Raw genomic sequence first — 57,395 nt, forward strand, 5'->3', positions numbered from 1 at the left:
AGGACCAGACTTTCCGCCTGTTCCGCCGTCGCCGCCTTGACCGCCCTGGCCGCCAGATGCGCCGGCCACCGCTAGCGGGTCGGTGCCCGCGTCATAGCCCGCACCGCCGCTTCCACCACTCCCGCCGATGCCACCGTTGCCGGAGTTACCGGCGCTGCCGGTATTACCGCCGCTGCCAGCCACTCCCGCGGTACCGGCGTTACCGCCCGCCCCGCCGTTGCCGCCGATGCCGCCCGTGGTCACCACCGCCGTACCTGCCGCGCCGGCGGCGCCGTTGCCGCCGCCACCCCCAGCACCAGAGTTGCCGCCGGCGCCCGCCGTGCCGCCGGTTCCGGAATTTCCGCCGGTTCCTCCGTTGCCGCCTTGACCACCCTGGCCGCCAGATGCGCCGGGCACCGCTAGCGGGTCGGTGCCCGCGTCATAGCCCGCACCGCCGCTTCCACCACTACCGCCGCTACCGCCGTTACCGGCGGCCCCGTGCGCCCCGTGCGCCCCGAAGAATCCGCCGCTCCCACCCGCACCGCCGGCGCCAGCGGCGCCGCCGCCCCCGCCATCACCACCAATGCCTCCGCTTACGGCGCCGCTGGCACCGCTACCTCCGACGCCCCCGCCCCCGCCGGTCCCGCCGCTACCGCCGACACCGCCGGCACCACCGTGGCTGAACAATCCGAAGCCACTACCGCCGGCTCCGCCAACCCCACCAAGGCCACCGGCGGTTCCGCTCCCGCCTGTCCCACCGGCGCTTGAGGCGATGTTGCCGGCCATACCAGCGCCGCCGGCTCCACCAGCGCCGCCCGCCCCGCCAGCCCACAACAGCGGCGCCCGCGAAGTGCCACCTGCGCCACCAATGCCTCCGGTTCCCGCAGCAATCAGAGGTCCCGCTGCGCCGCCGACACCGCCGGCCCCACCTGCCCCACCGAAGCCGCCCAACCATCCGCCTGAGCCACCTCGACCGCCGGCACCGCCAGTACCGCCGAGGGTTTCAGCTGATCCGCCGGCCCCGCCCGCTCCGCCGTTTCCGAACAGCCCGGCGTTGCCGCCGACCCCGCCGGTGGCTCCCGCTGCACCTGACCCACCGCGGCCGCCGCTGCCGAATAAGATGCCGCCGGCCCCGCCGGCCTGCCCGGTCCCTGCCGCGCCGTTGGTGCCGTCACCGATCAGCGGGCGCCCGAAAATCGCATAGGAAGGAGCGTTGACCAACGACAGGAAAGCCTGCTCCAACGACTGAAAGGGTGTGGCGTTGGCTGCCTCTGCGGCCGCATATAGCCATGCGTTCGATGTCAGCGTCCCCACGAACCGCTCGTGGAACAGCTTCGCTTGACCAGCGGCAGCCTGATAATCCTGAGCGTGGGCGCCAAACAACGCAGAGATGGCCGCCGACACCTCGTCCTGAGCCGCAGCCGCTATGTGAAGAGTTGATCTCGCCGCCGCTGCGTTGGCTGCGCCGATCGCCGACTCGACGCCAGCCAAATTCTGCGACGCTGCGACGACGGCGTCCGGGGTGAGGAATACGAAAGATGCCATTCAAGGCTCCCAACTCAGCTCAGCGTGCTAGCGCGAAACAGCTTCCGAAGCTGCGTCTTCGGGCCGAACTGTACGGCTCAAGAAGCTTGCTTGCAGTCGCATTGGCAGTTTTATTGCGGCGGAGAAAAGCCTTGTTGTGAGGCTCACCCGCTGCAAAGACCTCCACGGCACGATAGTGCTGTGGATCAGCCGCGGGCCAACTACTCGGGCAACCCTTTTCTCGATGAGCGAGTTCAGCTTCCGCAGGTGCACCGACTTCGCGATCCGAAGCAGAGGGCCGCCTCGTCCGGACGAATACCACAACCTGCTAGTTCGACAGCAATGTCTGGACGCTGACCATCGCTGAGCCGGATCCATTTGATTACTAAAGACTCATCGTCCCCAAGACCGTTCAGTTGTGCTTCAGCCCACCGCTTGCTGAGTCCTGCGGCCTTCTTCAATTCCGACACGAAGTATCCACTCGTCGGTGCGGCGAGATGTTCTGGCCGCTGGGGAACGACGACGTCGTCGAGTAGCGCCTGCAGGATCGGTGGATGCCATCGTGCAACCTTGTTCTGGCCCTTGGCCTTCGATTGCGTTCGAGCCTTCGCAAGTTCATCAGCGAATTCTGTGCCGTCTTCGGTAGTCGCGGGCTCCGCCGAGTGGCCATACATCTCCGGGCTGAGCTTCGCGTCCGCGTCTTGTCCTGTGCTGACGGTCCCAAACTACCGCCGAAGGGTGCGGACGACCGGTGCCTCTAACTGGCTAGCTGCCGACTTCACGAACTCGCCGCGCCGACACAACTCGGCGAGCAACTGCCGAGACGTCCAGCCCAGTTCGCGGGCTAGTTCGTGCACTCGGAGCTTTCGCCGAGGCGGCGGATTTAGTTTCACCGGCTAACCAACTTGTTAAACAACTAGGTGTCGTTTGTTAATTTCCGTTGCATCTCGACACCGTTCGCTTTCTACCTCGCCATATTCGAAAATCGCGACAGGTGCAATTGGTGAGCCACCGTCACCGTCTTGGTCGGGCCATTGCGATGTTTAGCGAGAATGAAATCCGCTTCTCCCCCGCGTGGGTCGTCACGTTCAAATGCGTCCGGACGATTTAGCAAAATAACCATATCCGCATCTTGTTCGAGCGAGCCTGACTCGCGAAGGTCAGACAGCATCGGCTTCTTATCGGTGCGCTGCTCGGGACCGCGATTGAGCTGACTTATTGCCACCACAGGAACTTCGAGCTCTTTGGCGAGAAGCTTAAGATGCCTTGAAAATTCGGACACTTCGATCTGCCTTGACTCGACCTTCTTGCCCGAGGTCATCAACTGCAGGTAGTCGACCACAACAAGTTTCAAGTTGGCTTTTTGCCGTAGTCGGCGCGCTTTGGCACGAATCTCCATCATGGTCAAATTCGGCGAGTCATCGATATACAGTGGCGCCTCGCTGATTTCGCTCATCCGCCGCGCCAATCGTGTCCAGTCGTCGTCGTTCATACGTCCCGAACGCATATCAGCGAGTTTGATTTTCGCTTCCGCCGACAGCAGTCGCATCACGATCTCGGACTTACTCATTTCTAGCGAGAAGATAACGCTGGCCATGCGGTGTTTGATCGAGCACGATCGCATGAAATCCAGACCCAATGTCGACTTCCCCACGCCCGGCCTCGCCGCCACGATGATCATCTGCCCCGGATGCAGCCCGTTGGTGACCTCGTCGAGCTCGGTGAATCCCGTCGGCACGCCGCGTGAGATGCCGCCGTTGGAGGCGATCGCATCGATCTCGTCCATCGTCGGCTGCAGCAGATCCTCGAGCGGCACAAAGTCTTCCGACGTCCGCCGGTCGGCCACCTCGTAGATCTCGGCCTGGGCGCGGTCGACGATCTCGGCGACGTCCGCACCGTCGGCACCGGCATAGCCGTACTGCACCACGCGGGTGCCGGCCTCCACCAGCCGGCGCAGCAGCGCCTTCTCGGCGACGATGGTCGCGTAGTAGCCCGCGTTGGCCGCCGTCGGCACCGTCGAGATCAGGGTGTGCAGATAGAGCGCACCGCCGATGCGGCGCAACAGCCCGCGCCGATCGAGCTCGGCGGCCACCGTCACCGCGTCGGCCGGTTCACCACGGCCGTACAGGTCCAAGATCGCGTCGTAGACGTTCTGGTGCGCCGGGCGGTAGAAATCGCCAGGCCGCAACCGCTCCAGGACGTCGGCTATCGCATCCTTGCTCAGCAGCATCCCGCCCAACACCGACTGCTCGGCCACGAGATCCTGCGGAGGTTGGCGTCCGTAATCCTCACTGGGCGTTGGAGAATCCATACCGGGATGCGGCAGGTCATCGACGACAGCCACGGGCCCTCACCCTCTCCGCTCAACTACCGAACACACATTCGAAAGCCGTACATCCAGAGCGTAAGTCACGGCACTGACACCCACCCCCGTCCCACCTCATGGCCTGCTTGGCCAAGGCGCCGGGATGAACGTAAACGTTGCTGGCGACCTGTCAAAGAGAGCTTGTTCATCAAGCTGTGCATCGTGTGTGCATATACGTCGACGCCGATGTTGAGCGGACTGTGGAGAACCTGTGGATCAATGTGGCTTATTGCGACATCACTGCTGCTAACCGCCATACAACGCTGACGAAATCGTGTGGACAACAATCTCATCGGCGTGTCGGGGCAGGTTATCGCGCCGGGCGTGTTGGTTTTCAGTCAGATTTTCGCTGAGTAAATGGCCGGTTACGCCCCCGGCCGGCGAATGGCTTCGGATTTGTTCGCCAGCGCGACAACCGACGAAGCCGCGCGGGGAATTTCGGGCGCAGCGCAAAACCCGGCATGGCCTCGCAGAGCCACGCCGGGCAGGCTACGGAATTAGCTGTCGGCGACGACGTCGACGGAGACCTCGACGTCGACCTCGGGGTGGAGGTGCACCACAACCGGGTGCGTACCGACGGACTTGATGTGCGCCTTGGGCAGCCGCACGATCCGCTTGTCGAGGTTAGGGCCGCCGGCTTTCTTGATGGCGGTCACGATGTCGCCGGCGGTGACCGAGCCGAACAGCTTGCCGCTGTCGCCGGCGGTCTTCACCGGCAACGCCACCGGGCCCAGGGCCTGGATGGCGGTCTTGAGTTCGTCGGCGTGCTCACGGTCGCGGACCGTTTTGGTCTCGCGCGCCCGACGGATGTCGTCGGCCTGTCGCTGCGCACCCCGCGAGGCGACGATTGCCAGGCCACGCGGCAGCAGGAAGTTGCGGCCGTACCCGTCCTTGACTTCGACTGTGTCGCCGACGCCACCGAGGTGGTCGACGTCAGCCGTGAGAATCAGCTTCATCGTTGGCGTTCTTTCGTTGCAGGCGCGGTGTCTACCGCGTCGAGGAGGTGAAGGGCAGCAACGCGACCTCGCGGGCGTTCTTCACCGCGATCGCGATGTCGCGCTGGTGCTGGACGCAGTTGCCGGTGACCCGCCGGGCCCGGATCTTGCCGCGCTCGCTGATGTAGGTCCGCAGCAGCGCGGTGTCCTTGTAGTCGATCGCTTGGTCCTTCTTGGCGCAGAACACGCACTTGCGTGCCTTGATCGGCTTTTCCGGAGCCGGGCGCCGTTTGGTGGACTTGGCCATGAGTGTTGTTCTTTCCGTTCTCGTGCTTCGAAGTTCTCTGGATCAGAAGGGTGGTTCGTCGTCGCCGCCGCCGAACGAACCCGAGGCCGGGGCGCTGCCCCACGGGTCGTCACCGGAGCCACCGGACTGGGCGGGCGCCGACTGCCGCGATCCGCCGCCACCGCCGCTGTAACCGCCGCCGCCGCTGCGGCTGGCCTTGTTGACCTTGGCGGTGGCGTACTTGAGCGAAGGCCCGATCTCGTCGACCTCGACCTCGACCACGGTGCGCTTCTCGCCCTCACGGGTCTCGAAGGACCGCTGCTTGAGCCGCCCGGTCACGATCACGCGCGACCCGCGGGTCAGGCTTTCGGCGACGTTCTCCGCGGCCTCGCGCCAGATGTTGCAGCGGAGGAACAGCGCTTCGCCGTCCTTCCACTCCCCGCTCTGCCGGTCGTAGATCCGCGGTGTCGACGCGACGGTGAAGTTGGCCACGGCAGCACCCGACGGCGTGAACCGCAGCTCGGGATCAGCGGTCAGGTTTCCGACGACGGTAATGGTGGTGTCACCAGCCATGATTTCCTCCTGAGTCCGCCCGGCAAGTAGTCATAGTGACTGTACGCAGCAGATCCGACAGTTAGTGCTTGTCGGTGCGCATCACCTTGGTGCGCAGCACCGACTCGTTCAGGCTCAACTGCCGGTCCAGCTCGGAGACCGTGGCGGGGGCGGCCTTCAGGTCGATGACGACGTAGATGCCTTCGGCGTGCTTGGCGATCTCGTACGCCAGCCGCCGCCGGCCCCAGATGTCGACCTTCTCGACCGTGCCGCCGTCTTTGCGGACGACGTTGAGAAACGTCTCCAGCGACGGGGCGACGGTGCGTTCGTCGAGCGTGGGGTCGAGGATGACCATGATTTCGTATGGACGCATAGGGACCTCATCACCTCCTCTGGTCTGCGCGGCCACGGACGTTCCGTGGCAGGAGGGTCGCCTGCGTCGGCAACCGCCCCAGGCTACCGGATCACCGGCTCGGCTGGAAATTCACTTCCGGGACCGCAGGAACTCCGCCACCCGGCCTCTGGTCCCCTCGTCGGCCTTGGCCAGCGAACCGGAGTCGAACGGCGGCTGCGGGTCGTACTCGATCAGCAGTTGCGCGGCCTGCGCGGCCTCCCGGTCCACCAGCAACTCCACCAACCGCAGCGCCATGTCGATCCCGCTGGACACCCCGGCTGCGGTGATGATGCGTTGGGGCAGGTGCTCGACGACCCGGTCGGGCACGTAGCTCGCCCCCAGCGCATTCAGTTCCTCGGCCGCGCGCCAATGCGTCGTCGCGGTCAATCCGTCCAGCAGGCCCGCACCGGCCAGCAGCAGCGCACCGGTGCACACCGAGGTGGTGAACTCGGTGCCTGGATGCACCGATTGCAGCCAGCCGCAGAGTGTTTCGTCGCCGACGAGTGTTCGGGTGCCGATGCCGCCGGGCACCACGACGACATCGGGGGCCTTCACTTCGTCGAAGGTTGCGTCGCAGGTGACGCCGAGCAAGCCGTTCTCGGTGCGGATCTCCCCGCGCGTGTGCCCGAGGAAGACCACCTCGATCGACGGGATGCGTTGCAGCACTTCATAGGGACCCACCGCATCCAGCGCCGTGAACCGGGGGAACACCGGAATGGCGACCTGCATCAGGCCTTCCCGACGGCCACGGCGAGTTCGGCGTCGTCTTCGCGTGCAACCGCCGGCCGATGAAAAGGCTTGGGGCACAACCAGTTCGGCAACCAGCTGGGCGCCGCATCAGGCGCCAAGTCGTATATCCCGCCCGCCGGGTCGTCGACTCTGCCCTGCCAGCGCACCAAATCCTCGTCGGGACGGTAGATCTGCCGAATGACCAGGACACACAGACCCAGCACCGCGATATCACGCAACAGCACGGTCGTGGTGAACCACTGCTCGGGCAGCGACCGACTCGGGTTGCCGTAGAGGTAATACATCCGCGGCACCCAGACCAGCGCATCGATGGTCATCCACGCCAACAGGATCCGGCGGTGCGGCAGCGCCAGCACCGCCAACGGAACCAGCCACAACGAGAACTGCGGACTCCACACCTTGTTGGTCAACAGAAACGCCGCCACCACCAGAAATGCCAGCTGCGCCAACCGCGGCCGCTGCGGCGCGGTGAACGCGATGTATGTGATTGCCGCGCAGCACGATAGGAACAACACGGTCACCACCGCGTTGAGCACCGTCGGCGGTTCCCAGAAGCCCAGCGACGAATCGAAGCCGCGCCAGCCCGTGAACGACTTCACGACGTTGTACAGCGAGTCCATGTCGTCGCCGCGACGGGTGTTGAGCCGGAAGAACTCCGACCAGCCGCGCGGAAACAGCACTGCCACCGGCAGATTCACCGCTACCCAGGTCACTACCGCGCCTGCGGCGGTGCGCGCTACCCCACCGAGACGTCCGGACCGGATTCCCAGCACCAGCAGCGGTCCCAGCAGTAGCAGCGGATACAGCTTGGCCGCCGCACCGAGGCCGATCAGCAGACCGGCCAGCCACGGTTTTCGGCGGGCCCACGCCAGCAGGCCGCCCATCGCGAAAGCCGTTGCGAGAGCGTCGAAATTGGTGAAGATCTGGAAGATCAACAACGGCGAAGCCGCCACCAGTGCCGCGTCCCAGACCCGGCGCCCCGCCAAGCCTGAGGTTGCCCAGACGGTGGCCAGCCAGGCCATCGCCAGCCCGACGGCCGCGAAGTTGAAGAACATCACCACCTCGGCGACCACCGGGACCAGACCCAGCTTGCTCACCGTGGTGTAGGTCTTGGCCAGCGCCATCGACAGGTACTGATACAGGCCGGTCAGCACCGGATATTCCATGTAGCGGACGGCGACCTGGCCGTCGTAGCGGATCTGGGGTGCGCCGTTGCCGTCGGTCTCGATCCAGCTGGACTTGTACGGAAACTTGCCCTGGCTCAATAACTCTGCCCCGTACAGCGGGACGGTGTCGGAATAACACAGCTCGTAGTAGGCGCGCTGGTTGTCCCAGTTCGCCACCCGCTGATCGCCGGTGCCGGTTCCGGTGCTTTGCAGGCAGGCCGCCTTCGTCGACCAACCCAACGCCAGGAACACCAGCGCGAAGACGATCATCACCCGCAGCGGAGTCATGAACCGGGTCCGTCCGATCAGCGCGTGCCTGCCTACCGGCCCCCCGACCACGCCCGCCAGCGCAGCGCCGAGAACGTCGTTGCGGCTGGGGCAATCACGACTGTCGGCGCTTCGCCGGTCGGCGGCCAGCGGTTGCGGCGATATGTCGGCGCGCTCGGTCCGTGCCCCGGTCACCGGGGGTGTCACGGCACCGGTTGGGGCACGTCAGCGGGTGGGCCTGGCGCGGGCAGGCCTGGCGCCGGCAGGCCCGGCGCGGGCGGCCCCGGTGGCGCCACGGTGATGGTCTGGGGTGGACCAACCGGAATGGTGATACCCGGCGCGACCTCGACCGTCGGTTGGATCACCGTCTGCGACGGCGGTGCCGGGGGCGGCGGCGGCGGGGCGGGCACGCCGGCGTAACCGCCGATCTCCGAAGGCTTGGGGAAGGTCTCGTTCTGGGTGCCCTTCAGGGCGCCGTCCATCGTCGACTTCCAGATGTCCGACGGCAGACCCGACCCGTAGACCGCGCCGCCCGAGGCAGTCACCAGCGGCTCGTCGCCCTTGACGGTGCCGACCCAGACGGCGGTGGACAGCGACGGGGTGTAACCGACCATCCAGGCGTCTTTGTTGGAGGTGGTGTCACCCAACTGGGTGGTTCCGGTCTTGGCCGCCGAGGCCCGCCCCCCGGCCAGGTTGTGGCCACGCGAATAGCCGGCGATCGGTTGCATGGCCGCGGTGACGTTGTCGGCCACCGCCTTGGGTATGCGCTGGTTGCCGCTGTCCTCGGCGGTGCCGGCGTCGAAGAGGACCTGCCCCTCGGCGTTCACCACCTTCTGCACGAAGTGCGGCCGGTGGTAGATACCCGAGGCGGCCAGAGTGGCGTACGCCGAGGCCATGTCGATGACCCGAGTTTGATACTGCCCCAACACGATTCCGTTGTTGGGTGGACCACCCTTGCCGTCCTCGGACAGTGTGTGCGCCACACCCGGGAAGCTGTCGGCGACGCCGGCCTGATGCGCCGCGTCGGCGACGGCCTGGGGCCCGCCCTTGAGCTTGAGCATCAGCCGGTAGTACGAGGTGTTCAGCGACATCTTCAGCGCCTCGGCCAGGTTGCAGGTCCCGCAACTCTCGCCTTCGACGTTGCCGATCTTGATGCCGTCGACGGTCAACGGCGAACTGTCCACCTGGTAGCCCAGACCGATGCCCTGCTCGAGTGCGGCGACCAAGGCGAACACCTTGAACGACGACCCGGTCTGCAGGCCCGCCTGGGCGAAATCGAAGCCCTGGGCGTTGGATCCGCCGTAGTAGGCCTTGACCGCCCCGCTGCGCGGATCGATCGACACCACCGCGGACCGCATGTCCGGGTCCTGGCCGTCGAGATACTTCGAGACCGCCTTCTCGGCGGCCTGCTGCGCCACCGGGTCGATCGTGGTCGTCACCTGCAGGCCTTGGGTGTTGAGGGTCTGTTCGTCGATGTTGAACAGCTCCATCAGTTCCCTGGTGACCTGCCGTTCGATGAGCCCGTTCGGTCCGGTGGTCTGGTTGGCCGCCCGTGCCTGTTCGGGTGGCACAGTCGGCGGGAACACCTGTTTCGCGCGGTCATCCGAGGACAGCGCGTTGGTCTCGACCATGCCGTCCAGCACCCAGTTCCAGCGCGCCAACGCGCCGTCGGGGTCCACGGCGGGGTCCAGGGTGGAGGGCCGCCGGATCAGCGCGGCCAGCAGCGCGCCCTCGGACACCGACAGCTGCTCGACCGGTTTGTCGAAGTAGGCCTTGGACGCCGCCGAGATTCCGTAGGCCCCCCGACCGAAATAGATGATGTTCAGATACGCCTGCAGCACATCGTCTTTCGACCACTCCCCCGCCATCTTGGTCGCGATGACCAGTTCCTTGGCCTTGCGCATCACGCCACTGAGCCCCTGTTGCGCCGAACCGACCAGAGCGTTCTTGACGTACTGCTGGGTGATCGTGGAACCACCCTGCAGGTCGCCGCCGAACAGGTTGTTCTTGGCCGCCCTGGCGAACCCGCTGAAGGAAAACCCGGGGTTGGAGTAGAAGCCGCGATCCTCGGCGGCGATCACCGCCTGGCGCACGTGCACCGGGACCTGGTTGAGGTTGACGTCCACCCGGTTGCCTTCGGGCGGAACGATTCTGGCGATCTCGGTACCGTCACTGGCCAGGATCGTGGAGACCTGGTTGGTGCGGATGTCGCCCGGCCGCGGCACGTCGACGATGAAGTAGGCCATCGTGAAGGTGACGATCGGCAGCAGGATCAGCACCGCCGCGCTCAGATACAGCGAGCGCTTCACCCAGCGCCAGTTGATCTGCTCGGTCCACGTCGGCTTCGACCGGTGCGCCCGCGCGCCCGAGGGCGCCGTCGGACCCGACGGCGGGGGTCCGCCGGCACGGCGCGGTCCGCCGCTCAGCTGGTCCCGCCGGGGCCGCGGCGACGGGGCGTCCAACGCCGCCTTGACCTGGTCGAGGTGGTCGCGTTCGGGCGGCGGACTGTCGAGGGCCGCCTTGACCTCGTCGACGGGATCGACGTGCCGGGACGGGCGCTCGCCGGGCACCGCCGGTATCACCGTGGTCAATCGGTCGTCGGGAGGCACCGGAGTGCTGGAATGCCGCCCGCTCTGCGCCGTCGACTCGTCCGGGGTGTCGCTGGACGACTGGTGATGGCGCCCTTCGCTATTCACTGGCCGTGCGGGCGCCGTTGCGCGCCGTCCGTGTGCCACCGGACTTTCGCGGCGGCTGCGCCGGGCGTGGCGCACCGAGCACGTACGACTTCACCAGGTGATTCCAGCTGCAGGTGCGGCACACCTCGACCACGTGCACAGCAAACTCGGAGAACCGCGTGGCCAGAAGTACCAACTCCTCGGCGGTGCGTGCCGAGCCGGAGACTGCACCCAGATGCTCGCCGAACACCCAGGACACCAGGGTGAGCTGCTCCTTTCGGCAGATCGGGCACATCACCTGGCTTTGTTTCCCGTGAAACTTCGCCGCACGCAGCAAATAAGGGTTGGCGTCGCAGACTTCGGACACCCCGGTGCGTCCCGAGTAGACCTCGGCCAGCAGTGAGCGCCGCCGAAGCGCGTATTCCACCACCTGTCGCTGCAATCGCACGCTGACCAGAGTACGTCGCGATCCCCCGCACCGATATGCAGCCAAGGCTGTTGCGGGTGCTGGTGATCGAGCGCGTCTCGACTTCTACGATCGTCCCCGTGGCGAAAGTCGGTCGAGCAGGGTCAACGACAACCCGAGCCAAGGACAGGGATCGACAACAGACGTGTCGGATCCTGGACAACGCCCTCAGTGACGGCGAGCTCTCCATGGAAGAGCACCGCGACCGGGTCAGCCTGGCGACCTCGGCGGTGACACTCGGGGACCTGCGCGACTTGGTGGTGGATCTGCAGGCCGCCGAGAGCGCTCCCGCCCCGCAGCCGCCGGCACCGAAGCGGCCCCGCGTGAAGCGCGACGGGTTGGGCCTGTCGCTGGCCGCGCTGGGGGTGTCGGTGCTGTTCGGCATCGCGATCGGTTGGGGTCTGTACGGCAACACCACCTCCCCGCTGGACTTCACCTCGGATCCGGGCGCCAAATCCGACGGCATCGGCGCGGTGGTACTGACGCCACCCCGGCAACTGCACTCCCTGGGCGGACTGACCGGCCTGCTGGAGCAGACCCGCAAGCGGTTCGGTGACACCAACGGCTATCGCTTCGTGATCTACCCCACCTACGCGTCGATCGACCGCGAGGACCCCACCGACGAGCGCCGCGTACTGGACTACACCTACCGCGGCGGCTGGGGTGACCCCACCAGTTCGGCCCGCAACAGCAGCACCGACACCGCACTGGTCGACCTGGGCAAATTCGACATCAAGGCCGTGGTGGGGGTGCTGCGTGGGGCGCCGGAAACCGTCGGTATCAAACCGCAAGACGTCAAGTCCATGTACCTGATCGTCGAGCCGGCGAAGGATCCCACCACACCGGGTGCGCTGGCGCTTTCCATCCACGTGTCCAGCGACTACGGCGGCGGCTCCATCCAGTTGGCCGCCGACGGCACCCCTAGGAAGGTCAGTTACGCCGGGGGCTGAGGCGCGTGTCGGCTGTGACCAACGGCGCACCAACACCCGGTGGTGTTGTCGCTAATATATCGGGACGATACGATGACGCGAGGCGTCAAATCGTTCTAATCAGCCATGCAAAAGGAGGTGACTCGATGCTGGAATTGGCCATTCTGGGCCTGCTGATCGAGTCCCCCATGCACGGCTACGAGCTGCGCAAGCGGCTGACCGGCCTACTCGGCGCCTTCCGCGCCTTCTCCTACGGCTCGCTGTACCCCGCGCTGCGGCGCATGCAGGCCGACGGGTTGATCGCCGAGAATGCGGCCCCGGCCGGGACGCCGGTGCGGCGCGCCCGTCGCGTCTATCAACTCACCGACAAGGGCCGCCAGCGTTTCGGCGAACTGGTCGCCGACACCGGGCCGCACAACTACACCGACGATGGCTTCGGGGTGCACCTGGCTTTTTTCAACCGCACTCCGGCCGAAGCGCGGATGCGCATTCTGGAGGGCCGCCGCCGTCAGGTCGAAGAGCGTCGGGAAGGTCTGCGCGAAGCAGTGGCGCGGGCCAGCAGCTCGTTCGATCGCTACACCCGTCAACTGCATCAGCTCGGGCTCGAGTCAAGTGAGCGTGAAGTCAAGTGGCTCAACGAGCTCATCGCCGCGGAACGGGCGGCGCCCAATCACGTCGAACAGACGTGATTCACCCGTTCGAATTTGGACAAACCGGTTGGACATCAGAGTTACGAGGTTAGGAGAACGCCAGATGAGTGAGCAGAACGCGCCGCAGGCGTCCGAGGTACGAGTCGCCATTGTCGGCGTCGGCAACTGCGCGTCCTCGCTGGTGCAGGGCGTTGAGTATTACTACAACGCCGACGACACATCCACGGTCCCCGGCTTGATGCACGTACGGTTCGGTCCGTACCACGTCCGCGACGTCAAGTTCGTGGCCGCGTTCGACGTCGACGCGAAGAAGGTCGGCTTCGACCTGTCCGACGCGATCTTCGCCTCGGAGAACAACACCATCAAGATCGCCGACGTCGCCCCCACCAATGTGCTGGTGCAGCGCGGACCGACGCTGGACGGCATCGGCAAGTACTACGCCGACACCATCGAGCTGTCCGATTCCGAGCCGGTGGACGTCGTCCAGGTGCTCAAGGACGCCGAGGTCGACGTGCTGGTCTCCTACCTGCCGGTGGGTTCGGAAGAGGCCGACAAGTTCTACGCGCAGTGCGCGATCGACGCCGGTGTCGCGTTCGTCAACGCGCTGCCGGTGTTCATCGCCTCGGACCCGGTGTGGGCCAAGAAGTTCGCCGACGCCGGCGTGCCGATCGTCGGAGACGACATCAAGAGCCAGGTCGGTGCCACCATCACCCACCGCGTGATGGCCAAGCTGTTCGAGGACCGCGGCGTGCAACTGGACCGCACCATGCAGCTCAACGTCGGCGGCAACATGGACTTCCTGAACATGCTGGAGCGCGAGCGCCTGGAGTCCAAGAAGATCTCCAAGACCCAGGCGGTGACCTCCAACGTCCAGCGTGAGTTCAACTCCAAGGACGTCCACATCGGGCCGTCCGACCACGTCGGCTGGCTGGACGATCGCAAGTGGGCCTACGTGCGCCTGGAAGGCCGCGCCTTCGGCGACGTGCCGCTGAACCTGGAGTACAAGCTCGAGGTGTGGGACTCGCCGAACTCGGCCGGCGTCATCATCGACGCGGTGCGTGCGGCGAAGATCGCCAAGGACCGCGGCATCGGCGGCCCGGTGATCCCGGCGTCGGCGTACCTGATGAAGAGCCCGCCCGAGCAGCTGCCCGACGACGTCGCGCGCGCGCAGCTCGAAGAGTTCATCATCGAGGGCTGAGCCTTTACGCGGTGCGCGGTGCGCGGTGCGTCGAGCGTCACGCTAGCGTGACATCCGGCGCCGAGCGTCACGCTAGCGTGACTTGCCGGGCTCGCCTCGTAAAGTGCGAGGCGTGACCGACACCGCTGACGACGACCTGGCTGGGCTCTCCGAGTTCGACCTGCTGCCCGAGAACGCCGAACAAGCCGGCGTCACCGGTCCCCTCCCCCACGTCGAACGGGTGGACGCCGGCCAGATCAGCGCGCTGCGCTGGGGCGGCTCGGACCCGCGGGTGATCTTCCTGCACGGCGGCGGGCAGAACGCGCACACCTGGGACACGGTGATTGTCGGCCTCGGCGAACCCGCGCTGGCGGTGGACCTTCCCGGCCACGGGCATTCCGCGTGGCGGGAGGACGGCGACTACTCGCCGCAGAACAACGCCGACACCCTGGCGCCCGTGCTGCGCGAGCTGGCCCCGGGCGCGCAATTCGTGGTGGGTATGTCGCTGGGCGGGCTGACCGGCATCCGGCTCGGCGCGCTGGCGCCGGAGCTGGTCGACGAACTCGTGCTGATCGACGTCACCCCGTCGGCACTGGCGCGGCACTCGGAGATGACCAAGGAGCAGCGCGGCACCGTGGAGTTGATGGCCGGCGAACGGGAGTTTCCCAGCTTCCAGGCCATGCTCGATCTCACCGTCGCCGCGGCTCCGCACCGCGAAGTGAAGGCGTTGCGGCGCGGGGTGTTTCACAACTCCCGCCGGCTGGACAACGGCAACTGGACGTGGCGTTACGACAGCATCCGGAAATTCCCCGAGTTCGGCGCCCTGTGGGACGACGTCGACGAATTGACCGCCCCGGTCACTCTGGTGCGGGGTGGCACGTCGGGTTTCGTCAACGACGACGATGTCGCCGAACTACAAAGGCGCGCAAAGCATTTCCGCGCGGCACACGTCGTGCAGAACTCGGGCCACTCGGTGCAGAGCGACCAACCGCGCGCGCTGATCGACCTCGTCCGCACAGTCGTCGACGCTCGCTGAGGCATACGGTGGTCACTATGACCTCCCCCGTGCTTCCCGACTTTCCCGTCCGCATCGGCGTGCAGCTGCAGCCCCAACACGCACCGCAATACCAGCAGATCCGCGACGCGGTGCGCCGCTGCGAAGACATCGGTGTCGACGTGGCGTTCAACTGGGACCACTTCTTCCCGCTCTACGGCGACCCGGACGGCGCCCACTTCGAATGCTGGACGATGCTCGCGGCTTGGGCCGAGCAGACGTCGCGCATCCAGATCGGCGCGCTGGTGACCTGCAATTCCTACCGCAACCCCGAACTGCTGGCCGACATGTCCCGCACCGTCGACCACATCTCCGACGGTCGCCTCATCCTGGGCATCGGCTCGGGATGGAAGCAGAAGGACTACGACGAGTACGGCTACGAATTCGGCACCGCGGGCAGCCGACTCGACGACCTGGCCGACGCACTCCCCCGGATCAAGTCCCGGCTGGCCAAGCTCAACCCGGCACCCACCCGCGACATCCCCGTCCTGATCGGCGGCGGCGGCGAACGCAAGACCCTGCGCCTGGTCGCCGAGCACGCCGACATCTGGCACAGCTTCGCCGACGCCGACGAGTTCCCCGGCAAGGCGGCCGTGCTGGCCAAGCACTGCGAGACCGTCGGGCGGGACCCGGCCAGCATCGAACGCTCGGCGTCAGCGGGCAGCGGGGAGGAGGTGATCCCCAACGCCGAGGCGCTCAGCGGACTCGGCGTCACGCTGCTCACGGTGGGCGTCAACGGTCCGGACTACGACCTCACCGACGCCGAGGCGCTGTGCCGATGGCGCGACAGCGAACGTAGCTAGTTCGCGTTTCATTTCAAATTCATTTCTTCGTAAGCCTCGAGCTGTGAGAAACTTGCCGCGCAATGGCCTTTCGGGGGGCCGGAAGAAATGGCGAATGAATGCCCAAACGGTACGGGATCAAAGAAAAGGACCAGGTTGTCACTCACGTTCTCAACTTGGTATTGACCGGGAAACTGCGCAGCGGCGATCGAGTCGATCGCAACGAGATCGCGCACGGCCTGGGTATCAGCCGGGTTCCGATCCAGGAGGCACTGGTCCAGCTCGAGCACGACGGCGTCGTGTCGACGCGCTATCACCGCGGCGCGTTCGTCGAACGGTTCGACGAGGCCACCGTGTACGAGCACCACGAACTTGACGGCCTGCTCAATGGCATCGCCTCCGGCCGGGCCGCCGCCAATCCCACTCCCCGCATCCTGACCGAACTCGATGCGCTGTTGCGGTCGCTGCGGACGGCGCGGGACTCCCGGACCTTCGCCGAACGCGCCGGCGATTACCGGCGCACGGTCAACGACGAGTACGCCGGGCCTCGCCTGCACGCCACCATCCGCGCTTCGCAGAATTTGATCCCCCGCGTGTTCTGGATGACCTATCAACACAGTCAAGACGACCTGCTGCCGTTCTACGAAGACGAGCATGCCGCCATGCACCGGCGCGACCCGGAATCCGCGCGAGCCGCGTGCCTGCGGCGATCTGAGTTGATGGCCAGGACGATGGTCGCCGAACTGTGCCGTCGCGGAGTGTTCCCACCGGGCACCGACCACGTGGATGCGGACGTAGTCCTGCCGGTCTTGGTAGAGGTAGAAGCGATCCCCCAGTCGGCAGCGTTGGTGCTCTGAACGATCCTGCTCCGCTCGACCGGACGCCGAGGGTTTTTCCGATCACGGCAAATCTGCGGAGTTCGGCACCCCCGGGACCAGCACGCCCGGCCGCCGGGACGCAGCGACACCAGCAACTCCTCGTCGAGGGGCTTTGAGCAGGGCAGGCGCACCATCCCAGACAGGCTCTTCCGCCCCGCGCGGGTCGGGTTAGACTGCCGGTTTATGTCGGACAGCGAACCCACGTCCCCGGAGCTGGCGGACCTGGCAGAGGGGCTGCACCGATCGCTATCCAAGCTGTCGGCGATCCTGCGTCGCGGCGACCCGACCACGGGTGCGGTCGCCAGCGACCTCACCCTGGCACAGCTTTCGATACTGATCACCCTGCTCGACCGCGGACCCATCCGGATGACGGATTTGGCCGCGCACGAACGGGTGCGGACGCCCACCACGACGGTCGCCATTCGCCGGCTGGAGAAGGTCGGTCTGGTGAAGCGCTCACGTGACCCGTCCGATCTGCGGGCCGTGTTGGTCGATATCACCCCACAGGGCCGGGCGGTGCACGCCGAGTCTTTGGCCAGCCGGCACGCCTCGCTGGCCGCGATGCTCAGCCAACTCCCCCACTCCGACCTGGAGGTCCTGATGAAGGCGTTGGCGCCGCTGGACCGGCTCGCCTCCGGTGAACCGGCCGCCAGCACCACCGGGACGGCAGCGGCTTCGCCGTTGCCCAACTGAGTACGACGGCGTGCCCACCGCACTGATCACCGGCGCCAGCGGCGGCATCGGCTCGGCCATCGCTGCGGCGTTGGCGCCCACCCATACGCTGCTGTTGGCAGGCCGGCCGTCGCGACGCCTGGACGAGGTCGCCGAACGGTTGGGCGCGACCACCTTTCCGTTGGATCTGGCCGATACCGACTCGATCGAGGCCAGCTGCGAAGTCATCGATGAACTCGACGTGCTGGTGCACAACGCCGGGGTATCCGTCCCGGGTCACGTCGGGGAGTCACACGTCGATGAGTGGCGCGCCACCTTCAGCGTCAATGTGTTCGGGGCGGTGGCCCTTACGTTGACGCTGTTGCCTGCGCTGCAGGCGACGCGCGGGCAGGTGGTGTTCATCAACTCCGGTTCGGGGCGCAACGTCTCGTCCGGCATGGCCGCCTATTCGGCCAGCAAGTTCGCTCTGAGGGCTTTCGCCGACTCGTTACGCGCCGACGAGCCGTCGCTGACGGTCACCTCCGTTTATCCCGGTCGTGTCGACACCGACATGCAACGCGAGCTCGTCGCCTACGAGGGCGGTGAGTACGACCCGGCGAAGTTCCTGCGGCCGGAAACCGTCGCCGAGGTGGTGGCCAACGTGGTGGCTACGCCTCGGGACGGTCATGTCCACGAAGTGGTGATCCGGCAGCGTTGACGCGACGGCTTCTCAAACCACCAGATTGACCATCCGGCCGGGCACCACGATCACCTTGCGTGGCGCGGCACCGGCCAGGAATGCCTGCACCTTCTCGTCGCCCAGGGCCGCGGCCTGCACCGCTTCCTTGTCCGCGTCGGCGGCCACCAGCACCCGGCCGCGCACCTTGCCGTTGACCTGCACCGGGTACTCGACGGTGTCGTCGACCAGATAGGCCGGGTCGACGGCCGGGAAAGGGCCGTGCGCCAACGATTCTGAGTGACCCAGCCGTGACCACAACTCCTCGGCCAGGTGCGGGGCCAGCGGCGCCAGCATCAGCACCAGCGGTTCGACGGCGGCGCGCGGAACCCCGTCGCGGTGGGCTTTGGTCAGGTGGTTGGTGTACTCGATCAGCTTGGCGGCGGCGGTGTTGTTGCGCAGGGCCGCATAGTCGTCGGACACTCCGGCGATGGTGCGGTGCAGCGCGCGCAGCGTCTCGGCGTCCAATTCGCCGTCCACCACCCGCACTTCGCCGGTGTCCTCATCGATCACCAACCGCCAGACGCGCTGCAGGAACCGGTGCGCGCCGACGACATCCTTGGTGGCCCACGGGCGCGACGCTTCCAGCGGACCCATCGACATCTCGTACACCCGCAGGGTGTCGGCGCCGTAGGCGTCGCAGATCTCGTCGGGCGACACCGAGTTCTTCAGGCTCTTACCGATTTTGCCGAACTCCTGGAAAACCTCGATCTCGCCGTCCGGCCCGGGATAGCAGAACCTGCCGTCCCGTTCGATGACCTCGGCGGCCGGCACGTAGGACCCGCGCGCATCGGTGTAGGCGAAGGCCTGGATGTAGCCCTGGTTGACCAGGCGGCGGTAGGGCTCACGAGAACTGACGTGGCCCAGGTCGTACAGCACCTTGTGCCAGAAACGGCAATACAGCAGGTGCAGCACCGCGTGCTCGGCGCCACCGACGTAGAGGTCCACCCCGCCGGGGTCGCCGGGACCGTGCTCGGCCGGACGAGGACCCATCCAGTAGGCCTCGTTCTCCTTGTCGCAGAACCGATCCGCGTTGAGCGGGTCGGTGTAGCGCAGCTCATACCAGGAGCTGGCGGCCCATTGCGGCATCACGTTGGTGTCGCGCGTGTAGGGCTGCAGGCCGTCACCGAGATCCAGCTCGACGTGCACCCATTCGGTGGCCTTCGCCAACGGCGGCGACGGTTCGCTGTCGGCATCGTCAGGGTCGAACAGCACCGGCGAATAGTCCGGCACGTCGGGCAGTTCGACGGGCAGCGAGGCTTCGTCAAGTGCGTGCGGGCGCCCGTCGCGGTCGAAGACGATCGGGAACGGCTCGCCCCAATACCGCTGCCGCGCGAAAAGCCAATCACGAAGCTTGAATTCGACGCGCGCGCGGCCCCGTCCCTCGGATTCCAGGCGGGCGGTAATGGCCTGTTTGGCCTCATCGACGCTGAGCCCGTCCAGGTAGTCGGAGTTGACCAGGACGCCGTCGCCGGAATGCGCTGCTTGCGAAATGTCGCCGCCGGCAATGACTTCGACGATCGGCAGACCCATGGCGCGGGCGAAGTCCCAGTCTCGCTGGTCGTGGCCTGGCACGGCCATGATCGCTCCGGTCCCGTATCCGGCCAGCACGTAGTCGGCGATGAAGACCGGCACCGGCCGGTCGTTGGCCGGGTTGACGGCGTAGGCGCCGAGGAAGACGCCTGTCTTCTCCCGGCTCTCCTGGCGCTCAAGGTCGGACTTGGCCGCGATGGCGCGCCGGTAGGACGCGACGGCCTCGACGGGTGTCGGGGCGCCGTACGTCCAGGTTCTGTCGGTGCCGTCCGGCCAGACCGGTGCGACCAGCGCGTCGACCAGGTCGTGCTCGGGGGCCAACACCAGATAGGTGGCACCGAACAGGGTGTCGGGCCGGGTGGTGAAGACCTCGATGTCGCGTACGGTCCCGTCGGCTCCGGTCGCCGAGAACAGCGCCGCCGCACCGGTCGAGCGTCCGATCCAGTTGCGCTGCATGGTCTTGACCTTCTCGGGCCAGTCCAGGGAATCCAGGTCGTCGAGCAACCGGTCGGAATAGGCGGTGATCCGCATGTTCCACTGCCGCAACCGTTTCCGGAATACCGGGAAGTTGCCGCGGTCGCTGCGGCCGTCGGCGGTGACCTCCTCGTTGGCCAGTACCGTGCCCAGGCCAGGGCACCAGTTGACCAGCGAGTCGGAGCGATAAACCAGCCGGTGACCGTCGATCACGTCGGACCGCTCCCCCGCCGACAGCGTCGCCCAATCGCGGCCGTCCGCCAGACTCCTTGCCCCGGAATCGTATTCGGCGATCAGGTCTGCGATCGGGCGGGCCTTGTCGGCAGCGGAGTCGAACCAGGCGTTATAGATCTGCAGGAAGATCCACTGCGTCCACTTGTAGAACTCGACATCGGTGGTGGAGAAGCTGCGCCGACTGTCGTGACCGAGTCCCAGCCGACCCAACTGTCGCCGGAAGTTCACCACGTTGGCTTCGGTCCGGGTGCGTGGGTGGGTGCCGGTCTGCACCGCGTATTGCTCGGCCGGCAATCCGAACGCGTCGAAACCCAACGCGTGCAACACATTACGTCCGCGCATCCGGTAGTAGCGGGCGTAGACGTCGGTGGCGATGTAGCCCAGCGGGTGGCCGACGTGCAGCCCATCCCCCGACGGGTAGGGAAACATGTCCTGCACGAAGAGTTTGTCGTCGGGCACGCCCGCACCGTCGGCAGGTGCCAGCGCGCCGACCGGGTTGGGCACATGGAACGTCCCCCAGCTGGCCCAGTTGTCCTGCCAGGTGCGTTCGAGCCCGGCCGCAAGCTCGGCGGTGTAGCGGTACCGCGGCGCGTCGGCGTCGTTGGCGCCGGGCGGGTCGACGGATGCGGCGGGCGGCGATTCGGTCACGCCCAACAGGGTATAAGGGCGGGTCGCGCAGACCGGCGCCCGATTGGGCGGCCACGGGTTGGTCTCGGTTGCGTTGCACGCCGATCAGAGGTTCATCCCAGGTGTGTTGCGGGCATGGTCGGTGCTCTTGAGCAGTGGTTACATTCAGGCTCGTGGCGGGCTTCGACACGCACCAACGCCCGCGCTACCGCGGAGGGACCGAGGCGAAATGATTCAGATCGCGCGCACCTGGCGAACGTTCGCAGGTGGTATGGCCGCCGGCGTCTTGGGCGTCGTGATGGTTGCCGGTGGGACGGCCTCGGCCGAGCCGCTGGTCCCCCAGCCGGTCGTCCCGGGCCAGGTCCCGACGCAGCAGGCGACCACACCCGGCGCCGTGTTCCCGGGGGGCGTCAACAGCAACCGGTTCGCTCCGGCTCCGGCGCAGGGGCCCGTCGCGGTTCCGGCTCCCGTCGCGGTTCCGGCGCAGGCGCCCGTCGCTGCTCCGGCGCCCGTCGCGGTTCCGGCGCAGGCTCCCGTCGCGGCGCCCGTCGCGGCTCCGGCGCAGGCGCCCGTCGCGGCTCCGGTTCCGGCCGCGGCGCCGGCCTCGGGTACGCCGGCCGTGACCGGGACGCTGCGCGAATATCTGGAAAGCAAAGGCGTCAAACTCGAAGCGCAGCGTCCGCTCGGGTTCAAGGCGCTCGACATCACCGTGCCGATGCCGCCGCGCTGGACTCAGGTACCCGACCCCAACGTGCCGGACGCGTTCGTGGTGATCGCCGACCGGGTCGGCGGCAACAGCGTGTACACGTCGAACGCGCAGGTGGTCGTCTACAAGCTGGTCGGTGACTTCGACCCCGCGGAAGCGATCTCGCACGGATTCGTCGACAGCCAGCGGTTGCTGGCCTGGCAGACGACCAATGCCTCGCAGGCCAACCTCGGCAACTTCCCGTCGGGCGTCATCGAAGGCACTTATCGAGAGAACGACATGACGCTCAACACCTCGCGTCGCCACGTCATCGCCACCTCGGGGTCCGAGCGGTATCTGGTGTCGATGTCGGTGACCACCGCCGCGTCGCAGGCGGTCAGCGACGGGCCCGCGACCGATGCGATCATCAGCGGCTTTCGGGTGACAGCGCCGGGGGCGGCCGCCCCGGCACCCGCAGCGCAGGCACCCGCAGCGCAGGCACCCGCAGCTCCCGTCGCTGTGCCGGTCGCTCCAGCAGCGCAGGTACCCGCAGCTCCCGTCGCTGTACCGGCCGCCCCAGCAGCGCAGGCACCCGCAGCGCAGGCACCCGCGCGAGGGGTGCAGTCGCTCCCGCCGTTGGTCAACGTCGCCCCGTCGCGCTGACCCCGCGACGAAGCCCGCCGCGCGGGCACATCGGCGGGATCGTATTGTGAGCGCATGCTTATCGCGGGCGTGCTCTGCGTGTGTGCGGCGGTAGCGGCTGCCGCGTTCGGGATCTGGTTGCTGAGCCACCCGTCCACGGCGGACCCCACCCAGTTAGCGTTGCGGGCGATGGCGCCGACCCAGCTGGCGGCCGCGGTGATGCTCGCCGCCGGGGGAGTGGTGGCGCTGGCGGCATCTCCACACACCGCGCTGGTGGTGGTGATCATCTGTGTCGCCGGCGCGCTGGGCACCCTGGCCACCGGTTCGGTGCAGAGCGCGCGCTATGCGTTACGTAGTGAGGTCACCGCCGAGGCCGGCTGCACCGGTAGCTGCGGTGGGTGCGCGCTGTCCTGCGACTCGGTCTGAGGGCGAGCGCCGCGACTCAGTTGCGGCTGAGGTCGATCGGATGGGTGGCCAGCAACGAAAGCGGCAACGGCTGGCGGCGTAACACTTGCCCCCAGAGATCAGCCCGGGGCGGCACAAGAACGTCAGATGGCAACGCCGACAACACAATCCAGTCGTCGCGCTCGATTTCGCCTTCGAGTTGGCCGATGGTCCAGCCGGAGTAGCCCGCAAAGATGCGCACCCCTTCGACCGCGGGTGCGATCAGGTCCGGTTCGGCGTCCAGATCGACCATCACCATGCGGCCGGCCACATGGCGCAGGCCCGGCACGCCGTCGGGTTCGGCGCCGATGCGCAGCACCGCCAGACACAGCGCGGCGTCGCGCTTAACCGGCCCGCCGATGAACATCGTCTTCGGCTTGGCGGCGAGTTTGGCCCACTGCGGCAACACGTTGTACACCGCCGTCTCGCTGGACCGGTTGAGCACCACCCCAAGGGTGCCGCCCTCGTTGTGCTCGACGATGTAAATGACGCTGCGGCGGAAAGTCGGCTCCAACAAATCGGTGTTGGCCAGCAGCAAGGTACCCGCGCGGACCCGCTGGGCAGCCGGAGCGACCGAGTCGTCGGGGTCTTCGTACTGAGCCACCACAACATCATCGCACCCGCAGTGGCTTCACCGGTGCAAACAACCGTGCCCGGCGAAGATTTGTACTGTATTGAGACGGCGCCAGGCCGTCCGTTGCCGCTTGTGGAAGTGGGTTCAGTGAATCGCAGCCGGTTGCAGGCAAGCGCGCCCGTCGAACTGTGGCGGTCGGTGCGCGCGCTGCCCGACTTCTGGCGACTTCTGCAGTTGCGCATGGCAAGTCAGTTCGGCGACGGCCTGTTCCAGGCGGGCCTGGCCGGAGCGTTGCTGTTCAACCCGGACCGGGCCGCCGATCCGATGGCGATCGCACGTGCCTTCGCCGTGCTGTTCCTGCCGTATTCGTTGCTGGGGCCGTTCGCGGGTGCGCTGATGGACCGCTGGGACCGGCGGCTGGTGCTCATCGGCGCCAACACCGCGCGGCTGTGCTTCATCGTTGCGATCGGCACGATTCTGGCCGTGCGCGCCAGCGATCTGGTTCTGTTGTGTACCGCGCTGCTGGCCAACGGTCTGGCCCGGTTCGTGGCGGCCTGCCTGTCGGCCTCGTTGCCGCACGTGGTGCCGCGCGAGCGGGTGGTCACGATGAACTCGGTGGCCACCGCGTCGGGCGCCGTGGCGGCTTTCCTGGGAGCTAACTTCATGTTCCTGCTCAGTTGGCTCGGCGGCGCCGGAGATGAAGGGTCTGCGGTGGTCATCTACACCGCGCTGATTCCGGTGTCGCTGGCGTTGCTGCTGTCCCGGCGGTTCGCGCCGGGGGTGCTCGGACCCGACGACACCAAGCGCGCGATCCACGGGTCGGCCGTCTATGCGGTGGTCACCGGCTGGCTGCACGGTGTCCGGACCGTCTTCCAGCGCCCGACGGTCGCCGCCGCCCTGTCCGGGTTGGCCGCGCACAGAATGGTCGTCGGCATCAACTCGCTGGTGATCCTGCTGCTGGTCCACCATATGAAAGACGCCGACACCGAAGGCCTCGGGACCGCGCTGTTGTTCTTCGCCGCCACCGGCTTGGGCGCGTTCCTGTCCAACGTGCTGACCCCGGCTCTGGTGCGGCGGTGGGGTCGTTACGCGACGGCCAACACCGCGCTGGTAGCGGCGGCGGTCATCCAGTTGGCGGGCGCCACGTTGGTGTTGCCGGTCATGGTGACGTGCGGGTTCCTGCTCGGAATGGCCGGACAGGTGGTCAAGCTGTGCGCCGACTCAGCCATGCAGATCGACGTCGACGACGCGTTGCGCGGCCACGTGTTCGCCGTGCAGGACGCGCTGTTCTGGGTGTCGTTCATCTTTGCTGTGACGGTGGCGGCGGCGTTCATCCCCGACGACGGGCATGCCCCCACGTTCGTGTTGTGCGGCTCGGCGGTTTATCTGGTCGGGCTGCTGGTGCACAGTGTTGTCGGTCGGCGACGCGCGACCGTCGGCAGTTAGTCGAGGAGGAACTTATGGCAGGTCCAGGTCCATTCGTCGTCGATCTGCGGGCGGAGAGCGACGAGCTCGACGCCCTGGTGGCGCCGCTTGCGCCGGAGCGCTGGGCGGAGCCGACACCCGCGCCGGGCTGGACCATCGCGCACCAGATCGGACATCTGCTGTGGACCGATCGGGTGTCGTTGCTCTCGATCACCGACGAGGACGGGTTCGCCGAGGTGCTGGCCGGCGCGGCGACCGACCCGCTCGGGTTCGTCGACGCGGGAGCCGAGGAGCTGGCCGTGATGCCAGCTTCCGATCTGCTCGCCGACTGGCGCGACACCCGCGAGAGGCTGCACGAGGCGCTGCTGACGGTTCCCGACGGCCGCAAGCTGCCCTGGTTCGGGCCGCCGATGAGTGCCACGTCGATGGCCACCGCCCGGCTGATGGAGACCTGGGCGCACGGACTCGACGTCGCCGACACCCTCGGTGTCACCCGGCCGGCCACCGACCGGCTGCGTTCGATCGCCCATATCGGGGTGCGGGCGCGTGACTACGCCTACGCCGTCAACAACCTGACTCCGCCGGCCGAGCCGTTCTACGTCGAGCTGCGCGCTCCCGGCGGCGACACCTGGTCCTGGGGCCCGTCGGACGCTGCCCAGCGCGTCACCGGTTCGGCCGAAGACTTCTGCTGCCTGGTGACCCAGCGACGGCCGCTGGCGTCGCTGGACGTGACGGCGGTGGGGGAGGACGCGCAGCGCTGGCTGGGGATCGCGCAGGCGTTCGCCGGGCCGCCCGGCCCCGGGCGATGAGCGCCCGCGGGCGCGTCTTGATCTGTTTCGCGAGCGTGTAGCCACTGCGAGTTTCGGCGCTGAATTTCGCAGTGGCTACACGCTCGGCGATGATGCGTGGGCTACCGGTGGCCGGTGCGGTCACCGTCGACGACGACGCGAGCGCGCGTCACCTCGTCCTTGTCCGACGCCGAACCACGCGCCAGCATCCCGGCCGGGGTCATCGGCATCGGTGCACCGCCCATGCCGCCTGACGCCGTGGGTCCGCGGACCTCGGCGGCGTTCAACATCCCGGCGCGCAGGCTGGTCGGCCTACCACCTTCGGGCTCGAAGCTGCTGGTGGGACGGGTGTAGCTGGTCAAACCGGAACCGGGAAAACCACCGCCACCTGCACCGCCGCCACCCGCCGAGGCCGCACCGCCGGCCATTACCACTGGTTCGGCGGCGGCGACCGCCGCATTCGGCGCCCCAGTCGAGGGGAACATGCCGCCGAATCCCTGCATCATGCTCATCGGCATGCTGGTGAACCCTTGCATCGCCTGCATCGGAGCCTGCGCCAGATCCTTCAGCGGCGCGGTCATGCTCGACACCATCTGCATCGGTTCCTGCATGAGCGAACTGAGCTGACCGGTCGACTGTCCGGGCGCAGAAGCCGTCTGCCCCGCGACCTGCGTCGATGCCTGAACCGCGTTGTGCATGCCGGTCTGGGCCGCAGCCTGGGCGACCGCTTGCGCGGCCGTCGCCGGGGCAGCGGGTGACGCACCCATCGGCGCGACCGGCGGGGGGACGGCCAGCGTCGCAATCAGACCGGTCAGCGCCGCCGAATACGTCCAGCCCACGCTCGAGTTGTGCGGCCAGTGCTCACCAAAGTACTCGGTGTCGCGCTCGACGATCCCCGGGGTGTTCTGACCGAAGAAATTGGTGGCATTCAGCACGGTCCACTCGTCGCGGTTGGTCTGCGAGAGCACCGAGGGGATCACCGAGGACCGCGCCAGCATAAAAGCCTCGACCGCGGCCTGGGTCACCGTGATCTTCTCGGCTGTCCAGCCCACCAGCGTCTGCAACCCGGCGTTGAGGCCGGTGGCGGCCACCGTAGACGCGACGGCTCCCACGCCCTGCCACTGCGCGGCGGTGACCAGCGTATTGATCTCCGAAAGGCCCGCCGACAGCTCGCCGTTCGCGGTCTCGGTAACCCACACGACGTTGTTGGCGAGTGTCGACGCAGGGGATCCCGCCTCGAAGATCGCCGCTACGACTTCGGGGGGACCTGTCCACCGGGGATCGCCCATGCTGCCTAGAGCCCGACAGCGCCCGCGCTGGCCCCCTCGGCGGCGACGGCGGTGGTCGATGCCAGGCCCTGCGCGCCGGAGAAGGCGGCCCGTTGACCGACGTGCTCGCCCGCGGTCGCGAGGTAGGCGGCACCGGCGGCATTGAGAGCGGCGGCGAACTCGATGGAGTCGGCGTCGGTGGCCATCGGCATCACCCCGGTCAGCGCGGCCGATCCAGCAGCCGTGGTAGCGGCCATCTCCTCGCTGATCCCGGCCTCGGCCGCGGCCGACAAGTCCACCGCGCCCGGCACCATCCCGAACAGGCCACCACCCATATCCGCCTCCTAGATTGCTCGCGTCCGGCGAGAAGTTGCGCTGAGTCTAGGTTGACTCCCCGGCCCTGTCGATTCACCTGTGCGGCTCACCGACCAGCACTCCTTCCATGACGCCGTCGCTGGTCACCAACAGACCCCGCCCGGGCGGCAGTTGTTTCGCACTGGTCCTGCCGAACACCTTCACCGCCGCCGGGTCGTTGTCCATGAACAGCGTCGGAGCCCTCGAGCCCGTCATCTTCTGCAGGAACGGGCTGGTGACCGACACGCCCGCCCAGTTGCCGGGCAACCGGGACGCGATGACATGCAGGCCGATCTCGCGGGCGCGTTCGATCAATCCCCACAGCGGCGCGGTCGCGGCGGGTTTGCCGATAACGCCGTGCGGCCGCAGTTCCTGCTCGTCGTCGATCAAGACGAAATGGTGCGGTCCGTCCCAGGTGCGTCGGCTCAGCAACTCCTCCTGGCTCAATCCCGACGGCGGCAGCCGATCACGCAGCGACTGCGCCAGTTCAGCGAGTGCCGTGTCGATGTCCTCGGAGGTGTAGGCGTAGGCGCGTACGTGGTCACCCTGGATCTTGCCGATCAGCGACGTCTTCGGATCGATGATGGTGATCTGTGCCTGCTCGGGTGTGCACCGTCCGACGATCATCTGCCCGATCGCGGCCAATGTCGTTGTCTTGCCGCATGATTGACGACCTACCACCAGCAGGTTGGGCACCACGCGGGCGGGCAGCACCGCGGGCTGCAGGGCAGTCTCGCCGATGCCGAACGGGATGTTGAGCGGATCGGCATGTCCGGCGGTGGCGGCGAACACCTCGGCCACCTCGATCAGCGGAATACGGTCTGGCAGGCGCGCCAGGCTCTCCACCCGCCCGGCACCGGTCAGCTGCGCGATGAGCGGCCCGATGTCGCGGGTCGCCACCCGTGCCCCAGCGGCGCCGATGACTTCCGGCACGCCGATCAACAGTTCGTGGGCGTCGCGGGTCAGCCCGAAGCCCGGCCGGTCCAACGTGTTGCGGGCGGCCTTCTTCCGCTCGAATCCCTCGCCCATCTGAGTTTCGTCGGGGTTGCTCAGCCGCAGCTGGATGCGGGCATTGGAGACATTGACCAGTTGCTGCTTTTGACCCACCAGCCACGCCGTCGCCGTGGTCATGATGTGCACGCCGTAGGACAGCCCTTGGCGAGCTATCGCGATGGCCCGCTCACCCATCGCGCTGTCCTTGTCGTAGAGGTCACTGAAGTTGTCGATGACGAGGAAGACGTCGCCGAACTTGTCCTCGGGGTCGGTGTTGGTGGCCCCGGCGACGGTATCGCCGTCGAACCCGAAGCGCCGCTCCCGGAATTCGGAGATGTCGATCTGGTACCTCTTGAACGAGGCTTCGCGTGCCAGGATCAGTCCCTCGATGGACGCGATGGTCCGGGACACTCCTTCGCCGTCGGTCGGGCTGACTACCGATGCCACGTGCGGCAGCGACTCGACCGGGAACAGCGAGGCCCCGATGCAGAAGAACGTCACCCGCTCGGGCCGATACATCAGCGCCGCGGACGTCATCAGCGTCATCAACGTGGTGGACTTGCCCCGCTGGGCGGTCGCCACGACCATGACGTTGTCCATTTCCACGTTGATCGCGTGCACCCGTTGGGCGTGTTCCTCGGGAATGTCCACGATGCCGATCGGGAACACCAGCCCGGCGTTCTGGCCGTAGGCCACGTCCCATCGCCGCCCGCGCCAGCGTGCCACCAGCGTGTCGACGGTCTCGCTGACTTCCAGTGGCGGCAGCCAGATTTGATGGGGCGGGCGGGCTGGATGCGACACCAGCGACTCGCGGATCACGTCGACGAGTTTCTTCTTACGGAAGCCATCGGCGTGGAACAGGAATTCGTCCGGCTCGTCGGGTTCGTCGGCGACGGCCAACGCTGCGCTGTCGGCCTCGCTGAGGGGTTGGTACGCCGCGGAATAGGCCCGCGGCTGGGAAAAGCTCATAGCCACGGTCGTGTTCACGTCGACCACCCGCTTGGGCACCACGAACGGGGCCGACACATAGAAGCAGCGGAACTGTTCCAGGTCGCGCGGGCCGACTTTCAGTAAGCCGTAACCGTTTTCCTGCGACGGCAGATGCAACGCGGCGTCACTGCCGATCACGTCGCGGGAATCCTCGGCGGTCTCCGCGCGCAACGCGACCCGAAAAGCGATGTTGCTCTTGACTTTACTCAATGACGACAGATCCAACCGTTGCCCACCGAGGGTGAAGAAGACGTTGCAGCCGCGGCCTTCCTGTCCGATGTGGATCACCAAGTCGATCCATTCCGGGTGGTGGATGAACAACTCCAGGTACTCGTCGATGATCACCAGCAGGATCGGCACCGGCTCCAGGTCGCGCCCGGCGAGGCGCATTTCCTCGTACTCGTTGGCGTCCCGTGCACCGGCATCCTTGAAAAGCCGGTAACGACGGGCGATCTCGCCGTTGATGGCTTTGCGCATCCGTTCGGCGAGGTGACGATCGTCCTTGCCCAGGTTGGACAGCGACCCGGCGACGTGCGGAAACCCTTGCAGGTCCTGGGCCGCCGACTCGAACTTCATGTCGACGAAGATCACGACGAAGGTGTCCGGTGAGTGGGTCAGCGCGATGCCGCTGCACAACGACAGGAAGTATTCGGACTTACCCGATCCGGACGTGCCGATCACCACCGAGTGGAAGCCGTAGCCACCGAAGTCCTTGGCGCGCAGGATGACGAATTGCAACTCCCCGCCCTGCTTGACGCCGACGGGCACCATCGCCCACTTCGGATCGCCGCGGCCCCGGCTCTCCGCCCACAGCCTGTCGACGTCGAGTTCTCGCGGATCGGTGATACCCAAGGCGCGCAACAGTTCTCCGCCCTGGCTGTCGGTCTCAGACAGGTCGCCCGGACTCATCGGTGACCAGCGGGCCAAGGCACGGGCGTACCGGCTGGCGGTACTGTCGGCGAGCACATCGGCCGCGGCGTAGAACGTATCCCGGTGGATGATCCTGCCGTCGCGCAACGAAAACCGTTGTTCGGCTTCGGTAAACCCGACGCCGACTCCGACCCGCGTCGCCAGCCGCAGCACGGTGATGCCGGCCATGCCCTTCTGTCCGGTGACACCTTCCCATTGCTCGGGGGTGCCGACGTTGTCGTCCACGATCACCCAGTGCGGCCCCAACGACGGCCCGGTCGTCGACTCGATCGGCGACGGCATGGAGGTCGGACTGCTTCCGACCGGCGGCGTCCACGGCCCGCGACCCTTACGGTGCAGCTCGGCATCGAGGGCGTCTTCCAATTCCGTCGGCGACGCGAACACCAGCCGGCGCAGTCCGCAGGCGTCGAACATCTCGTCGTGCTGGTTGTGCGGCAGCCACACCAGCCAGTGCCACAGCTCGGGATGACGGGTGACGACCATCAGTTTGACGTCGTGCGGGCTGTGGTAGACCGCCAGCGAGCACAGCAAGGCGCGCGCCAGAGCGTGCAGGTCCCCGGGATCGTCGGCGACGAAACTGAACCCGGGTTTGGAACGCAGGTTCAGCACCTTGCCGATGCCCCGGATCTTGCTCTGCTCCAGGATGAAATCCCGTAGTGCGCCGCCGGTTACGGGTTCGAGTTCTTCCCCGACCGGGACGTCCGGCCACTGCAACGAGACCGCTGATTCGCTGGCCTGTTGTACGCCGATGCCCAGCCGGACATCGAGGAAGTCCGGGTCGCTGGGACGGCGTTCCCACATGCGCGGACCGCCGATCACCGTGTCGAGGTGCTGGGGATCGCCGTGCACGAACAATTGGCCGCGCCGTTGCTCTCCGGCCGCGCGCTGCACTTCTTCGCGGTCTTCGTCGAGTTGGCGCAAATAGCTTCGCCGCTGCTTTTCCTGTTCCCCCCAACTGATCCGGCGGCCGCGTCCGAAGCGCCCGCCGAACATCAGCGCGCCGAATCCGACCAGGCCGATCATCGGGAAGAACCCCGACTGCAGCGACCGGACACCGGATGCGTACATCACCACCAGGGTGCCGACGATCCCGACCAGCAGCGCCGGCAGTGCGATCATCAGCAGGATGTTGCGCGGCTCGCGCTCGGGCAAAGCCAACGGCGCGGCCACCGCCACCCGCACCGGCGGGATATTCGGTGGGGGCGTGCGCTTTCCGCGGACGAACCCTCGTTTGGACATGGCTAACCCCCGGCTTCGCTGGAGTCGGGAAGCGGTGCGAGTACACCACCTGCAGGTACGGCGTCGCGGGCGACGAGAGCTGCATCGCGACTGATCGCCGGCCCGGGCGCGAAGGTCCGTATCAGCGGCCAGGGGGCCTGCACCGCCAGTCGGGGGTCCAGTCCCAGCGCCTGCACGGTCCGTTGGTCGGATTGGATGCCGTACCGGACGCCTTGGGGCGACAGCCAATACAGACTTTCCCGGCTGCCCGCGGTCGCGACGCCGCTCGTCGTGGCCACGAAGTTCGCAGCGCCCGGCATCATCAACGTCTGATGTGCCTCGGTCGAGTCGGGGGTGCGGTCGTCACGCACCAGGTGCACCAGGCGGGAGTCCAGACCGGCCGGTACCGGCAACCCCGGCCCGGTGTAGATCGTGATACGCGCCTGCGGGTCGCTCGACTGTTTCTCCCAGCCGACACATGTCACCGGATTCGCTGCCGTGTCAACGAAGTTGAACTTGCCCGACGGGTAGTAGTCGACGTTGAGGACGTCGACGACCGGGATCTGGATCAGCTTGTCCGGGGCGACCAGGATCGGCGACGTGGATCCCTGCGAGTCGCCGGTGCGTAACAGGTCGGCGACGAATCCGGTGATCTTCTGCACGCCGTCCGGCAGCAGCACATAGAAGCCCGTGACGGCTCCGCCGGCGTCGCGCGATTCCAGGACGCTTCCCACCTTCGCCCCGGACAACCACCGCGAGGCGGCACCCGCTTCCGGGATCGAGGGCAGCACCAGCGGTTCCGTCGACGGCATGGCGTCGAACAGTGCGCCGGAGATCTCGACCGGATAGGTCACCCCGGGATCGAGACCCAGGTTGAACGTCACCGATCGGTCGGCCAGGTCGATTCGGGACCGTTGGCCGCCCCAGATCACATAGGTCGCCCCCTTGAGGGTCGCCAGGACGGCCTGCGCCGGACCCATCGCCGCGGCCCTGCCCAGCGGGGCCAGTGCGCCGGCGATGGCGGTGACCGTCGGGGGCGTCGCGCTGCCGCGCGCGGCTGCGCCGGATTGCACGGTGTCGCAGACCGTCCACGCCGAGACGGCACCGGCCGTCACGGGCAGGCTGTCCGGCAATCCCGGTAGTCCGATCATCGGCCCGGTCGGGTACTTGGCGATCTCCGCCGCGGTGACCCAGGTGGGTGCGGCGGCGTTGCCGACCGCCAGCCGGGCCGAGGTCAGATTCAACGCGGGATAGAGGCGGCCGTTGATCTTGGCGTAGATCGCCCCGGTGTCCCGGTTTCCGATCACGGCCGCGGCGGCGACGAGTCCGGCGGGTTTCATGACGTGCAGCAGGGCCATCCAACCCACGCCGAGCAGGACGAGCACGACCGACAGCACGACCGCGGCTTGCTGTTTGCGGTCGTCGTGCTTCATCCGCACGGAGAACCGGGTGATGGCCGCGCGCAGTCGCCGGTTGTAGAACAGGTGTCCCGAATTCTGGTCCCGGTTGGACAGGTTGAGCGGCACTGTTCATTCTCCTTCCGGCGGTCGGTACTGATCCGTGTTGGCGTACCGTCGCCGCCGTCACTGCAGGCGGCCGTACCGTGCCTGGTTCTCGGTCTCGGCCTCTTCGCGCAGCGCTGCGATCGCGAGGTTCAGTCGGTCGGCCAGTTCGCTGTGCGCGTAGCCGGCCATCACCTCGGGGTGCAACCTCAACTCGAGCAAACGTCCGTCCGAATTCGCCACAGCGAAGACGTCGCCCAGGTCGACGCTGTAGGTGACGGTCTCGGCCTGCGCGACCAGCGCTTCCCACTTGTCAGCGGCCTCGCTCAGTTCACGCAGCACCGATTCGACGAGAGCCTCGTCGTCTTCGGCACCGAGACCACCGCTGACACTTCGGTCACCGAGTTCGCCGCGACGACCCGACCCCGACACCAGGACAGTATGTCGACGGCCCCGACCTGCGTCAATTCAGGATTCAGGCAGTTCGGCGGGCGTCAGGTCCTGCAGTTTCTGAAACCAGGCGAAGTGGTAGTTCGCCGAAATGTTGTCACCGGTGACGCTGCTTTCGGTGGCAGCCAACAGCATGCAGTTGAGCAGCAGGGCGGGTTCGACGTCCGGATACTGGGCCAGCACCCGGTAGCGGCAGGTGTCGAGGTGCACGCGTAGCAAATCGAGTTCTTGGTCGACGACGCCGGCTCCGGCGGCGACGGCCTTGGCCAGCGTGTTCACCATCCGCGGCAGCCCCTCGCGCCAGTGGGTGGCGACGCCCAGTTCCCAGCCCAGGTCTGCGACCGCCGGCAGTTCCCGCGGGTGCGGCGATGTCGCGGTGCCACGGGTGTCCGCGGAGAGTTTCGACGAGTCGCCGGGCGCGTAGCTCACCTCCCGCTTCGTGCTACCCAGCAACTCCGATGCTTTACCGGTCCGGTGACCGGGTTCGAGCAGCCGCACACCATCCGGAATCGCGATGCCAGGTGGAACCCATCCGTGCGCGAGATCGGTGACCAGCACCGTCGTGCCGTCCGTGTGCTCGCCGACCGCCCAGTTCAACCGCGGTTCCTGCCGTGCCACGAAGGCCAGCAGAAGCCGCAACCGCTGCTCGCCGTCGGCGGCCTGCGGAGCCTCCCGCACCGCGGGTAAGACCTGGGTCTTGTCCATGTCTGCAGCCGGCGGATCGTCTCGCACCGCCGGCAGCAATTGCGTTTCCCGGTTGTCGACTTCAGGCGGCTCGTCCCGCACGGCGGGCAGGATCTGCGTCTTGTCCAGGTCCGGACGGACTGCGGCGCGTGCCGTCGTCTCGCGCAGCTGACGCAGTGTCGACTCGACTCGCCGCACCGCCCGCGCACGGGCCTCGTCGATCACCCGGGCCTCGGCGGCGCGCCGCGCGGAATATGCCATGCCGGCTTGACCGATGGCTTTGAGCTCGTCGTTGGCGGTCGTCGCAATCCGGTGCAGGTCGGCTCTCAGATATTTTGCGAGCGTTGCGGTTTCGGGTCTGGTGAGCGACAGTTCGGCGGGCCACAAGCCGCCGGTCACCCAGGGGGAACAATCGAGCGGCGCGCTGAAAGTGGGGATCGAGAGCGACTCTTCGGTTGCCTTACGCAGGCGCTGGCGCGCCGTCACCCGACCGAAGATTCCCACCGGGTAAGGGTAACGGTTTACCGCGCAGCGTCCGTTCCCGTTATGCAGACCTCTCGCGTAACCGTGGTGAATTGTGCGGTTCGCGTGACCTGAGTAGCCTACTGCCATGGCCGATTCCGGGTTGCAGCAGCAACTCGACGAGGTGCGTGCGTTGCTGAGTCGAGCGCGAGAGTTGTTCGGCCCCAACCCGATTGAGCCGCCGGTCGACATCGCGCCGGATCCCGACAGCGCCAGGACCTGGTTGCTCTAACTGGTCGCCTGTCGTCGGCGCAACCGATGCGCCAACAGTCGTTCGATCGCCATGTCGAGGTCACCGGTCGTGGGAACCTCCGCGGAGGGAGTGTGGCCGGCGGCGATGATCTCGTCGCGCACCTCCAGCAACGCTTTGAGGCACGACACATCGGCGGTCAGCAGAATCCCCTCGGCCAGGGCGTGGGCGTCCGCCTCCATCGCCGATTCGCTCAACGCGACGCTGTGCAGGTATCCGCCGCGACAGGATCGGACCAGGATGTGCCCACTGGGGTGCACGGTGTCGAAGGCGGGATTGGCGTCGGTCATGGATTCTGCTGGACCTCAGCTGTCCCCGTCGACGACGCCGCCGAGCCGGCCCGCCGCCTCGTGTTCGTGCCGCTCCCACATCGCCGCCGATGTCACGAGGTGCTCCGCGATGTCGGCGTGGTCGTCGGCCTGCTGCTCGTAACACCGCCGCCTGGCCTCGAGCAGTTCGCGGCCGGCCTCCCGGAGCTCACTGAATACCGGGCCCAGCGAATCCAGGCTCTCCTGGATAGCGGCGTGGGTAGACGGGATGGTCCGCAGATGTTCAGAGGTCTGTTGATGGCGGGCAGCGACTTCGCGTAAATGCGCCGGCACCACATGGATTCGATCGGCCATCTGCTGTCTCCTTGTCGTACGCCGGCGCTGCGACCGCCGGACTCCCTGTTGCGAATCACGGCTAACCGCTCAGCACTGCCTCCGGCCGGGTGGGTGCCGGCGGCTGGATGGTGGGCGGTGCTGCCGCCAGCACCGGCGTCGGCGGGTGTTCCCAGCCTAGGAAGCTGGGCCCGCTGACGGTGGAGATCTGTTGGATCTGCCCGTCGAGCAGCGCCTTGCTGTGGCCCAGGGCCAATGCGTGTCGGTCGGTGAAGATGCCGATGTCACCCGGACTGACCTGTGCGGGGTCCAGCGGATTGGTGACAGCGGTACCTGGCGGCGGGATGGTCATGCCCTGTTGTTGGAAAGCGTCGGCGATCTGGGTGCCGTTCGCGGCGGCTTTGATCGCCGCGGCGAGTTGAGGGCTGGCGGCAGTCACCGTCTCTCCGTTTGGGAGGGTGACGGTCGTCGGGCCCGACGGCAGCGGTTCCGGTTTACCCGGCTCCGGTTCGCGTTGCGTCTCCTCCTGGTGATCCTCGTCGTGCTTGTCGTCGTCGGTCGGCTCGCGTTCGCGCGGATCCGACTCGTCGTCGAACAGCTCGTCGCCGAGGGATCGGGAGTCCCGTCCGGAACCGCCGGCCGGCAGGCTCGGCAGCGAAAGCCCACTGGGTGCACCCCAACTCGGCATGCCGCCGCTGCTGCCCGGGGTGGCGCCGGCCGGGCTGGCGGAGGTCGGCGGCATCGCGGCGGCCACAGGTTGCTGCGCCGGTGCCCCCGACAGTGCGGGATCGTCGAGCAACAACGAGTCGAGCAGCGGATCCGATCCGGTGGCGGCCGCGGCCGGCGCGGTTTGCGCCGGCGCGGATGCTCGGCCACCGCCACTGGCGGGTTCCCCGGTTGCCGGCCGCCGTTGGTCGGGGGCGGGACCGCTGTCCTTCGACGCGTTGTAGAGCGAGGTCCAGGCGGCCATCAGTGCCGACTTGGACGTGTCGTCGAGACCGGCGGTCGCGACCACCGCGCGGATGTCCCTGAGCTTGCCGATCAAGTAGCGCTGGAAATCCCGCGCACCGGCCGGGGTATCCAGATCCGACCGTGTCGCCAGGGCGGTCTCTATCTCCCGCTGCAACTGGTCAAGCGCCGCTTTGCCCTCGACGGTTGTCAGGTGAGCGTTGAGGATGGCCGAGACCACCTGCAGGTCCAGCTGAGAACTCGCCGAATTCTGGTGCGCCAAGGCCGCTTCCGCGTCGGCGATCGCTTTGGCGGCGTCGCCCGCTGCGCGGTCGTGCGGAGCCTGCGGTGCCGGACCGAACAAGTCGGGATGGCTTTGGCGGATCTTGGTCAGGATCGCGTCGAGTTGTTGGCCGGTCGTCGTCGTGGTGACCACGTCGACCACCTCTTGCGAGGTCAAACCCGCCTGCCAACCCGTCGGGTCGCCGGTGCGCTCGGCGATCAACCGCATGATGTCCAAGACATCCTGCTCGGTCGCCATGCCGCCGGACAGTACCCACCAGATGGGGCCGGGGACAATTCACCCTGTCTGCCCTAACCGGAATACCGCTCCCGCAATCCTTGCAGCACAGCAGTTTTCGCCTGGCTCACCGCTCTTGCATCCGCCACGACCCCGGCGATCTCGCGCTGTTTGGCCACCAGGAACCTCTCGAACTCGCGTGCACCCAACGGGGTATCGACGGCAAGCTCGGCATGTGGCGGCAGGGCGTGGTCAATCTCGGCGGAGATCGCCTCGAGCCGGAGCGCACTGTCACGCGCGGCCTGATGAGCGCCGGCGAGGGCTTCGGCCAGCGCCCGGTCGGCGTCGGCGATCGCGCTGTGTCTGCGGGCCAGCGCGGCCTGCCGTTGCTGGATGGCCGCTACCGAAGTTCCGGCTTGTTCCGACATGGCATCAACCTTCTCATCCTGTCCGGCCTGCCGAGCGGCTGCCGGTTCTCACAGTGGCCGCCGGATCGCGACGTTGCTGCCCAAGGTGCTGATGCGGACCGAAGCGCCCGAGTAGGGGGCCTCGACCACCAGATTGTTGCCGATCGCCAACTGGACGTGACCGGCGTGCGGAAACACCAGGTCGCCGGGGCGCACCTGCGACCGCGGTACCGGAACGCCGTCGTTGATCTGCTGATAGGTGGTGCGGTCGAGGTGCACTCCGGCCTGCGCGTAAGCCCACTGGACCAGCCCCGAGCAGTCGAATTGGTCGGGGCCGGTGGCACCCCAGACGTAGGGCCGACCCAGCCGGGACAGAGCGGCCCGCACCGCCAGGCCCGCCCGTCCGTTGGCTGCCGGCAGCCGTCCCGCCCCCCGCCGGTGCGTCATCCGATAGCGCAGCGCACGCAACGCCGCGGCGCGCCGTCTCGAGTGAGCCCGGGCGGTTGCGACGTGCGCGCGCTGGGCGCGTAGCCGCGCGATGCGGCGCCGCACCGCCTCGCGTTGAGCAAGCGGTGTCAGCGGAGTCGACGCGGCATCGGCGCGGGCCTGGTCGAGGACGGCGCCGGTGAGCGCGTGGGCGTCGGCCCGGTCGCGGTGGGCGCCGGCGACGATGGCCGCCGATGCCGAGTCCGTACTTGCCGCCGAGACCAATGCCGCCTGGGCGCGGGTCGCCGCGCGTCGGTAATGACTTTGTCCTGCAACGGAATTCAACGGTCGACGGGAACCCGCGGGGTCGGCGGCCCACCCGGTTTCGGCTGGCGGGTGGCCCTGGCTGCCGGCGAACAACTGGTGAGCGCGAGTCAGCGCCTCGAGTTCGGTTTCACTCACTGGGTCGCCCGCCGTCCGGGCCGGGCTGATCGTGCTCGGCGCGGTCGCTGCACTCCATCGTTTCGGTGAACTCTCGCACCCGGGGCAGCGCCGCGGCGGGTATGGCACCTCGGTTGCGGATATCCCACAGTTCGTCGCCATTCACACCGATCAGCGTGGCGATCACGGGATCGGGTAGCGACGAGCGGGCGCACGCTTTGTCGAACCGCGCGCTCAAGCTGCCCGGCATCCGCTCCAGCAGTGCGCTTCGCGTCGCCTCGAGCGCCTGCAGGTGCTCCATCAGTCGGTCGGTTGACGCCGCGCCGGCATTGCACGCCACCCGCCACGAACTGGCGGCCAACATCTCGGCCTTCACGCATTGAGCGATCACAGACAGAATATACGTCTCATATTCGTTTGATGCTGTCGGCGGCAGCCGATCGATGACGGATCTGATGGTTTCGAGTTGCGCTTCGGCGTATCCCTCCAGCACGTCGGTGTCACTGTGCCGGTCGACGACGACGGCGCTCGAGCGGTGGGCGGGACCCGGTTCCGCCGGCTGCGCGGCGACGAGTCGCGCGAGTTCGGCATCCGGATCGGCGGCCACCAAGAGTCGCGAGTAAGTGCCTGGCGGCAGGCCCAGACCGTTCTCGACCTTTTGAACTGTGCTTTTGTGCGGCTTGCGGGCGCCCCGCTCGAGGTAGCTCAGTCCCATGATGCTCACGCCGGTCGCGGCTGCGAGGTCAGCCAGTGACAAGTCCCGCGACTCGCGCAGGGCGCGCATCGCCGCGCCGGCCGACTCACGGCTCACGGCGGACTCCGCGCATACGCCGGATATTACACAGCCGCATCAGCTTGGCGGTGCTTATACGTTTTTATCACGTTTCTCTTGTCGCAGTCGTCTGCTTGTGTATACGCTTCCGTCTACGTTTCGGCTCACCGGAGGAGAATGAGATGGCGAACCCCTGCTCGGCCAACCCAGAACTGTGGTTTGGCTACCCCGATGACGACGGCGGCGACGGCGCCGCCAAGGCGCGCGCCTACGAGCGCTCGGCCACCGAGGCGCGCATCCAATGCCTGCGTCGGTGCCCACTGGCACAGCAGCGACTCTGTGCGGAGCGGGCCATCGCCCACCGGGAGGAGTACGGCGTGTGGGCGGGTATCAAGTTGCCCGGCGGCCAGTACCGCAAACGCGAACAGCTGGCGGCCGCTCACGACGTGCTGCGCCGCATCGCCGCCGGCGATATCAATGCACGACAGGTGCCCGAGAACGCGGAACTGCTGGCCCGCAGCGAGGACGCCGTCGTCGCAACCACTGCGGTGGTGTTGCACCTTCCCGCACGGCTGGGACCACGCACGGCGGCCTGACCGCCGGTGAACTCGACGGGTTGCGGAACCCGGCCCGGGGTATACGGGGATCGACAGTGGCCCCGCTCGGGCCGAGGCAGCTGAGCCAAAGGCGCATCCCATGACCTTCGACCTGACCCCCACCGCGGCTCAACACGACCTGGCGCGGCGCACCCACGAATTCGCCGAGCAGTGCGTGCGCCCGGTGGCCCTCGAGTACGACCAGCGCCAGGAATTCCCATGGCCGGTGCTGGAAGAGGCCGCACAGCGCGGCTTCTACAGTCCGCTGTTCTATCGCGACCTGATCGGCGACCCGACCGGCATCTCGCTGCCGATGTTCATGGAAGAGCTGTTCTGGGGATGCGCGGGAATCGGCCTGGCCATCGTGATGCCGGCGCTGGCGCTCTCGGCGATCGGCCAGGCCGCCTCACCGGAACAGATGCTGGAGTGGGCCCCGGAGTGTTTCGGGACGCCGGGCGACCTCAAGCTCGCGGCACTGGCGATCTCGGAACCCGAAGGCGGTAGCGACGTCCGCAACCTGCGCACCCGCGCCCGTCGCGACGGTGACGACTGGATCATCGACGGCCACAAGATGTGGATCGGCAACGGCGGCATCGCCAATGTCCACGTGGTCAACGCGGTGGTCGACGAAGAACTCGGTCATCGCGGCCAGGCGCTGTTCGTGGTGCCCGGCGGCACACCGGGGCTGGAACTGGTGCGCAAACTCGACAAACTGGGCTGTCGGGCGTCCCATACCGCCGAGTTGAAGTTCGACGGTGTGCGCGTGCCGGGTGCCAATCTGCTTGGCGGCGACGACAAATTGGAACACAAACTCGCCAAGGCCCGCGATGTGGTGGCCGGCGCCAAGAAGTCCGGTTCGGCGACGATGGGTACCTTCGAGCAGACCCGCCCGATGGTCGCGGCCCAAGCCATCGGGATCGCCCGCGCCGCACTGGAATACGCGACCGCCTACGCCACCGAACGGGAAGCGTTCGGCGGTCCCATCATCGACCATCAGGGCATCGCTTTTCCGTTGGCGGACTTGGCAACCCAGATCGATGCCGCCCGGCTGCTGACGTGGCGAGCGTCGTGGATGGCGGCCAACTCGGTGCCGTTCGAGCGGGGCGAGGGTTCGATGTCGAAGTTGGCCGCCAGCGAGGTCGCGGTCAAAGCCACCGAGCGGGCCATTCAAACGATGGGCGGCTGGGGCTACATCACCGATCACCCGGTGGAGAAGTGGTATCGAGATGCCAAGCTGTACACCATCTTCGAAGGCACGAGCGAGATTCAGCGGATGGTCATCTCCAACGCGCTGGGCGCCAATGTCGACGCCCCGCCACTGCATGTGACCGTCGAACCGAGCGGTGGTCCGTTGAACAAGTTCTTCGGTCGCGGTACCCCGCTGCGTTCTCGCGCCGCAGACCGAGCGCTGGCGTTGAAGGACCGGGTTCCCGAGCCGATCATGCGAGTTGCCATGAAGGCCTTGCAGCCACCGGGCAGGTAGAGCCCGAGTAGGGTCGCGGCGGTGAGCAACCTGGACACTGCGCCGGCCGAAGTCGTGTGCGGCACTGAGCAGGTCCAGAACGACGCGGTCGAGGTACTGCATCCCCGCGAGGTGCCCCTGGGCGGACCCCGCGCGATCCGGGTACAGCGCACCCTTCCGCAACGGCAGCGCCCCCTGATCGGGGCGTGGTGCTTCGTCGACCATTACGGTCCGACGGCCGCCCGGATGGATGTGCCACCGCATCCGCACACCGGTCTGCAAACCGTGAGTTGGCTGTTCAGCGGGGAAGTGGAGCACCGCGACAGCGCCGGCGTGCAAGCCATGGTGCGTCCCGGCGAACTGAATTTGATGACGGCGGGCGCGGGCATCTGTCACTCCGAAGTGTCCGTCCCGGGCGCGGTCCTGCACGGCGCGCAGCTGTGGGTGGCACTGCCCGATTCGGCCCGCGACACCGGCCGCGATTTCGTACACTACCGCCCGGATCCCGTCGTCCTGCCCGGTGCAGTGCTGCGGGTCTTTCTCGGCGAGCTGGCCGGAAGCTGTTCTCCGGCAACCACTTTCAGCCCGCTGGTCGGCGCGCAGATCGATCTGGATCCATGCGCTTCGCTTCGTCTCGACCTCGATCCGACCTTCGAACACGGGGTGCTGTGCGACCGGGGCGATGTGCAGGTGCGCGGAGTCGGCTTGGCCACGGCCGATCTGGGGTATCAGAGTCCTGGGCATACCGAACTGCTCTTGCGCAATACGGCGGATCGTCCGGCCCGGGTGCTGCTACTCGGCGGTGCCCCGTTCGGCGAACAGTTGGTGATGTGGTGGAACTTCGTCGGACGCAGCCACGACGAGATCGCCAGCTACCGCCGGCTCTGGCAAGACCAGGACGGTTCCGGAGAACGTTTCGGCGCCGTACCGGGATACCGGGGATCGGTCACCCGCCTTCCGGCGCCGCCGATGCCCACCACCCGGCTGCTGCCCAGGCCGCTGCCACAACCGAAGGAGCGCTCTTGACCACCGACAAGACCGGTGCGGAAGTCACCGTCACGCCCCACGACAACAGGTACGACATCGCGGTCGCCGGCCAGCGAGTCGGCTTCGCCGATTACGCCGACCGCGGCGATCAGCGCATCTTCCATCACACCGAAATCGATCCGCAATTCGGCGGTAGGGGACTGGCGACCATCCTGCTCGAGGAGGCGTTGGAAGCCACCCGGACCGACGGCAAGCGCATCGTGCCGGTGTGCTCGATGGTGGTGACGGTGCTCAAGAAGCATCCCGAGTACGACGACATCACCGATCCCGTCACAGCCGAGGTCGTCGGATGGGTGAATTCGCGGCACTGAATCACGGGACTAATTCTGTTCCCAGGTAGTGGGCAGCATCGGAACCGCCGGGCCGCTGCCGAACTCGTCGGCAGGCAGAGTCGATAATCCGGCCGCGTCCGCCTCGCCTGTGGCGACGGTGCCGCCGAAGCCCATCGCGCCGGCGCCCCGACTCGAAGCCGCCACCGAGGGCTCTTGCGGCGGTTCGGGTTCGTAATCGAGGAACTCGTCGGCGTACTGCCGCTCGGGCATGGTGGCTGCCCGGCGGCGTCGGGCGCGTCGTTTGTCCCGCGCCGAGACCGCCGCGGCCGCGGCCGGGATCCCTTCGGCGGGTGCCTTGACCCCGGTCCGGTCCCGGAAGGTCGGCGAAAAGCCTTCTCCGGGATCAAGGCTGGCCACCGCATAGGGGACCGCCGGCGCGGCTGCCGCCGGGGCCGCCGAAGCCGGCGCGGCACCCGCACTTCCCGCGGCCGAGGCGACCGGCGCGGTTGCCGGGCCGGCGACCGTCGGGGCAAGCGCCGCGAGCGGCGAGCCGGGGGAGTGGCTGGCGGTGACCGCCGGCACGACACCAGCCGCGCCTCCTTCGGCGACGACGGCGGGGAGTTGCTGCAGGTATTGATAGCCCACTCCGATCACCACTCCCATCGTGATGGCCAGCAGCGGGTCCAACAGCAGCTGGGGATAGGTGAGGGAGGCCCCGACCCAGGAGAACACCTGGTAGGCGACGGCGAACAGGAACGGGCCCCAGGTCACCAATGCCTGTGCGGGATTGGTCATGAAATCGGTGATCAGCTGGAAGCTGTTGCCGATCGGGTCCTGCAGGAAGTTGACGATCGGCGCGAACAAATCCTGAACGTAGCCGGTGTACCAATTGAGCAGCTGGGTGATGAGGTCGGCGAGATTGAGTTGGCTGCCGGCGTCGGCGGCGGGCGCCGCGGCGGCGAGTTGGCTGGGCTCGGCGGCGACGGTGGCCGCGTCGGCCGTCACCACCGGAGGTGCCGGCGCCGTCGTCGGGACCGCGGCCATCGCCGTCGTCGTCAGCGTTTGGTAGGTAGCCATCGTGGTGGCGGCCTGGATCCACATCCGCACGTAGTCGGCCTCGTTCAGCGCGATCGGAATGGTGTTGATCCCGAAGAAGTTCGTCGCGACCAGCACCCCGTGCACTACGTGGTTGGCCGCCAGCTCGGGAAGCGTGGGCATCATCGCCAGTGCCGCGGTGTACGCCGCAGCCGCGGCTTCGTGCTGAGCCGCGGCGGCGTCGCTTCTGGCCTGCGCCTGCACGAGCCAACCCAAATAGGGCGCGTGCGCCGCGACGTACTGCGCCGCGGACGGCCCTTGCCACGACCCCGCCTGCACCGCGCTCAACACCCCGAGCAGCTCGGCGCTTGCCGCGGCGTACTGTGCGCCGAGTTCCTGCCACGCCCCCGCGGCGGCCAACAGCGCGCCGGGACCGGGCCCGGCGGACAACAACGCCGAATGCACTTCCGGCGGTGAGGCCATCCAGATCGGAGCCGTCACGTCGTCAGAACCCCCATAGATCCTCCCGTGCGTCGTCTCGGTCGGGCGGGCAACCGAAATCGACGCGGCACTGCCCCAACCAAGTTGACGTTGTGGGCCGTCGCCTAAACCGGAGGTGAGGGATCCGCCGGATTAGGTACGCCTAACCTCACCCTAGCCGGGTCGGTCGCGCGCCAGCAACGCCGGGTCGGCACGGATTGGCAGCCGCGCTACGGCGGTCAGCACAGCAAGAAACGGGCCTACTTGCCGTTGCGCTCGCGGTGCTTGCATCCCGGCCAGCAGCACGGCCGGCGCTTGCCTTCCTCGAGTTCCTCCTGAGTCCGGCGGATGCGGCGCTCGCGGGTCTTGTCCTGCTTGGCGTCCTCGACCCAGCAGATGAACTCGTTGCGCGCCAGCGGTGTGATGTCGTTCCAAAGGGCCAGTGCCACCGAGTTGGCCGTCAGCGCGTCGCGCAGGTCCGCTGGGAGCTCGTGGACCACCCCGCCTTGCACCTGCTGGCTCATCGGAGATCCTCCTCATCCTCGGGCTGCGAACGTGGCGCCTCTTGCTGACCGAACAGCTGGCGGTGCATCTGCTGATGGCCCAGCACGCCCTCGGTGTAAGCCGTCTCGGCATGCTGACTGAGGTCGACCCCACTCACCTCGTCCTCGCGCGAGACGCGGAACCCGATGACCCGGTCGATCAGTTTGGCCAGCACGAAGCTCACCGTAAACGCGTAGAGCGCGACCACCACCATCGCCACCGACTGCTTGCCGAGTTGACGCAGACCGCCGCCGTAGAACAGTCCATTCGGGCCCGTCATCACCGCGGTGGCCAACAGCCCGATCAGCAGCACGCCGACCACACCGCCGACGAAGTGCACGCCCACGACGTCCAGGGAATCGTCGTAGTGCAGCTTGAACTTGACCGTGATGGCGAAGGCGCAGACGATTCCTGCGGTCAGTCCGACGGCCGCGGCACCCAGGACGTTGACGTAGCCGCATGACGGCGTGATCGCCACCAAGCCGGCGACCACGCCGGAAGCGGCGCCGAAGGTGGTCGGTTTGCCGTCGCGGATCTGTTCGACGGTCAGCCAGCCCAACATGCCCAGACAGCCGGCGACCAGCGTGTTCAGGAAAATCGCGGAGGCGACACCGTCGGCGGCCATGGCAGAGCCGGCGTTGAACCCGAACCAGCCGAACCACAGCAGCCCGGCCCCGAGCAGCACGAACGGCAGGTTGTGCGGACGCATGGCCTCGGTCTTGAAACCGATGCGCGGACCCAGCACCAGCGCGAGCGCGAGCGCGGAGGAACCCGAGACGATCTCGACCACCAGGCCGCCCGCGTAGTCGAGTGCGCCCATCTTGAGCAACCAACCGCCGGGTTCCCAAACCCAGTGCGCCACAACGGCATACACAGCGATTGTCCACAGCGGCACGAAGACCAGCCAGCCCACGAATTTCGCGCGGTCGGCGATGGCGCCGCTGACCAGCGCGGCGGTGATGATCGCGAAGGTCAGCTGGAACGTCGCGTAGAGGAGTTCAGGGACCTTTCCGTGCAGCGTCTGCGGCCCGATCCCGCTCATACCCGCGTGCGCCAACCCCCCGATGAGGCCGCCGCCGTCGGAAAACGCCAGTGTGTACCCGACCAGCAGCCAAGCCACCGTGACCAGCGGGATGGAGATGAAGCTCATCATGATCATGTTGAGCACGCCGGTGGTGCGCACCATCCCGCCGTAGAAGATCGCCAGCCCGGGGGTCATCAGCAGCACGAGCGCGGTGCTGGCCAGCAGCCATGCGGTGGCGGCGGGATCGATGGTGTTCAACGCGACGACTCCTTCGATAGGTACCGAAGAGAATGTAGGCGTGCTGGATCGGGTCGTCGGCAGATGGGGCGGTCAACGCCGCGTGGACGACTACTGTCATGGCCGTGGCAGGGCGCGGTCGATTCGGCACCGGGCTACTCGCCCTGGCTGCTGTGGTGAGCGCGTGCACATCCGAGCACGCCCCGCAGCATCCGCCTGGGGCCGGGGCAACTGACACCAGCATCGTTGCACCCACCAACGACGCCGATCGCGAGCGTCTGAGCACCATTCAGCGTACCCGCGCCATCGACATCTGCGCCCTGTACGGCACGGCGCACGAGGTGGCCGGACGGACGGTGACCATCGATGCGCCGACGTCACCGATTCTGTGTCGGGCTCGCATCGGAGCGGACGCTGACAACATCAAGGCGACGATTTCGCTGGCGGTCGGTCCCGCTGTGCTGCCCCAGCCGGCGGCCTGGGCCAGGCACGCCACGATCGACGGCACCGACGTCACCGTCGCCGACGCCTTCGACGGCCCCGACATGCCCCCACGCGACCAGGTGGTGTCCGCGAGCTGCGAGTGGGCGGCCACCTATCCCGGCAGTGTGCGGCTCACGGCTCAAGTGATGGCGCCCCCGCGGGTCGAGGGTTGCGCGTTGGCGCCTCGATCTGATGCAGGTGGCACTGCGCGAATACGCCAAGAAACCGTCCCTGGCGGCGAGTTCCGTGCCCCGAACCGTGATCACCGGAGCAGACCCGTGCCGCGCTGCGGCTCGGTTGCGGCCCGCGCACGCGATTTCGTGGGACATACCGGAGTTCAACACCCATGAATGCGCCTTCGGCGTCGACGACGGCCCGACTGTCTACCTTTCGCTGGACTACGCGGATCCCTCGCACCTCGAATACGAGGGGGAGCATTTCGACGTCGGCGGGCACGCCGTCCACGGAGACGCCGGGACGGGCATCTTCACTGTGGTGATAGGTCCGCAGTTCCGGGCGGGCTCCGCAAGTCTCGCGCCGGTGGCCACGATCAGCGATCCCGCCAAGGACATGGGCCGGATACGGCTGATCGCGCAGGCCGTCGCGGACGAGTACTGACTTCTCGCGCCTGGCTGGAAAGTCGGTGGGGGTTGTCGCGAACACGGACCCGCCAGCCGCTCCGGTGAGGGACGAACTTTCTGACGAGTCGCGCCGCACGACCGTCGCCCAGGTCTGCGCAGTATCGGCATTGGGTGCCGCTTTCGGCCTCAGTTTGCATATGGCGGAGTGAGGTCTTGCAACGGAGGTTCATCCAGCGCGGACAGCAGGCGGTTGATAGCGTCGCGCACTTCAGCGGTGAGTTGTCCGGTGCTGTCGCGCGCAACGGCGTCGGTGTACTGCCAGGACCGCGTCACCTGAATGCTCGGACGGACATCAAACTTCTCCATCGGCAGTCGGTCGGACCACTCGTCGAGGCTGCCCATCTCCGCGTCGGCTGCGTATCCGCGCTGGATGAGCCATCCCCGAAACAGACTGTCATTGAGTTCTTTTCGCGGTCGTCGACCGGCTCGGCCATCGGAGACGTCTTCAACCCATTGGCGTACATAGGTGGAGCCAGGCAGGCGGCGCGTGGGATACCAGCGCTGCGGACCGCTGGAGCGCCAGAAGGCGAGGTGAAAGTTGCCGTGGACCTGCCAGCCCGGTTCCTCGGTCAGCGCAATCAGCGCTTCGGCGCGATGGGGATGGGCATAGACGCGCTTGTACTGTGGGGCGAGCTCGGCCGGCCAGGCGCTGAGCACAACGTTATCGCCTTCAATGTAGAGACTGACCCGATCGAAGGCCACGACCTGATCCTGGGGAAACTTCACACCCGCATGCCCGCCGACATCGCGAACCTCGGCAGTGAACCCGGTCGCCGTCTCAAGGATCGTGCGTAGACGGCGCAGTTGGCGGCCAGCATGATCGCCGCAACGTTCTAGATCGGTGTAGGGCAACAGGTCCCCGAAGTTCATCTCGGCGTTGTCGAAAAAATCATTTAGGACCGCAGCCTCCGCTGGACCCAGCACGCCGAGTTCAACGAGGTTCCACCACCGGTCGAGCAAGTCCTGCCACCGCACCGGAACCCACCGTTTCGCTTGATGACCAAGTTGTTTCGTGTTGATCTCCAGAGCCTGCTGCTCGCTGGCGCTGGCGTAGAGCTTGCTTTCGATGACGACTACCAATGCGGTGCCGTACTGGATTACGCCGTCATAACGAGCGCGTCGTTGCGAAGCGAGGTTGAGCTCGTCGGTTCCGGCGGCGAGGTCTTCGTGCGGGCCGAGGAAGACACTGACCAACTCATCGACCACGGGGTCTTCCACTTCGATGTCGAGCGCAACGAGCGATTCGGTCTGCATATCGAATCGGGGGCGCGGGAGCGCTGAAAGTCTCGGACAGTCGGCCAAGCCGAGAAATGCTTCTTGGCAAAGGGGGACCAGCCGCATCACGATCAAGGCGGCCCTGGTTAGTTGATCCTCGTGTGTGGGGTCACGGTCGTAGGGCCGGAAGATGCTGAGGTGCTGGTCCACCGCCTGACAGTAAACGCTGCGTGAGATGGCCCCCGGCACGCACCGTCACGTCTTGGCTCGCAACCCACTCGATGAATTCCGCACCTCTACAACACCCAACGCAGCCACCGCGCCCACCCCGGCCAGATCACCCCCGAACAGGCCTACCTCGCCCGACCCAAAGCCGCTCCCACCGGCCAATCCGGGGCACGGTCCCGCATCCGCCACGACATCGTCGACCAATTCGGCAAACTCACCCTGCGCCACCGCAGCCGCCTGCACCACCTGGGCATCGGCCGCACCCACGCCTCAACACCCGTCCTCATCCTGGTCACCGCCACCACCGTCACAGTCCTCAGCAAAACCGGCCACCACGTCCTGAGCAGCCACACCATCGACCCCGACACCAACTACTGGCGCAACCAACAGAAAAACCCCGGCCGATGGCCGGGGAATCTGTAACCCATCACGCGACTCATCTGTAACCGATGACGCGACTCATCACAACTGTGGGCGAAGGGGGACTTGAACCCCCACGTCCCGAAGGACACTGGCACCTGAAGCCAGCGCGTCTGCCATTCCGCCACTCGCCCGAAACAACCGGAGGACCATATCACTGTAGTGGCCCTGCACCCCAACCGCTGCGCCCAGGTCTCCGGTCGGTATCGATGTAACCCTCGCGACGCGCACCGTGACCGCCGCGTCGCGGTATCGGCGATACGATGACAAACGCGGCCGAGTCGTTTGCCCTCCGCCGAGAATTCCTGGGACCTAGTGAAGCGAGCGCGCAACGATGGGTAGCCAACGAGGGCTGGTTCAGCGCATCGAGCGCAAACTCGAGGCGACAGTCGGTGACGCGTTTGCCCGAGTGTTCGGCGGCTCGATCGTCCCGCAAGAGGTGGAAGCGATGCTTCGGCGCGAGGCCGCCGACGGCGTCCGGTCGCTGCAGGGAAATCGCCTTTTGGCACCCAACGAATACATCATTACCCTCAGTGTGCACGACTCGGAGAAGTTGGACGCCGATCCGGAACTCACGTCGAGCGCTTTTGCTCGGTACTTGGCTGACTTCATCCAAGAACAGGGGTGGCAAACGTATGGTGATGTGGTCGTACGGTTCGAGCATTCCTCGAGCCTGCATACAGGCCAGTTCCGCGCCCGCGGCACTGTCAACCCCGACGTCGAGCCCCGCCCGACAGCTACCGATTCCGCCCGGCCACAATCAAATCATGCGTTTGGCGCAGAACCAGGAGTACGACCGATGACTGACAATCCAAGCTACCGCGGTCAGGGGCAGGGGCGGGACGAGTACTACGACGACCGCTACGGGCGTCCGCAGGAGGACCCGCGCGGCGGCTACCCGCAGGATCAGGGCGGCTACCCGCCCCAGCAGGGCTACCCGCCGCAGGGTGGCTACGGCCAGCAGGGCGGCTACGGCGACCAAGGTGGCTACGGCCAACAAGGCGGGTACGGCCAACAGGGCGGGTACGGCGACCAAGGTGGGTACGGCCAGCAGGGCGGGTACGGCCAGCAGGGCGGGTACGGCGACCAAGGCGGGTACGGCCAGCAGGGCGGCTACGGCGACCAGGGCGGCTACGGCCAGCAAGGTGGCTACGGCGACCAGGGCGGCTACGGACAACAGGGCGGCTACGGCGACCAGGGGCAGAGCGGGTACGCGCCGACCCACGAAGCTCCGCCGCCCGCCCCACCCGGCGGCGGCTACGGCCAGCAGGGTGGTTACGGCCAGGACCAGGGCTATCAGCAAGGCGGTTACGGCCAACCGCAGGGCGGCGGCTACGGAGAGTACGGCGATTACGGCCGCGAGCCGGCTCGCCAGGACGCCGGCTACGGCGCCCCGAGTGCGCCGCAGGCCCCGCCCGAGCCGCAGCGATCGGCGTACCCCGACCAGGGCGGCGGTTATCAGGATCAGGGCTACCAGCAGGGCGGCGGCTACGGCCGTCAGGACTACGACCCGAGTGCTTACACCCAGTACGCCGAGGCGTCGCCCGCTGCGGGCGGCTACGCCCCGCAGCAGGGCGGCTACGGTGACCAGGGCGGCTACGGCGACCAAGGCGGCTACGGCGACCAGGGTGGCTACGGCGACCAGGGTGGCTACGGCCAGCAGCAGAGTTCCGACTACGGTCAGCCGCCGGCTCCCGACTACGGGCAGGGCGGCGGCTACGGCGGCTACGGGCAGGGCGGCTACGGCTCGGTGGCGACGCAGGTCACCCTGCAGCTCGACGACGGCAGTGGTCGCACCTATCAGCTGCGCGACGGTTCCAACATCGTCGGCCGTGGTCAGGACGCCCAGTTCCGGTTGCCCGACACCGGAGTGTCACGGCGGCACCTGGAGATCCGTTGGGACGGCCAGGTTGCGTTGCTGTCTGACCTGAACTCCACCAACGGCACCACCGTCAACAACGCACCGGTACAGGAGTGGCAATTGGCTGACGGCGACGTGATCCGGCTAGGTCATTCCGAGATCATCGTCCGCATCCACTGAGCCCACCGGCGCAAAAGCTGTCGAGCCTCTCGCCGCGTCGACCACCGTCCCAGTATCGTGACTTTGCCGAGGTGCTCGTCAGCACGGGCGCGAGGTGGGCAGCGCCGGGACGGAAAGGACCGCCAGATGCAGGGTTTGGTACTGCAACTGACGCGTGCCGGGTTTTTGATGCTGTTGTGGCTTTTCATCTGGTCGGTATTGCGGATCCTGCGCACGGACATCTATGCGCCCACGGGCGCGGTCATGGTCCGCCGCGGGCTGGCTTTGCGGGGCAGCTTGCTGTCGTCGCGGCAGCGCCGGGACTCCGCGCGGTATCTGGTGGTGACCGAGGGCGCACTGACCGGCGCACGGATCACGCTCAGCGGGCAGCCGGTGTTGATCGGGCGCGCGGACGACTCCACGTTGGTGTTGACTGACGATTACGCATCGACTCGGCATGCCAGGCTGTCTCAGCGCGGTTCGGAATGGTATGTGGAAGATCTAGGTTCGACGAACGGCACTTACCTTGACAGGGCGAAGGTGACGACTGCGGTACGAGTTCCCATAGGTACGCCGGTTCGGATCGGCAAAACGGCGATCGAGCTGCGCCCGTGACCCGCGCATACGCCGCTGATGCCGGCGCAGCCGGGATCAGGGGGTGGCGCTCGTGACCCTGGTGCTGCGCTATGCCGCCCGCAGCGATCGCGGGCTGGTACGCGCCAACAACGAGGACTCGGTCTATGCGGGCGCGCGCCTGCTGGCCCTGGCCGACGGCATGGGTGGTCACGCCGCCGGCGAAGTCGCCTCGCAACTGGTGATCGGGGCGCTGGCCCACCTCGACGACGACGAACCCGGTGGCGACCTGCTGGCCAAGCTCGACGCCGCGGTGCGTGAAGGCAATTCCGCCATCGCCGCGCAGGTCGAGATGGAACCCGACCTCGAAGGTATGGGGACCACCCTGACCGCGATCCTGTTCGCGGGTGACCGCCTCGGGCTGGCACACATCGGCGACTCGCGCGGCTACCTGTTCCGCGACGGCGAATTGACCCAGATCACCAAGGACGACACGTTCGTGCAGACCTTGGTCGACGAGGGTCGCATCACCGCCGAGGAGGCGCACAGCCACCCGCAGCGGTCGTTGATCATGCGGGCGTTGACCGGTCACGAGGTCGAACCGACGCTGACGATGCGCGAAGCGCGCGCCGGCGACCGCTACCTGCTGTGCTCGGACGGGCTGTCCGACCCGGTCAGCAACGAGACCATCGCCGAGGCCCTGCAAATCGCCGACGTCGCCGAGAGCGCCTATCGGCTGATCGAACTGGCGCTGCGCGGCGGCGGACCGGACAACGTCACCGTCGTGGTCGCCGACGTCGTCGACGACGAGTTCGGCCAGACCCAGCCGATACTGGCCGGGGCGGTGTCCGGTGACAGCGACGAGGACCAGCTGACCCTGCCGAACACGGCGGCCGGCCGGGCATCGGCGATCCGACCGCGCAAAGAAGTCGCCAAACGTGTTGCGCCGCAAGCAGAACCGCCGAAGAAGCCGCGCTGGCCGCGGCGCCGCATCTTCCTGGTGGGCACGATCGCGTTACTGGTGCTGCTGGTCGGCCTGTTCGTCGGACGCTCGATCATCCGCAGCTACTACTACGTCGCCGCCGACAACGGCACGGTCGCGATCATGCAGGGCGTGCAGGGGTTGTTGACCGAGACCTACAAGTTGGCCTGCGTGAATTCCCGAAACGAACTGACCGAGGTCAACCCCGGCAGCAAACCGTCAGACTGTCAGCTGCTCAAGCTGAACGACCTGCGCCCGGCCTCACGGGCGCAGGCCGAGGCCGGGATGCCGTCCGGAACGCAGAACGACGCCAGCAATCAGTTGCGCAAATTGGTCACCGAAGGCCTGCTACCGCTGTGCCCGCCGCAGCGCCCAACCTCCTCGACCGAGCCGTCGGCTCCGTCGACCCGCAGCAGTGGAACCCCCCAATCCAGCCCGGCCCCCACCCCGGGATCCGAGACCCCGACGACGACGTCCACCACCACGTCCAGCACGAGCCCGTCGACGACCCAGACCTCCCCGCCGACCGAGACCAGCAGCACACCGCCGCCACCTGCCCCGACGGCATCGACCGAAACACCTCAACCCGGACTGACACCAGGCGTGGACTGCCGGGCCGCGGCATGACCACGACGGAACTACCCGCACCGGTTGCGGTGACTCCTCCGCTGCCGACCCGGCGCAACTCGGAGCTGCTGCTGCTGATCTTCGCCACGGTGATCACGGTGGCCGCGCTGCTGATCGTCGAGGCGAATCAAGAGCGTGGCCTGCACTGGGACCTGCTCAGCTACGGGCTGGGGTTTCTGACGCTGTTCATCTTCGCGCACCTGGCTGTCCGGCGCTTCGCCCCGTTCACCGATCCACTGCTGTTACCGGTGGTCGCGCTGCTCAACGGTCTGGGCCTGGTGATGATCCATCGGCTCGACCTGGTCGACAAGGAAGTGGGCCGCCACGGTCACCCCAGCGCCAACCAGCAGATGCTGTGGACCCTGGTCGGGGTTGTGTCGTTCGCGCTGGTCGTCACCTTTCTCAAGGACCATCGCCAGCTCGCCCGCTACGGCTACGTCTGTGGTTTGAGCGGTCTGGTGTTCCTGGTCATACCCGCGTTGCTGCCCAGGTCGCTGTCCGAGCAGAACGGCGCCAAGATCTGGATCCGGCTGCCCGGCTTCTCGATCCAGCCAGCCGAATTCTCCAAGATCCTGCTGCTGATCTTCTTCGCGGCGGTCCTGGTGGCCAAACGCAGTCTGTTCACCAGCGCCGGCAAACACCTGATGGGCATGACCCTGCCGCGTCCCCGTGACCTCGCTCCGCTGCTGGCCGCGTGGGTGATCTCGGTGGGCGTGATGGTCTTCGAAAAAGATCTGGGCACGTCGCTGCTGCTGTACTCGTCGTTTCTGGTGGTGGTCTATCTGGCCACGCAACGGTTCAGCTGGGTGGTGCTGGGGCTGGTGCTGTTCGCCGGGGGCAGCGTCATCGCGTACTACTCGTTCGACCATGTGCGGGTGCGGGTCCAGACCTGGCTGGATCCGTTCGCCGATCCCGACGGCAACGGCTATCAGATGGTGCAGGCACTGTTCAGCTTCGCCACCGGGGGCGTCTTCGGCACCGGCCTGGGTAACGGTCAGCCCGACACCGTACCGGCGGCGTCCACCGACTTCATCATCGCCGCCTTCGGCGAGGAACTGGGTCTGGTCGGCCTGGCCAGCATCCTGATGCTCTACACGATCGTCATCATCCGCGGCATGCGCACCGCGATCGCCACCCGCGACAGCTTCGGCAAGCTGCTGGCCGCGGGTCTGGCCTCGACGTTGGCCATTCAGCTGTTCATCGTCGTCGGCGGGGTCACCAAACTGATCCCGCTCACCGGGCTGACCACGCCGTGGATGTCTTACGGCGGGTCGTCACTGTTGGCCAATTACGTGCTGCTGGCGATTCTGGCCCGCATCTCCGACGGTGCCCGGCGCCCGCTGCGCACCCGTCCGCGCCAGAAGTCACCGATCGCGGCGGCCAGCACCGAGGTGATCGAGCGCGTATGAACACCTCGCTGCGCCGGATCTCGGTGACCGTGATGGCGCTGATCGTGTTGCTGCTGCTCAACGCCACGATGACGCAGGTTTTCACCGCCGACGGGCTGCGCGCCGACCCACGCAACCAGCGCGTCCTGCTCGACGAGTACTCCCGCCAGCGCGGTCAGATCATCGCCGGCGGCCAACTGCTGGCCTACTCGGTGGCCACCGACAGCCGGTTCCGCTTCCTGCGGGTCTATCCCAACCCCGCGGTCTACGCCCCGGTCACCGGGTTCTATTCGCTGCGCTATTCCAGCGCCGGGCTGGAACGGGCCGAGGACCTGTTGCTCAACGGGTCCGACGAGCGCCTGTTCGGCCGTCGCCTGGCGGACTTCTTCACCGGCCGCGACCCGCGCGGCGGCAACGTGGACACGACCATCAACCCGCGCGTTCAGCAGGCCGGTTGGGACGCGATGCAGGAGGGTTGCGGAGGGCCGCCCTGCAAGGGTGCCGTCGTCGCCCTGGAACCCTCGACCGGCAAGATCCTGGCGTTGGTGTCGTCGCCGTCGTATGACCCCAACCTGCTGGCTTCGCACAACCCCGACATCCAGGCACAGACCTGGCAGCGCCTTCGGGACAGCCCGGACAACCCGCTGATCAACCGGGCGATTTCGGAGACCTACCCGCCCGGCTCCACGTTCAAGGTGATCACCACCGCCGCGGCGCTGGCTGCCGGCACCAACGAGAACGCGCAGCTGACCGCGGCGGCGAGCATCCCGCTGCCCAACAGCACCGCCACGCTGGAGAACTACGGCGGCACCCCGTGCGGGGACGGTCAAACGGTGTCGCTCAGCGAAGCCTTCGCCAAGTCGTGCAATACCGCTTTCGTCCAACTCGGGCTGCTCGCCGGCGCCGACGCGCTGCGCAACATGGCCAGAGCGTTCGGCCTGGATGAGACGCCGAGTCCGATACCGCTGCAGGTGGCCGAGTCCACCATCGGCGCGATACCGGACCGCGCCGCGCTGGGAATGACCAGTATCGGGCAGAAGGACGTGGCGCTCACCCCGCTGCAGAACGCCGAGGTGGCGGCGGCCATCGCCAACGGCGGCATCTTGATGCGGCCCTACCTGGTAGAGAGCCTCAAAGGCCCCGATCTGGCCAACATCAGCACCAGCGCTCCGTACCAGCAGCAGCGCGCGGTGTCGCCGCAGGTCGCCGCTAAGCTAGCAGAGTTGATGGTCGGCGCCGAGAAAGTCGCACAGCAGAAAGGGGCCATTCCCGGCGTGCAGATCGCATCCAAGACGGGCACCGCGGAGCACGGCGCCGACCCGCGGCACACGCCGCCGCACGCGTGGTACATCGCCTTCGCACCCGCGCAGGCCCCCAAGATCGCGGTGGCGGTGCTGGTGGAGAACGGAGCCGATCGACTCTCGGCGACCGGTGGCGCGTTGGCCGCGCCAATCGGGCGGGCAGTGATCGAGGCCGCGTTGCAGGGGGGGCCATGAATCCGGAGCGAGCGGGAGGCAGAGCATGAGTCCCCGCGTTGGGGTGACCCTGTCCGGCCGATACCGGCTGCAGCGGCTCATCGCCACCGGCGGCATGGGCCAGGTCTGGGAGGCGGTGGACAACCGGCTGGGCCGGCGCGTCGCCGTCAAAGTCCTCAAACAGGAGTTCTCCCAGGACCCCGAGTTCATCGAGCGGTTCCGGTCCGAGGCCCGCACCACCGCGATGCTCAACCACCCCGGTATCGCCCAGGTCCACGACTACGGCGAAAGCGCGCTGGACGGAGAAGGCCGCACCGCCTACCTGGTGATGGAGCTGGTCAACGGTGAACCGCTGAACTCGGTGCTCAAACGCACCGGCCGGCTGTCGTTGCGCCACGCGCTGGACATGCTGGAGCAGACCGGCCGGGCGCTGCAGATCGCGCACACCAACGGCTTGGTGCACCGCGACGTCAAACCCGGCAACATCTTGATCACCCCGACCGGGCAGGTGAAGATCACCGACTTCGGCATCGCCAAGGCTGTCGACGCGGCGCCGGTGACCCAGACCGGGATGGTGATGGGCACCGCGCAATACATCGCCCCCGAGCAGGCCCTCGGCCATGACGCGACGCCGGCCAGTGACGTCTACGCATTGGGAGTTGTTGGCTACGAAGTGGTTTCGGGCAAGCGCCCGTTCACCGGCGACGGTGCCCTGACGGTGGCGATGAAGCACATCAAGGAGCCGCCGCCGCCGTTGCCGGCCGATCTGCCACCCAACGTGCGCGAGCTCATCGAGATCACGCTGGTGAAGAACCCCAGCCAGCGTTACCGCAGCGGTGGCCCGTTCGCCGATGCGGTCGCCGCGGTGCGGGCCGGCCGCCGCCCGCCGCGGCCCAGCGCGACACCGCCGGCCGGTCGTGCCGCACCCGCGGCGATACCGTCGGCCACACCGGCGCGGATCGCGCCCAGCACGACCACGAACCGGACGGCCGCGCCGCGGCGCTCCCAGTCCAGCTCGGGGCGTCGCCAACCGCCGGCGCGGCGCACCTTCTCCTCCGGGCAGCGGGCGCTGCTGTGGGCCGCGGGCGTGCTCGGGGCGCTGGCCATCATCATCGCGGTGCTGATCGTCATCAACTCCAAGAGCGACAACGAGCAGCAACAGACGCCGACGACCGTCACCAACACCGGAAGCGCGCTGTGGACTGCTGGGGAGGAAACGGGTACTCCTGGGGTGCAGCCCCGATTCGAGACACCACGATGACTACCCCTCAGCATCTGTCCGACCGTTACGAATTGGGCGAGATCCTCGGCTTCGGAGGTATGTCCGAGGTTCATCTCGCCCGCGACCGACGGTTGCACCGCGACGTCGCGGTCAAAGTGCTGCGCGCCGACCTGGCCCGTGACCCCAGCTTCTACCTGCGCTTCCGGCGCGAGGCGCAGAACGCCGCCGCGCTGAACCACCCGGCGATCGTCGCCGTGTATGACACCGGCGAGGCCGAGACGCCCGCCGGGCCGCTGCCCTACATCGTGATGGAGTACGTCGACGGGGTGACGTTGCGCGACATCGTGCACACCGACGGCCCGATGACACCAAAACGCGCCATCGAGGTGATCGCCGACGCCTGCCAGGCGCTGAACTTCAGTCACCAGAACGGCATCATCCACCGCGACGTCAAGCCGGCCAACATCATGATCAGCTCGACCAACGCGGTGAAGGTGATGGACTTC

Annotated in this window: 54 protein-coding genes, 1 tRNA gene and 2 pseudogenes (1 of these 57 running past the window's edge); 25 read left to right on the forward strand and 32 right to left on the reverse strand. The window is 67.3% G+C overall.

Going from position 1 to position 57,395, the window contains the following annotated elements; translation table 11 throughout:
• The 11 genes and pseudogenes from AC5Y47_RS05690 to AC5Y47_RS05740 form a co-directional block, all read right to left on the reverse strand.
• Positions 1-1,524 (reverse strand): PE family protein (locus tag AC5Y47_RS05690; protein WP_499942895.1); only part of this gene is annotated, 1,524 nt, incomplete at its 3' end.
• A gap of 710 nt (positions 1,525-2,234) precedes the next feature.
• A pseudogene (locus AC5Y47_RS05695) lies at positions 2,235-2,396 on the reverse strand (translation initiation factor IF-2 N-terminal domain-containing protein); the annotation flags it as partial.
• 71 nt (positions 2,397-2,467) lie between these two features.
• Positions 2,468-3,847 carry a replicative DNA helicase gene (gene dnaB, locus AC5Y47_RS05700; protein ID WP_499942896.1) on the reverse strand — a complete coding sequence of 460 codons (1,380 nt, stop codon included), beginning with the start codon at positions 3,845-3,847 and terminating at the stop codon, positions 2,468-2,470.
• A gap of 518 nt (positions 3,848-4,365) precedes the next feature.
• Complete coding sequence (rplI, locus tag AC5Y47_RS05705) at positions 4,366-4,824, reverse strand: 50S ribosomal protein L9 (protein WP_499942898.1); 459 nt, start codon at positions 4,822-4,824, stop codon at positions 4,366-4,368.
• 31 nt (positions 4,825-4,855) lie between these two features.
• Positions 4,856-5,110 carry a 30S ribosomal protein S18 gene (gene rpsR / locus AC5Y47_RS05710; RefSeq protein WP_499942900.1) on the reverse strand — a complete coding sequence of 85 codons (255 nt, stop codon included), beginning with the start codon at positions 5,108-5,110 and terminating at the stop codon, positions 4,856-4,858.
• Positions 5,111-5,152: 42 nt separating this feature from the next.
• A complete protein-coding gene (locus AC5Y47_RS05715) occupies positions 5,153-5,662 on the reverse strand; it encodes a single-stranded DNA-binding protein (protein WP_499942901.1) in 510 nt (169 codons plus the stop codon).
• 61 nt (positions 5,663-5,723) lie between these two features.
• Entirely contained in the window at positions 5,724-6,014 is a 291-nt protein-coding gene (gene rpsF, locus AC5Y47_RS05720) for a 30S ribosomal protein S6 (RefSeq protein ID WP_067415006.1), read from the reverse strand.
• Between the two features lie 111 nt (positions 6,015-6,125).
• On the reverse strand, positions 6,126-6,764 hold the full coding sequence (locus tag AC5Y47_RS05725) for a DJ-1/PfpI family protein (protein ID WP_499942902.1): 639 nt from the start codon (positions 6,762-6,764) through the stop codon (positions 6,126-6,128).
• A complete protein-coding gene (locus tag AC5Y47_RS05730; protein WP_499942904.1) occupies positions 6,764-8,413 on the reverse strand; it encodes a glycosyltransferase family 87 protein in 1,650 nt (549 codons plus the stop codon). Before AC5Y47_RS05730 ends, AC5Y47_RS05725 begins: the two co-directional genes overlap by 1 nt.
• An 8-nt stretch (positions 8,414-8,421) precedes the next feature.
• Complete coding sequence (locus AC5Y47_RS05735) at positions 8,422-10,827, reverse strand: transglycosylase domain-containing protein (protein ID WP_499943165.1); 2,406 nt, start codon at positions 10,825-10,827, stop codon at positions 8,422-8,424.
• A gap of 79 nt (positions 10,828-10,906) precedes the next feature.
• Positions 10,907-11,341, reverse strand: a complete 435-nt coding sequence (locus tag AC5Y47_RS05740) for a DUF5318 family protein (protein ID WP_499942905.1) — start codon at positions 11,339-11,341, stop codon at positions 10,907-10,909.
• A 35-nt stretch (positions 11,342-11,376) separates the two neighbouring features.
• Between AC5Y47_RS05740 and AC5Y47_RS05745 the strand changes: the two genes are divergently transcribed.
• The 8 genes from AC5Y47_RS05745 (at position 11,377) to AC5Y47_RS05780 (ending at position 18,198) form a co-directional block, all read left to right on the forward strand.
• On the forward strand, positions 11,377-12,309 hold the full coding sequence (locus tag AC5Y47_RS05745) for a DUF1707 SHOCT-like domain-containing protein (protein ID WP_499942907.1): 933 nt from the start codon (positions 11,377-11,379) through the stop codon (positions 12,307-12,309).
• A gap of 125 nt (positions 12,310-12,434) precedes the next feature.
• On the forward strand, positions 12,435-12,977 hold the full coding sequence (locus AC5Y47_RS05750; protein WP_499942908.1) for a PadR family transcriptional regulator: 543 nt from the start codon (positions 12,435-12,437) through the stop codon (positions 12,975-12,977).
• A gap of 64 nt (positions 12,978-13,041) precedes the next feature.
• Positions 13,042-14,136: an inositol-3-phosphate synthase gene (locus AC5Y47_RS05755; RefSeq protein WP_499942910.1), complete on the forward strand. Its 1,095-nt coding sequence runs from the start codon at positions 13,042-13,044 to the stop codon at positions 14,134-14,136.
• A 112-nt stretch (positions 14,137-14,248) separates the two neighbouring features.
• Positions 14,249-15,151 (forward strand): Rv0045c family esterase, encoded by a 903-nt coding sequence (locus tag AC5Y47_RS05760; protein WP_499942911.1) that lies wholly within the window; start codon positions 14,249-14,251, stop codon positions 15,149-15,151.
• 17 nt (positions 15,152-15,168) lie between these two features.
• The gene (locus AC5Y47_RS05765) at positions 15,169-15,972 is read left to right on the forward strand and encodes an LLM class F420-dependent oxidoreductase (RefSeq protein WP_499942912.1); all 804 of its coding nucleotides are present in this window, start codon (positions 15,169-15,171) and stop codon (positions 15,970-15,972) included.
• A gap of 98 nt (positions 15,973-16,070) precedes the next feature.
• Positions 16,071-16,808, forward strand: coding sequence for a GntR family transcriptional regulator (locus tag AC5Y47_RS05770; RefSeq protein ID WP_499942914.1), 738 nt, complete (start codon positions 16,071-16,073; stop codon positions 16,806-16,808).
• 204 nt (positions 16,809-17,012) lie between these two features.
• The gene (locus AC5Y47_RS05775; protein WP_499942915.1) at positions 17,013-17,522 is read left to right on the forward strand and encodes a MarR family winged helix-turn-helix transcriptional regulator; all 510 of its coding nucleotides are present in this window, start codon (positions 17,013-17,015) and stop codon (positions 17,520-17,522) included.
• Between the two features lie 10 nt (positions 17,523-17,532).
• The gene (locus tag AC5Y47_RS05780; protein ID WP_499942917.1) at positions 17,533-18,198 is read left to right on the forward strand and encodes an SDR family oxidoreductase; all 666 of its coding nucleotides are present in this window, start codon (positions 17,533-17,535) and stop codon (positions 18,196-18,198) included.
• 12 nt (positions 18,199-18,210) lie between these two features.
• Here AC5Y47_RS05780 and leuS read toward each other — a convergent pair whose 3' ends face one another.
• Positions 18,211-21,105, reverse strand: coding sequence for a leucine--tRNA ligase (leuS, locus tag AC5Y47_RS05785; RefSeq protein WP_499942918.1), 2,895 nt, complete (start codon positions 21,103-21,105; stop codon positions 18,211-18,213).
• A gap of 208 nt (positions 21,106-21,313) precedes the next feature.
• On the opposite strand from leuS, the gene AC5Y47_RS05790 reads away from it, so the two are divergent.
• Together AC5Y47_RS05790 and AC5Y47_RS05795 are read left to right on the forward strand one after the other, a co-directional pair.
• Positions 21,314-22,432, forward strand: a complete 1,119-nt coding sequence (locus AC5Y47_RS05790; RefSeq protein ID WP_499942921.1) for an LpqN/LpqT family lipoprotein — start codon at positions 21,314-21,316, stop codon at positions 22,430-22,432.
• A 54-nt stretch (positions 22,433-22,486) separates the two neighbouring features.
• Positions 22,487-22,837, forward strand: a complete 351-nt coding sequence (locus tag AC5Y47_RS05795; RefSeq protein ID WP_499942923.1) for a hypothetical protein — start codon at positions 22,487-22,489, stop codon at positions 22,835-22,837.
• A 16-nt stretch (positions 22,838-22,853) separates the two neighbouring features.
• On the opposite strand, the gene AC5Y47_RS05800 is transcribed toward AC5Y47_RS05795, so the two are convergent.
• Positions 22,854-23,462, reverse strand: a complete 609-nt coding sequence (locus AC5Y47_RS05800) for a YqgE/AlgH family protein (protein ID WP_499942925.1) — start codon at positions 23,460-23,462, stop codon at positions 22,854-22,856.
• Positions 23,463-23,552: 90 nt separating this feature from the next.
• Between AC5Y47_RS05800 and AC5Y47_RS05805 the strand changes: the two genes are divergently transcribed.
• Both AC5Y47_RS05805 and AC5Y47_RS05810 read left to right on the forward strand, forming a co-directional pair.
• Positions 23,553-24,875 (forward strand): MFS transporter, encoded by a 1,323-nt coding sequence (locus AC5Y47_RS05805; protein WP_499942929.1) that lies wholly within the window; start codon positions 23,553-23,555, stop codon positions 24,873-24,875.
• Positions 24,876-24,889: 14 nt separating this feature from the next.
• Entirely contained in the window at positions 24,890-25,663 is a 774-nt protein-coding gene (locus AC5Y47_RS05810; RefSeq protein WP_499942933.1) for a TIGR03084 family metal-binding protein, read from the forward strand.
• Between the two features lie 101 nt (positions 25,664-25,764).
• On the opposite strand, the gene AC5Y47_RS05815 is transcribed toward AC5Y47_RS05810, so the two are convergent.
• The 6 genes from AC5Y47_RS05815 to AC5Y47_RS05840 all read right to left on the reverse strand — a co-directional run bounded on the left by AC5Y47_RS05815 (position 25,765) and on the right by AC5Y47_RS05840 (position 34,535).
• Positions 25,765-26,931: a PPE domain-containing protein gene (locus tag AC5Y47_RS05815; protein ID WP_499942935.1), complete on the reverse strand. Its 1,167-nt coding sequence runs from the start codon at positions 26,929-26,931 to the stop codon at positions 25,765-25,767.
• A gap of 5 nt (positions 26,932-26,936) precedes the next feature.
• Entirely contained in the window at positions 26,937-27,245 is a 309-nt protein-coding gene (locus tag AC5Y47_RS05820; RefSeq protein WP_499942937.1) for a PE domain-containing protein, read from the reverse strand.
• A 73-nt stretch (positions 27,246-27,318) separates the two neighbouring features.
• The gene (gene eccCa / locus AC5Y47_RS05825; protein WP_499942941.1) at positions 27,319-31,416 is read right to left on the reverse strand and encodes a type VII secretion protein EccCa; all 4,098 of its coding nucleotides are present in this window, start codon (positions 31,414-31,416) and stop codon (positions 27,319-27,321) included.
• A gap of 2 nt (positions 31,417-31,418) precedes the next feature.
• Complete coding sequence (eccB, locus tag AC5Y47_RS05830; RefSeq protein WP_499942943.1) at positions 31,419-32,921, reverse strand: type VII secretion protein EccB; 1,503 nt, start codon at positions 32,919-32,921, stop codon at positions 31,419-31,421.
• Positions 32,922-32,978: 57 nt separating this feature from the next.
• Positions 32,979-33,332, reverse strand: coding sequence for a DUF2710 family protein (locus tag AC5Y47_RS05835; protein ID WP_499943166.1), 354 nt, complete (start codon positions 33,330-33,332; stop codon positions 32,979-32,981).
• Between the two features lie 33 nt (positions 33,333-33,365).
• Complete coding sequence (locus AC5Y47_RS05840; RefSeq protein ID WP_499942945.1) at positions 33,366-34,535, reverse strand: DUF5631 domain-containing protein; 1,170 nt, start codon at positions 34,533-34,535, stop codon at positions 33,366-33,368.
• A 106-nt stretch (positions 34,536-34,641) separates the two neighbouring features.
• Between AC5Y47_RS05840 and AC5Y47_RS05845 the strand changes: the two genes are divergently transcribed.
• A complete protein-coding gene (locus AC5Y47_RS05845) occupies positions 34,642-34,785 on the forward strand; it encodes a hypothetical protein (RefSeq protein ID WP_499942948.1) in 144 nt (47 codons plus the stop codon).
• Here AC5Y47_RS05845 and AC5Y47_RS05850 read toward each other — a convergent pair.
• From AC5Y47_RS05850 to AC5Y47_RS05875, 6 genes are all read right to left on the reverse strand, one after another.
• Positions 34,782-35,093: a DUF2694 family protein gene (locus tag AC5Y47_RS05850; RefSeq protein ID WP_499942949.1), complete on the reverse strand. Its 312-nt coding sequence runs from the start codon at positions 35,091-35,093 to the stop codon at positions 34,782-34,784. The genes AC5Y47_RS05845 and AC5Y47_RS05850 overlap by 4 nt on opposite strands.
• A 15-nt stretch (positions 35,094-35,108) precedes the next feature.
• On the reverse strand, positions 35,109-35,426 hold the full coding sequence (locus AC5Y47_RS05855) for an ESX-1 secretion-associated protein (RefSeq protein WP_499942951.1): 318 nt from the start codon (positions 35,424-35,426) through the stop codon (positions 35,109-35,111).
• A 61-nt stretch (positions 35,427-35,487) separates the two neighbouring features.
• Positions 35,488-36,894: a DUF4226 domain-containing protein gene (locus AC5Y47_RS05860; protein ID WP_499942953.1), complete on the reverse strand. Its 1,407-nt coding sequence runs from the start codon at positions 36,892-36,894 to the stop codon at positions 35,488-35,490.
• A 53-nt stretch (positions 36,895-36,947) separates the two neighbouring features.
• Positions 36,948-37,301, reverse strand: a complete 354-nt coding sequence (locus AC5Y47_RS05865) for a DUF4226 domain-containing protein (RefSeq protein ID WP_499942955.1) — start codon at positions 37,299-37,301, stop codon at positions 36,948-36,950.
• A gap of 48 nt (positions 37,302-37,349) precedes the next feature.
• Positions 37,350-38,168, reverse strand: coding sequence for a C40 family peptidase (locus tag AC5Y47_RS05870; protein WP_499942957.1), 819 nt, complete (start codon positions 38,166-38,168; stop codon positions 37,350-37,352).
• Positions 38,161-38,958, reverse strand: a complete 798-nt coding sequence (locus tag AC5Y47_RS05875; RefSeq protein ID WP_499942958.1) for a helix-turn-helix domain-containing protein — start codon at positions 38,956-38,958, stop codon at positions 38,161-38,163. The genes AC5Y47_RS05870 and AC5Y47_RS05875 overlap by 8 nt, the downstream gene beginning before the upstream one ends.
• 143 nt (positions 38,959-39,101) lie before the next feature.
• Between AC5Y47_RS05875 and AC5Y47_RS05880 the strand changes: the two genes are divergently transcribed.
• The 4 genes from AC5Y47_RS05880 to AC5Y47_RS05895 all read left to right on the forward strand — a co-directional run bounded on the left by AC5Y47_RS05880 (position 39,102) and on the right by AC5Y47_RS05895 (position 42,335).
• Entirely contained in the window at positions 39,102-39,515 is a 414-nt protein-coding gene (locus AC5Y47_RS05880) for a WhiB family transcriptional regulator (RefSeq protein ID WP_499942960.1), read from the forward strand.
• A 100-nt stretch (positions 39,516-39,615) separates the two neighbouring features.
• Positions 39,616-40,998: an acyl-CoA dehydrogenase family protein gene (locus AC5Y47_RS05885; protein WP_499942962.1), complete on the forward strand. Its 1,383-nt coding sequence runs from the start codon at positions 39,616-39,618 to the stop codon at positions 40,996-40,998.
• 21 nt (positions 40,999-41,019) lie between these two features.
• A complete protein-coding gene (locus AC5Y47_RS05890) occupies positions 41,020-42,003 on the forward strand; it encodes a pirin family protein (protein WP_499942963.1) in 984 nt (327 codons plus the stop codon).
• A complete protein-coding gene (locus AC5Y47_RS05895; protein WP_499942965.1) occupies positions 42,000-42,335 on the forward strand; it encodes a GNAT family N-acetyltransferase in 336 nt (111 codons plus the stop codon). The genes AC5Y47_RS05890 and AC5Y47_RS05895 overlap by 4 nt, the downstream gene beginning before the upstream one ends.
• 9 nt (positions 42,336-42,344) lie before the next feature.
• On the opposite strand, the gene AC5Y47_RS05900 is transcribed toward AC5Y47_RS05895, so the two are convergent.
• The 4 genes from AC5Y47_RS05900 to AC5Y47_RS05915 all read right to left on the reverse strand — a co-directional run bounded on the left by AC5Y47_RS05900 (position 42,345) and on the right by AC5Y47_RS05915 (position 46,210).
• On the reverse strand, positions 42,345-43,832 hold the full coding sequence (locus AC5Y47_RS05900; protein ID WP_499942966.1) for a PPE family protein: 1,488 nt from the start codon (positions 43,830-43,832) through the stop codon (positions 42,345-42,347).
• A 239-nt stretch (positions 43,833-44,071) separates the two neighbouring features.
• A complete protein-coding gene (locus AC5Y47_RS05905; protein ID WP_499942967.1) occupies positions 44,072-44,335 on the reverse strand; it encodes a YdeI/OmpD-associated family protein in 264 nt (87 codons plus the stop codon).
• Complete coding sequence (locus AC5Y47_RS05910; protein WP_499942969.1) at positions 44,332-45,636, reverse strand: ammonium transporter; 1,305 nt, start codon at positions 45,634-45,636, stop codon at positions 44,332-44,334. Before AC5Y47_RS05910 ends, AC5Y47_RS05905 begins: the two co-directional genes overlap by 4 nt.
• A gap of 268 nt (positions 45,637-45,904) precedes the next feature.
• A complete protein-coding gene (locus AC5Y47_RS05915; RefSeq protein WP_499942971.1) occupies positions 45,905-46,210 on the reverse strand; it encodes a hypothetical protein in 306 nt (101 codons plus the stop codon).
• 80 nt (positions 46,211-46,290) lie between these two features.
• On the opposite strand from AC5Y47_RS05915, the gene AC5Y47_RS05920 reads away from it, so the two are divergent.
• Complete coding sequence (locus tag AC5Y47_RS05920; protein ID WP_499942973.1) at positions 46,291-46,716, forward strand: hypothetical protein; 426 nt, start codon at positions 46,291-46,293, stop codon at positions 46,714-46,716.
• 149 nt (positions 46,717-46,865) lie between these two features.
• On the opposite strand, the gene AC5Y47_RS05925 is transcribed toward AC5Y47_RS05920, so the two are convergent.
• From AC5Y47_RS05925 to AC5Y47_RS05935, 3 genes are all read right to left on the reverse strand, one after another.
• Positions 46,866-48,164, reverse strand: a complete 1,299-nt coding sequence (locus AC5Y47_RS05925; protein WP_499942974.1) for a hypothetical protein — start codon at positions 48,162-48,164, stop codon at positions 46,866-46,868.
• A gap of 45 nt (positions 48,165-48,209) precedes the next feature.
• On the reverse strand, positions 48,210-48,449 hold the full coding sequence (locus tag AC5Y47_RS05930; protein ID WP_499942976.1) for a hypothetical protein: 240 nt from the start codon (positions 48,447-48,449) through the stop codon (positions 48,210-48,212).
• Positions 48,450-48,653: 204 nt separating this feature from the next.
• Positions 48,654-48,736 (reverse strand) — tRNA-Leu (locus AC5Y47_RS05935).
• A 200-nt stretch (positions 48,737-48,936) separates the two neighbouring features.
• On the opposite strand from AC5Y47_RS05935, the gene AC5Y47_RS05940 reads away from it, so the two are divergent.
• The 7 genes and pseudogenes from AC5Y47_RS05940 to pknB form a co-directional block, all read left to right on the forward strand.
• Positions 48,937-50,643: an FHA domain-containing protein gene (locus AC5Y47_RS05940; RefSeq protein WP_499942977.1), complete on the forward strand. Its 1,707-nt coding sequence runs from the start codon at positions 48,937-48,939 to the stop codon at positions 50,641-50,643.
• 126 nt (positions 50,644-50,769) lie between these two features.
• Positions 50,770-51,237: an FHA domain-containing protein FhaB/FipA gene (locus AC5Y47_RS05945; protein WP_499942979.1), complete on the forward strand. Its 468-nt coding sequence runs from the start codon at positions 50,770-50,772 to the stop codon at positions 51,235-51,237.
• A 52-nt stretch (positions 51,238-51,289) separates the two neighbouring features.
• Positions 51,290-52,804, forward strand: coding sequence for a PP2C family protein-serine/threonine phosphatase (locus AC5Y47_RS05950; RefSeq protein ID WP_499943167.1), 1,515 nt, complete (start codon positions 51,290-51,292; stop codon positions 52,802-52,804).
• On the forward strand, positions 52,801-54,213 hold the full coding sequence (locus AC5Y47_RS05955) for an FtsW/RodA/SpoVE family cell cycle protein (RefSeq protein WP_499942981.1): 1,413 nt from the start codon (positions 52,801-52,803) through the stop codon (positions 54,211-54,213). Before AC5Y47_RS05950 ends, AC5Y47_RS05955 begins: the two co-directional genes overlap by 4 nt.
• A complete protein-coding gene (gene pbpA, locus AC5Y47_RS05960) occupies positions 54,210-55,688 on the forward strand; it encodes a D,D-transpeptidase PbpA (protein WP_499942984.1) in 1,479 nt (492 codons plus the stop codon). The genes AC5Y47_RS05955 and pbpA overlap by 4 nt, the downstream gene beginning before the upstream one ends.
• Positions 55,689-55,713: 25 nt before the next feature.
• Positions 55,714-56,910, forward strand: a pseudogene (locus tag AC5Y47_RS05965) (serine/threonine-protein kinase); the annotation flags it as partial.
• Positions 56,911-56,924: 14 nt separating this feature from the next.
• Positions 56,925-57,395 carry the 5' portion of a Stk1 family PASTA domain-containing Ser/Thr kinase gene (gene pknB / locus AC5Y47_RS05970; RefSeq protein ID WP_499942986.1) on the forward strand. It continues 1,407 nt past the right edge of the window, so only the first 471 of its 1,878 coding nucleotides appear in the window; its start codon is at positions 56,925-56,927; its stop codon lies off the right edge, out of view.

It is taken from the genome of Mycobacterium sp. NGS22 (assembly GCF_059813095.1).

What these genes read in the sequence shown, in the direction of transcription:
- rplI (WP_499942898.1), bottom strand. Translation starts at nt 4,824, where the DNA reads ATGAAGCTGATTCTCACGGCTGACGTCGACCACCTCGGTGGCGTCGGC.
- rpsR (WP_499942900.1), bottom strand. Translation starts at nt 5,110, where the DNA reads ATGGCCAAGTCCACCAAACGGCGCCCGGCTCCGGAAAAGCCGATCAAG.
- AC5Y47_RS05715 (WP_499942901.1), bottom strand. Translation starts at nt 5,662, where the DNA reads ATGGCTGGTGACACCACCATTACCGTCGTCGGAAACCTGACCGCTGAT.
- rpsF (WP_067415006.1), bottom strand. Translation starts at nt 6,014, where the DNA reads ATGCGTCCATACGAAATCATGGTCATCCTCGACCCCACGCTCGACGAA.
- AC5Y47_RS05725 (WP_499942902.1), bottom strand. Translation starts at nt 6,764, where the DNA reads ATGCAGGTCGCCATTCCGGTGTTCCCCCGGTTCACGGCGCTGGATGCG.
- AC5Y47_RS05745 (WP_499942907.1), top strand. Translation starts at nt 11,377, where the DNA reads ATGCAGCCAAGGCTGTTGCGGGTGCTGGTGATCGAGCGCGTCTCGACT.
- AC5Y47_RS05750 (WP_499942908.1), top strand. Translation starts at nt 12,435, where the DNA reads ATGCTGGAATTGGCCATTCTGGGCCTGCTGATCGAGTCCCCCATGCAC.
- AC5Y47_RS05755 (WP_499942910.1), top strand. Translation starts at nt 13,042, where the DNA reads ATGAGTGAGCAGAACGCGCCGCAGGCGTCCGAGGTACGAGTCGCCATT.
- AC5Y47_RS05765 (WP_499942912.1), top strand. Translation starts at nt 15,169, where the DNA reads ATGACCTCCCCCGTGCTTCCCGACTTTCCCGTCCGCATCGGCGTGCAG.
- AC5Y47_RS05770 (WP_499942914.1), top strand. Translation starts at nt 16,071, where the DNA reads ATGCCCAAACGGTACGGGATCAAAGAAAAGGACCAGGTTGTCACTCAC.
- AC5Y47_RS05775 (WP_499942915.1), top strand. Translation starts at nt 17,013, where the DNA reads ATGTCGGACAGCGAACCCACGTCCCCGGAGCTGGCGGACCTGGCAGAG.
- AC5Y47_RS05790 (WP_499942921.1), top strand. Translation starts at nt 21,314, where the DNA reads ATGATTCAGATCGCGCGCACCTGGCGAACGTTCGCAGGTGGTATGGCC.
- AC5Y47_RS05795 (WP_499942923.1), top strand. Translation starts at nt 22,487, where the DNA reads ATGCTTATCGCGGGCGTGCTCTGCGTGTGTGCGGCGGTAGCGGCTGCC.
- AC5Y47_RS05810 (WP_499942933.1), top strand. Translation starts at nt 24,890, where the DNA reads ATGGCAGGTCCAGGTCCATTCGTCGTCGATCTGCGGGCGGAGAGCGAC.
- AC5Y47_RS05815 (WP_499942935.1), bottom strand. Translation starts at nt 26,931, where the DNA reads ATGGGCGATCCCCGGTGGACAGGTCCCCCCGAAGTCGTAGCGGCGATC.
- AC5Y47_RS05820 (WP_499942937.1), bottom strand. Translation starts at nt 27,245, where the DNA reads ATGGGTGGTGGCCTGTTCGGGATGGTGCCGGGCGCGGTGGACTTGTCG.
- eccCa (WP_499942941.1), bottom strand. Translation starts at nt 31,416, where the DNA reads ATGTCCAAACGAGGGTTCGTCCGCGGAAAGCGCACGCCCCCACCGAAT.
- AC5Y47_RS05845 (WP_499942948.1), top strand. Translation starts at nt 34,642, where the DNA reads ATGGCCGATTCCGGGTTGCAGCAGCAACTCGACGAGGTGCGTGCGTTG.
- AC5Y47_RS05850 (WP_499942949.1), bottom strand. Translation starts at nt 35,093, where the DNA reads ATGACCGACGCCAATCCCGCCTTCGACACCGTGCACCCCAGTGGGCAC.
- AC5Y47_RS05855 (WP_499942951.1), bottom strand. Translation starts at nt 35,426, where the DNA reads ATGGCCGATCGAATCCATGTGGTGCCGGCGCATTTACGCGAAGTCGCT.
- AC5Y47_RS05860 (WP_499942953.1), bottom strand. Translation starts at nt 36,894, where the DNA reads ATGGCGACCGAGCAGGATGTCTTGGACATCATGCGGTTGATCGCCGAG.
- AC5Y47_RS05865 (WP_499942955.1), bottom strand. Translation starts at nt 37,301, where the DNA reads ATGTCGGAACAAGCCGGAACTTCGGTAGCGGCCATCCAGCAACGGCAG.
- AC5Y47_RS05880 (WP_499942960.1), top strand. Translation starts at nt 39,102, where the DNA reads ATGGCGAACCCCTGCTCGGCCAACCCAGAACTGTGGTTTGGCTACCCC.
- AC5Y47_RS05885 (WP_499942962.1), top strand. Translation starts at nt 39,616, where the DNA reads ATGACCTTCGACCTGACCCCCACCGCGGCTCAACACGACCTGGCGCGG.
- AC5Y47_RS05905 (WP_499942967.1), bottom strand. Translation starts at nt 44,335, where the DNA reads ATGAGCCAGCAGGTGCAAGGCGGGGTGGTCCACGAGCTCCCAGCGGAC.
- AC5Y47_RS05920 (WP_499942973.1), top strand. Translation starts at nt 46,291, where the DNA reads ATGCAGGTGGCACTGCGCGAATACGCCAAGAAACCGTCCCTGGCGGCG.
- AC5Y47_RS05940 (WP_499942977.1), top strand. Translation starts at nt 48,937, where the DNA reads ATGGGTAGCCAACGAGGGCTGGTTCAGCGCATCGAGCGCAAACTCGAG.
- AC5Y47_RS05945 (WP_499942979.1), top strand. Translation starts at nt 50,770, where the DNA reads ATGCAGGGTTTGGTACTGCAACTGACGCGTGCCGGGTTTTTGATGCTG.
- AC5Y47_RS05955 (WP_499942981.1), top strand. Translation starts at nt 52,801, where the DNA reads ATGACCACGACGGAACTACCCGCACCGGTTGCGGTGACTCCTCCGCTG.
- pbpA (WP_499942984.1), top strand. Translation starts at nt 54,210, where the DNA reads ATGAACACCTCGCTGCGCCGGATCTCGGTGACCGTGATGGCGCTGATC.